Below are 57,671 nucleotides of genomic sequence, written 5' to 3'. Positions count from 1 at the left end.
TAATACCCTTCTTTCTTTTGACTCAATTATTTTATAACATGCTTGTTATTACATTAAATATATCATCAATTAACCTTGTCAGACAAGCAGTTAAACCCAATGTGAGATTTTTTTTATTTTGAGATCTTCATTTATTTCCGTCTAACCCTTTCCTTTATGCAAGACAAAAAAAGCTGAATCCGGAGATTCAGCTTTTTAATCGTATTAGTTAGCTACTGGATAAACTGATACTTTAAGATTTATTTTTTTTAATAATTTCTAACTTTCTTCAACACTTATAAAATAGGCGTTTGTATTAAATTCTATGTTCTGATAGTTTCTATATTTTCTTAAAGAGTATGGTCAAAGTATGGTCATTTCATACCTAGACGAATAAAAACAATCTTAATATAGTTAACTACTAGCAAGGAGTTGATTTCTATGAAGCCAAATTATGTAGGAACAATTCATAAAATTAAGGTATTAACTACTTATCCAGAAATGTTAGTCCGATTTTCTTTGCAAACTCAAAAAGAGACTATCAACTGCATTATTTCTAAAAAAGAATTGGCGGATGAATTACTCATGTTACCTGATGGCACAGAGCTTGCTGTTTATGATAGGTATAATCAAAAAAGGCAACTAGTTGTGGTGAAAATGTGTGTGCGGAAATTTTCAAATAATTTATAAAGAAAGCCTCGTTCCCATCTAGGGAGCGAGGTTTATTTTGAATACACTGAAAACTATTTATTTTCTTCTAAAATACTCATCAATCCAGAATTAGCTTCTTTAAAATTTGAAATTTTATTTTCCCAGCCTTCAATAAATCCCATTTTGGATTTTATTGTAGCAATTGAAACCGTCTCAAAAATACCTATCTTTTCATTAATAACCAAGGGAAGATAAATGTAAAAAAGAAGATAATTCAAATCATCTAATGACAATACTAATTTTAACATTGATAATAATCCAAACAAGCTACCTTTTTTTATCTCTTTTAACACATCACTATCATAATACTTTTTAAAATTCCTTTCTTTCAAAGGACCTACCTTTTTACAATAGAGTACCTCTTCGTGTGCACATATATTTCAATAAAAGTTAACCGCTTTAATTATTTGTTTTAAAGCCCCTACAGATATATCATCGTTCGTGCTATATTCTTTTTTATACTTAACGCTAAAATCTTTAGCAATTTTTTCTTGTAAATCATTCGTCAAGGAATTGAAAAAATAAGATGTTTCACCAAAAGTCAGATTATTAATTAGTACCAATACAGGTATATGTTCATGATTATTCAAATAATGTTTTATTGAATTAGTATGCTTTTTATTTTTTCTCTTTGTATTATTTTAGATAAATTAGCAATATTTTTTAAAACATTGTCCAATTCACTAGATTGTTTTGAATAACAATCTGCATTTAAATAAGCATTTTTATCAGGAAAACGTTCAGCAAATCTATACGATATAATCGTTTTAAGATTGTTTTCGAACATTAATAGATACTTAAATATATGATTCCTAAAATCTCTATCTAAAGAATATAAACGGTAAATTTCATTAAAATTAGTATTTTTAATGAATTTTTCAGAATCTTCAGACTCTCTATCTATGAATATATCCTTGTACCCATTAATAACATTATAATAGTTCTCTCTAAGCAAAATTGACTTTGTTACTTCATCGTCAGAAATAACTAGACCTCTATTTCTTAATATGATAATCTGCTCATCTAGGGTCTTAAATGGTTTTTTATTCATATTTCCCACCTATACAAAAATACCACAACCGCATTCCGACGATCGTGGTTTAATCTTCTAAAAACATAATATCAAAAAATCAATCTACACGCAATGCTAAATTTACTTTTTTTATTCTACTACATCATTAAGTTACAGAAGTAATTTTCAAATGGATCATACAGGACTCGAACCTGTGACCGAACGGTTATGAGCCGTTTGCTCTAACCAGCTGAGCTAATGGTCCAAGTAATAACTAGCTTATTGGGGATAAAATAGTTCTTACTAGTTATAGCTTAATATATAATAATTTTACTTTACTGATTTTCAATTTTCAACAAAAAAACGACCACCTTATTGAGAAAAGGTGGTCTGCGTGAAAAAATAAGAGTTTAAATATGTATAAATATTTTACAATATCTGTTTTTTGAGTTCAATATTTTTATGTAAAAAAGCCGCCTCATTGGGGTAAGGCGACAAGAGGTAGTAATAAAATGAAAAATAAAATTGTTTGGTAAAGATATTTTACCGCTTTCTTTTTTAAATTTCAAGTTTTCATTTTACAAAACAATTGTATTTTATTTATAATTCGAATATACAATTATAAATAAACACCTACTAAACATACACAACTTGGGGAAGTATTGTGCGTCTTCAGTAGGTGTTTTCTATATACACAAGATAATTTCGTTTTAACTACTATGATAAATTCGAACAATCAACCGAATGATTACGAACCATTTGCTCTAACTAGCTAACAATTTTTAAATAAAAATAACAGATCCTTTAACAAGTAAAGAATCTGTTTAGAAAAAAGAGTATGCCATAAATCCTTGTCTTAAGTTTAACACAAAGACCCTAATCTAAACTAGAGTCTTTTTATTGATACATCAATAATAGTTTCTCATAACTAATTACTGTTTTTTTCTTTTTTGTTTTTTGGCTTAAAGCTGTCTATTACATCTGTTAATAGTCCTACATAATGTAATTCTATATCTGCAGAACTATAATAATAATAATTCTTCACACGAAAATTATTTGCAATGATCCCAGCTAATCTGTAAATCACTTTATCTATAACCTTTTCTTGCCTTTGATATTGCTGATAATGAAATACTTCTTCCTAAATGATGTTGGCTAGCATCATTTACTAGTGTTAGCAACCATTGAATTTTGTATTTTTTTCATCCATTTGTATTCTCCTAAGCCATCTTATAATTTTAAATTGAACCATCAGCTATTTTTCTTGGAAAACCACACACCATTCCTTCCAACGCACGTTCCATTTTCATTTATTTTTCAGTTCTTTCTTTTTTACTTTTATGGTATAACTTTTTCCAATCGATCTTTTTAGTCATATTTTACGTCCTCTCTTCTATTAGTGTTTTTCCTATTTATACGAACAGTACTAAAAGCAAATATTCCTATAATCTTTTAAATCTTCCTGTGCTTTGTTAAATTCATCCTTTTTGAATCTTCCGTATAATTTTTTTATTGTTTTTGATCAATGTATCAATCATGTTTTGCGTGATTGTATCCGAAATATATCCTTACTTAATAAACAGCAGTTTTTTAAGGTTTTCTCTATACTTGTTGATTAATTTAACCTTATTTTTATCCACTTAATCCCCAGACTGAGAGTGAAACACTTTTTCCTTTATGCAACACTCTTTTCTAACTACACTAAGAGCAATCGTTAATTCAGACGTACTGAACGATTCAAGTTCTTTTATCTTTGTATATCGGTAAAAGAAAGGATCTTCTATTATACTTAATTCACATATTTCCATGCTTATTTTCACTTTTCTTATATTTTCAATTCATAAAGTTTCTGCTAAGTTAAAAATCCCAACTGATACCATAAATATGTATAGGGATGCCTATTAATAGATAAAAATGTACCATTCTAAATTATGAAAATGCAGGCTCGATTGTATTTACTACGAACACATAATTATTTATAAGATTCTAAATATCGGTGACAATAGAGCCTATCATTTGTTTCTCGCGCAACATAGAACAAAGACAAGAATCTTTGACCAGCCGTTGTTTTATTTTCAGTAACATAGTACACTAGGATTTTGGCCGTCTTTATGATTGCCTTTATTTCTTCAGTGACCAAAACATTTCATCTTGAAAGTAATTACTAGCGTAATAAAATTTCCCTGTTTCCATAAACTCATCAATGACAGAATTTTATAAGTCGATAAGCATCATTCTATATTACGCTTCTTTTTAAAGCTTTCTTGGCTATTTCCGTATTACTTAATCTTCTCTTTTTATTCCTCCAAAAGCAATATTTTTAATTCGTTACTATTAAATAACATTCTATGAATTGAAATGAATCCTTGCCACAACCTCCATCGTTATGATAGGATACCGTTGAATATTTTTCTAATGTACGATATACTTATCCATGACTATAAATAGTTACCGCTCTGAAAATCTTTTGTTAGCCGGAAAAGGTTTCTTTTTTATATTGAAAAAAATTTGCTCTATACTTTCTGATGTTGGTATTTTTACCAACATCTTTTTGATTCACAAAAAAGACATCTTGAAATCCTATATAATTAAAATCGCTTATCTATTCTAAGGAGGACTCAAGATATCCTAATACTGAGTTTATCAAAGAAACCTTAAATATACTATATCTAAATGTTACCTTTGAAGGAAATGAGAAACGTTCGCTTGTTGCTTAATGAAGTCACAGAATTCAAAACATATCTGGAATTGAGAAAAAACGGTTTAAATGTCATACCTGTCAACGAACTTTTGTTGCGGATATAAGTATTGTAGAAAAGCATTATTTCATTAATCAATCTGTCAAATGAGCCATTGCTACACGGTTGAAAGAAAATACTTTCATGACAGGAATTGCTCGTAAAAAAATGTTTCTGTGTATCGTATACTGAAACGCTTTTATCAACCGTTGAATCCTTTAAAGCAATCTTACCAACGGTTCTTCACTTTGATTAATTTAAATCCGTTCGTCAGGTTTTGGTGCCATGAATTTTATCATTTTAAATGGGCAAACAAGAAAATTATTTGATAGTGTTGAAAACAGACAACTCCTTTATTTAGAACGTTATTTTAATCGTTTTCCACTGTCTGTGCGGGAAAACGTCTAATTTATTGTCATTGACATGTATGTACCTTACGTTTCTCTAGTAAAAAACGCTTTCCTAAGGCGAAGCTCATCATTGATCACTTACATATCGTTCAACAGATAGGTCAGACTTTTCGAAACCATCGAATCACTTGGACAAACCACCTATTAAAAAGTTCAAGTTTAGCTTAAAAGCAAATCAAAAAATATTAGAAGCTATTACAAAAAAATTAAAAAAATTGGATAGTTTAAACCGCCGTTGGCGTCCTTCGTTTAAAACTTATCTAACCAAAACAGAGTTTGTGGATAGTCGGTTTTCCTATGGCGTTGAGTTAGCACAAGGTTACACGTTGTACCAATACTTTTTGTATGCCATTCATAAACGAAAACAAACGTATTTTGATGCTTTGCTTGCGTAAAGTTTTTCTCACTTGCCAACTACTTATCAAACCACTTTACGAACCTTTAAAAATACCAAAAACAGATTCGTTATGCTTTAAATTATTCTTATTCGAATAGACAATTAGAGTGTCCAAATAATCATATCAAAGTGTTAAAGCGGAATGCCTATGGTTTTTGCAACCTTTATAATTTCAAATTGTAGATTTTCGTTCAACAATGACAAGCTATACAGACCAAGTAAAAAAATCCAGAGGATTTTCTCCTCTGGACTCGACATGATTACATAATTTCTCTTTACTAACATTATTTGACAAAGAGCCGAAAAAAGAAGATCCTACGTAAAATTCAAACGGGTTATCTAGCAAAAAATATATAGAACCTATAATTGCCTTTTTCAGGAACGCAATAGTCAACTAAATCCTTACTACAATTTGCAAATCTCAACAGAAAATCAATATGCACTAGCGTATGACCTAGTTCTAAATACAACTGACAAAAAAATAAATCCGTTTTTAAACAGTCTTTTGGAATCACATAATGAATCACCTAAATATATTATAGCGGGGATGCAAGCTATGAACGTGGAGAAAATTATATGTATATAAATGATATCTCGCAAAAAATACCGTTAATTCTTTATGCTAGTTATCATAAAGAAAATAAAAATATCTATAAAAACAGTCCTTTTATAGTTGATAACTGAGGCTATTTTGAAGAATACCTATATATTTGGCCTGCCCAACGGGCAGTTCCCTTCAACCGATATAGTTGAAGCAAAATGTAAAAATAAGCTTTTAGAGGAAAAAATAGGTTCGATTTATCGGAGACGGGAAATCGACGTCGAACCCGTTTTTTACCATCTAAAAGCTTATTTTACCGTTCCAACGTTTCTCCACTTCCGAGGGAAACAAGATGCCAAGATTGATATTAGCTTGATACTCATTTCCTTAATTTTAAGAAAATTAAGGAAATGTATGGAGAAAAAGCAATGTCAAAAAGAGAAAGGACTATTATCCTACTCTCTTTGATACTATTCTATAATTTCTCTTTACCAATATTGTTTAATCTTACACAAATTATCAACCTTATTGATACAAAATATGATTTTGACCAATTGTTAGCATTTATTTTTTTACATATATATTAGAAATAATATCCTCAGAAATAACTGGGTAATCTTTTAAAGATTTATTCATATCTTGCTTAACTTCATTGTATAGATTGGTATCAAAAGATTCGGACAATAACAACAACTTATCATTCCACGCATGATAATTTAGTGGTTCTACCTTTAATGATTCATTTAAAAGTTTCAATTTATCAGAATTATTTGTCTTTATTGCTGATTCATATCTAAAATATTCAGATTTTCTATATTCATCAATATGAGAAGAAAAATAGTTATTGATCTGTATATAAGGAAGTGTAGAATTATAGTTGCCACAACCCTTCCATCCATAAACATCGTATCCGAGTTGATAATTATGATCGCTGTTTAAAAATATATATGCACAATGTCCTGGTTGCCCAACAGGAAAAGCTGGCACACCATATGCTTGTGCTAAAACGCAACTAAGCTTGGACATAGCTCCACAAACTCCACCATATTTAATAACTTCTTTTATAGTTGGATTAGGTCCGTAAAAATTTCCACTCTGAACGCTTACTCCAGTTTCAGGATTTTTCATAACATATTTAATTAGAGTATAGCCTCTTGTAATTCCTGATCTAGTTAACATATCTGGTTTATTTTGCTTCACATAATTTCTTAACCAGTTCATATCATCATCAGTTATTTTAGCATTTACTACATTTCTTGTTTCCTGTACAGTTAAACTTGCAAAATCTTCAAAAAGAAATCCTTGTTTAAGAGCATCTTCATAATTTAAGTATCTTTTGATTGGATCAATTTTCAGAGAAGAATTATACCAAGCACTTACTTCTTTGTTAAACTCCATAGCAACACTAATAGCAATTTTTAAATTAGTTCCCTGATGTGACTTATCAGATTTACTCCATATTTTAAACCATAATTCAAAAAATTCTTTTTCATTTTCTAAATTATATGGATTTTTAAATTGGTATGAAGACATTCCTCCTTGATTAGATGTTGTTGCATAACCTGCATCTAAGTATAATTGCATAGCTTCAAAATTTCCATATAGCCAATTTAAAAATGCTTTGTGCCTATCATCTATTTTTATAAAGCTATTCAAATATTCTTTTGTCAGTCTCGTTTCAATATTTTTTTGAAGTGTTGTATTCATTTTTTCATTGAATAAAAAAACTTTAGATAATCCTTGTTTCCCAATTCGGATCTCTACCATTTTCTCAGATAACTCAATTGGTTTTACTATATTATTATCATCATAACTTTTCACTCTAGAGCTATGCTCAGATCCAGTTAAACGTATTTTATAGCCTATTTCAAAAGGAACTTTTTCTGTTTCAGCCTCTAATTGTTTATTCCCTATAAAATCCTTAGTGTAAATAACTTTATCTTGCAAATCCAAAACTTCGATTTTCTCATAAGAACTAGTAAAATACTGATGTGGCTTCACATTATTAGTAACCAGTGTCAAATTCATAGCATTATAATCTATCTTTAACGTCGCATACTCCGAGTTACCTAATCCTAAAAAATGTAAAATTCGATTTTTATCATTTATTCTTTCTAACTTCCCATTTCTCACCATATACATATATGGATTAGTTTCATTTTGTTTCAATTGATCGTTATGATTTGTTACAAATCGACTAGGTTCTGTTTTATTAATTACTAAATAATAGCCTTCTTTTAGATCTAATGCCTCAGACTGTGCCTGCTGCAATTGATTTCCTATATATTTTTTACTATAGACTGTATTTTTCCTATTATCCATAACTGTAATTGTCGCATATTCTTTATCAATATAGGAATGCGGTTTCACTGGTTTAGTAATTAATCTACAGCTGTAGCTTTTATCAGCATAAAAATATAGTTGTGCAAACGTTGAATCACCTAATCCTTTAAAAGTAAATTCCTGTAATAAATCCGTAGCTCGAGATAGTAATGTAAGTATTTCTTCTTTTTGAGGATCAGTTGAATTCCCTACTTTTTCTTTTAATTTATCAATCTTTTCTTGTGTCACATCTTCTGATAGTTTTGTACATTCAGAATCAGAAAATAAGGTCATTATCTCTGACTCTAAATCAGAACCATATTTTGATTTCATAACCTCAAGATTATCTAATTGGATTTTAAGTGTTGCTTGATCTTTGGGCAAATCCATAGCAACTTCATCATTATATTCATCATAACTTTTCACTCTAGAGCTATGCTCAGATCCAGTTAAACGTATTTTATAGCCTATTTCAAAAGGAACTTTTTCTGTTTCAGCCTCTAATTGTTTATTCCCTATAAAATCCTTAGTGTAAATAACTTTATCTTGCAAATCCAAAACTTCGATTTTCTCATAAGAACTAGTAAAATACTGATGTGGCTTCACATTATTAGTAACCAGTGTCAAATTCATAGCATTATAATCTATCTTTAACGTCGCATACTCCGAGTTACCTAATCCTAAAAAATGTAAAATTCGATTTTTATCATTTATTCTTTCTAACTCCCCATTTCTCACCATATACATATATGGATTAGTTTCATTTTGTTTCAATTGATCGTTATGATTTGTTACAAATCGACTAGGTTCTGTTTTATTAATTACTAAATAATAGCCTTCTTTTAGATCTAATGCCTCAGACTGTGCCTGCTGCAATTGATTTCCTATATATTTTTTACTATAGACTGTATTTTTCCTATTATCCATAACTGTAATTGTCGCATATTCTTTATCAATATAGGAATGCGGTTTCACTGGTTTAGTAATTAATCTACAGCTGTAGCTTTTATCAGCATAAAAATATAGTTGTGCAAACGTTGAATCACCTAATCCTTTAAAAGTAAATTCCTGTAATAAATCCGTAGCTCGAGATAGTAATGTAAGTATTTCTTCTTTTTGAGGATCAGTTGAATTCCCTACTTTTTCTTTTAATTTATCAATCTTTTCTTGTGTCACATCTTCTGATAGTTTTGTACATTGAACATCCGAAAATAGTGACATTATCTTAATCTTTAATTGCTCTTTTTGAGAAGTAACTGAAGAATCATCAGAAGCATCATCTTGCTTATTTTCTCCTAAATTTTTAGTATCTTCTTTATTATTTCTTGGTTCACTTGTTTCTGTAGTATCTGTTTCTGTCGATGATGAACTAGTAATAGCTTCTTGAACAGTATTACTACTAAATACAGATTCACTGCTAGAAACTGATTTTCTTGAAGAAGAATCGACATATGTTATACTATTATTCTTTTCTGTTACTTCTTTATTACTCTCAGCATCTGCATAAGAAATAGTAGATATTGAACTGAATCCAAGGGATACTCCCAAACATATATATAGTATTTTTTTTGATTTCATAAATAATTCCTCCTTTAATTTATTGTAAAACAATATAAAAAACAATGTGTAATAGTATATCCATTTGTTTTTTATACTAATTTTCTTACTACTTCCCTTAAATTAAATGATCCCTATCCCCCTTCTATTCTTTATTAAAAAGTAAGTAGGAAAACATAATAACGCTTTATATTTATATATCGAAAATAATTATAATATTAAAAAAGGTAAAGAGCAATATTTTTTTAATGCAAAAAAAATACTTTCACACCATATTTATGTTTATATATCCTCGTACTATCTCGTTAAATTAACTTTATTGTATCAATACTTTTACTTAATTTTTTATAATCAATGTACTCATCTATTTTTTTATAATTTAATTTTAAATAAAAAAAACGAATTAAGTTGTTTACAAATAGAAAATAAAAATGTATATTTTATTAGTAGTAAAATGTTATACAAATGCAACACTTTTATCTTTATTTTTAATCTGAAAGGATAGAAGAAAATGAAAAAAGCTATAAAAAAAGTAGGATTTTTTTCTTGTGTGCTACGTATTTATCTGCTGGGGCTACATTCCCTATCACACACAACAATAACGTATTTGCACAAGAAACACGACCACAAAAAGAACTTTACCAAGTAACCGTAACAAATCTTACCAAAAACAAAAATGAAATGATTACAAAGTTTGATATCTTAAACGCTGTTCAAACTACTGCTTTAGGAAAAGTGCCCATTACAAAATCGATTTTGAAAGAATATGAACAAAAACTCCCTTTCACTATTCAAAAAGATGGTTATTATAGTTTCCCTGTCCAAGTTAAATATCAGGATGGAAGTATTACAGAAGTCATTGTTTCAGTGGTAACTCCATATGATCCCCCCACAGCTAAAGAAGAAAATGAATCAGAAAATAATCATGCAAAAGCTTGGGAAACAGCTGCAAACAATCATCCAACAAAAGAACAAGAAATAGCAAATGAAAAAAAATTTTTGAATGTTGCTTTAGAAGACTTACTCACTCTGATTCAAGAAAACCCTAATATTTTTCCCTATACAGAGGAGTCAAAAAACGCTTATACAAATGCTATATCCAATGCTTATGAACCGTATAAAAAAGGAAAGAATATTGTAAGTGCCCCTAGTGCTACATTAGAAGATATAAAAAAAGCAATTGTTGATGTTGAAGTACACAAAACAGCTATAACTTCTGCAAAGCAGGCATTTTTAGAGCGCCAAGCTACCGTACAAGAAATTGAAACTTATCAGACGCTTATATCACAATTAGAAAGCATTCTTTCGACACCAATAAAAACGAGTGATAAAACACCTGAGAATATCTCTGCATATTCAGAAGTAAAAACACGTGCACAATCTTTACTAGATAAAGTAAAACAAATACCAACAAAAAATATATTGTTTAATGAGCTATTAAAACCATTTAAAGAAATTAAAGAAATAAAAGCAGAGTTGGTTCAGCGCAAGACCCTTTGCTCCAATCTACTTCTCAAGCACAACAATATAATCCAAAAGGAAAAGAGTTAAGCATATCACTTAATGATCCAGTTCAACCATTAGATTTTATTCAAAATGCAGAAGCAATCACTAAATTACCTCAAGGGACAACCGTAAACTGGACGTATAGCGAACCAAAAACAGACACAATCTATCAAAAAGCACCTGTTAGTATTACCTTTACGTATCCTGATGGTTCATCTGATACTGTCTCTGCCGCTTTAACTATTCTATCATCAAAACAAACAGAACATACTGGAAATTCCACATTTATTAAGAAAAAAACAAATAATATTTCAAACAAAACTATGAATTCTTCAAAAAAAATAATTAAAGAAGAAAAAACAAAACCACAGGCACTCCCCTCTACACTAGAAAAAACTGCTCAACAAAGAGATCATGTTGACAATAAGAAACATACAGCCATAAAATATCAGCAATTACCTCAAACAGGGGAAAAACAGTACTCTACGCTGCCTTTGGCTGGCGGCATTCTTTTAGTTTTTCTTTTTGGTCTTATCTTAAAAAAGAAACAAAGCTAAATATTTATTTGCGTCTATTTTCTTCTTATTAAATCTGGTATACATCTATTGAAGTCAAACTTAAATAATATTAGCAAAGATAATTCATAGAGCAGCGTCAAATCCAGAGGAGAAAATCCTCTGGATTTTTTATTAATGACTTTAGTCATAGCTTGGAACATAAGTCCTAACGAAAAATCCAGATACAAATCAAATCGATTGGCATCTAGACTATTTTTTAGTATTAAAATAAGAACAGCTTCGCTAAAATAAAAGTAACTAGACCAATAAATTATGAAGTGTTCTCATGTTTAAAAATTATACTACAAATCAAGTCATTCTTTCTCTATATTTTAGTTTTCAGTTAGAAAAAATGATATCGCATTCAATATCGATGAATTAATTGAAAGTATTCCCGAAAAGCATTTCACCCCTTTTCATCATCAAATGGGGCCTTCTTCTTATCATTCGAAACTGATGATGAAGATGATTTTATGCGCCTAGCTACCGAACGATCAAGCGTTTTTGCGTTAATCCTTTAGCAAACGCACTCCTTTAGTAGCACTTTGTCTAGTTCCGTAGTTAATTAGTCAAGGAACAATTAATCGATGAAAAAACCGTTTTTATTGATGGCACAAAAATTGAATCTAATGCTAATAAATATACCTTTGTTTGGAGAAAAAACATTGATGACTTTGACGAAAAGTTCACTGAAAAATCCACCTTTCTTTATGATGAACTGTTGAAAAATACGATTATTCCTGAAATTAAGCACGAGTCCACAAAAAAATATCCTTAACTGAATTAGGTAAGATTAAAGACCACTTCACACATGTTGTCGAAAAATTGACATAGAAAATTGAACAAGAAGAGGATGTGACTACTCGTAAATCAATTAGTTTCATCTGAAAAGTTCCTAAAAAACTATTTCATGACTTTAAAGAAATAAACAGTGCTTATCAAACTCATAGACAGATTTTAGGCTAATGAAATAGTTACTCTGGAACAGATCTAGACGCCACGTTTATGCGCATGAAAGACGACCACATGAAAAATGATCAGTCGAAAGCAGAATACAACCTTCAAATCGTGATCAATAGTCAATATACTTTAGGTTACGACCTTTTCTCAAATCTAACAAATACACAGACACTGCGCCCTTTTTTAACAACTTTAAAGGATTGTTTCTTTTAAATGTCATCCTATACAGATTGTTTTAGAAGAGCATGAGCGAACACTGCTCATCACTGATGCCATGTATCATAAAGAACAAAAGAAAAATTTAAACAAAACCCGTTCCTTCACGCAAACTGGACCTATCAAGAATTAGATGATATGTTTCTTTGTCCTGATGGTCGGAAAATGAGTTTCCGAAATATTTATTCGTACAGATAAATACAGATTTAAACGCTATTTAAAACAGTATAAATGTGAAGACTGTTCAGATTTCCCTGTTTGAAGCCAATGTACGAAAGCGAAAAGTGATAAGAATCGTGAGATTCAAAAAAACATGAACTGGGAATTCTTTAAAGTAACAATTCAACAATTCCTGTCAGAAAAAGAAACAAGGAAAATCTACCGTCAACGAAAAATTGATGTTGAACCAAGTTTCGGCCATTTAAAGGCTCGTTTTGATTTCACTTGCTTCTCTGTTCGAGGAAAACAGCAGACACACAATGAAATTGGGCTTGCGCTAATGGCTGTAAATTTGAGGAAGTATAGGCTAAATAAGTTATCAAACAAGACTAATTCTCCCAATGAACTAAAAAACACACGCACTGCATACTGAGGACTAGCGTTAACGATAAAAGTTTATACTCGTTGGAATTGTAAGTACCACCTTGGATTTACAACAAAATATATAAAAGAAAAGTAATTTATGATCAGTTGAGACAAGATATTAGAAGCATACTAAAAAATTATGTGAGATAAAAGAAGTCGAAATCACTGAAGCTCATACAATACTTGCCCATATCCATATGTTAGTAATTATCCCTTCGAAATTGAGTGTATCTACATTTATTTTTTTTAAGTAAGAAATGCGATAATCATTCATGAACATCAGACAAATTCAAAATGCTATTGAAGTGAAAAATGATTAAAATAAGGTTCCAAATAAGGAAGTTGTTGTTTTTCAACAATATCAAATAATTTTCTTGTTTGCTAATTTAAAATGATAAAACTCACGACCCCAGAGACTTAGCGGACGATTCTAAATTCACTAAATTGAAGAACCATTGGTATAGTTGTTTTAAACGGATTAACTGACTGATGAACATGCTTCATCACACGATAACAGAAAAATGGATGAGCAATTCCTTTCATGAAAGTATTTTCCTTCAATCATGTGCAAGGAGGCTTTTTTGATTCATAAAAAAAATATTGGTATTTTTCCCAACATCAAAAATTATAGAGAAATTTTATAAATCCAATAGATGCTTCTTACTTTGTCAATAATTCAAAAAACTTTCTACAACTTAAATTTAGTTCCTAGACTTAACAGTATTTTTTATTGAAGTACTCCCCATGTCTTATGATTCATCAAATATCAATTTTAAAATCCTGATTTGCAGTTAAACCGCAACACCTTACCAGTACCACGAAAAAAATTTACATTTTTAATAGTATGACTCAAAATAACTTCCATAATCATATTATACTTTTCTGACATTCAGCTGATCACAAAAGACTAATTCTTTGATTTCTATCCCTTCCGTTTCAAAGATCACGATCTCATTTGTACCTTTTTTCAAAAACTCTTTCGGACAATACAAGGAATGGATTGGTCCTCTTTGCTAGTAACGACCTAAGTTGATACCATTGACAATGACCACTCCTTTGCCATAGCTGCGGCAATCGATAAATGTATCCGCAAGTTCAGTCAACGTGAATTCAACTTGATAAAAAGAAGGCTGGACCGGATTTTTACCGTCAGTGTAATCAATTCTTTGGAGTTGTTCTGCGGACAATGTCAATGCATATTGACGATAGCCTTGATGAAAATGGATGTCTTGCATGATCCCCCTACGAATGCCTTTCACTTGTGTAGGTTCATTCAATTTAAAGCCATAATTCACGCGGCCTAAGTTCTCCACTAAAACATCTAGTTCAATTAATTCTTTTTCTGGCATACCATTGATCATCACTTCTTCCCCAAGGGTCTCCTGATATTGAATCGTCTGCAAGCTGCCATCTACAAAAAGATGCAAGCGGTCACTGGCTTCCACTACTTTGAGCTTATTTTCGTGATGATAATTTTTTAGGTTTACTGAATAAAGCATATACCCATAGCTAGGTCCTGCTTCTTCCATCGTTAATGGATACATCGTTTCTTGTGCTGTTGTCATCTGGTCTTTTACCGCCAATAATGAGACGCTGTTTTGTACCGGGAATGTTCCTAAAGAACCAAACGATTTCCAGCGGGGTTCAGCTTGCCACACTTCAGGACACGCTTCTTTAATGGCTCTTTGTACATAGAAATATTTTTCAGTCGGATCTCCAGCTTCCGTCAATAACGCATCGTAATCATAACTAGTTACTTGCGGCAAATCCAACATGCCACGAGCAGAACATCCATTATAAAAGCCAAAATTGGTGCCACCATGAAACATATAGAGATTCAATGAACCCAAGGCTAGCATATCCTTAACTTCATTGGCTAGCTCTTGGCCATCACGCTTAACAATCGGTTCTCCCCACCTGTTGAACCAACCGTCCCAATATTCCATACACATAACCGGCCACTTTTTGTCGTGTTTTACCATAAATTCCTTCATCACTACAGCGTTCTCTTTGGAATGACTCCGAAATTTCCTGTCACGAAAACATCCTCTTCAATCAGTGTACCAGCATCTAGCACTTCTTCCAAGCACCATCTGACGTAAATAACGGAACATCAACGCCGAATTCTTCCATCACCTGTTTCGTTTGCCGCAAATACTCTTTTTCCATACCATAAGAACCATATTCATTTTCGATTTGTATCATGATGACTGGTCCGCCATGTGTCACTTGCAAAGGAACTAATTTTGGTAAAAGCACACTGAAGTAAGTACGAACTTTTGCCATAAATCGAGGATCAGTCGAACGCAATCGCAGATTCTCTTTCAGTAACCAAGCGGGCAGCCCGCCGAATTCCCATTCCACACAAATATAGACGGAGGGCCGCAAAATCACCATCAAGCCAAGTTCTTGCGCCAATGATACAAAAGTAACAATGTCTTTCATTCCCTCAAAGTCATAGACACCTTCCACTGGTTCATGCAGATTCCAAGGAATATAAGTCTCTACAGTATTCGCACCCAGTGCAAATTGTATAAGCTATCTTCCCATTGTGCCGATGTTATGCGAAAATAATGGATTGCTCCACTGATCAATTTAGTTGGTTTTCCATCTATAAAAAATTCTTCTTTTATCTCAAACGTTTGCATCTCTCTTACTCCCTTAATATATCAAAAATGAGGCTTATCATACTTCTACTACACACTAACTACGACTTACTTAAGAATTATCCAATTTTCTTATTTGCCGTTCTAACAAACGGCAAATAAATTAACGTGGCTAAAACTAGATTAATAATTGATAAAATAATTGATTTCCAATCAAATCCTGTCGAAAAGAATCCATATAAGACCGGTGGCATTACCCAAGTTACATTTTGTGTTACTGGAGAAACCCAATCTAAATCTGTTACTAAATAAGCCACACTAGACATTACAGCAGGACATAATAAAAATGGAATAAATAAAATAGGATTTAATACAGTAGGTAATCCATACATTACTGGTTCACCAATATTAAACAAAACAGGCATAATTCCAAGTTTTGCAACTTCTTTATAATGACTATTTTTTGATACCAAAAAAATCGCAATTAATAAACCTAAAGTTGCGTACCAGACAAACGCCCCGTATGATACGCTTGTCCAAACATAAGGAATAGTTTCATTGTTTTGATAAGCTTCTAAATTAGCTAATAGAGCCACTCCAAATACACCTTCCATAATGGGAGCCATAACATTTCCACCATGAATACCGAAAAACCAGAAAAATTGTGTTAAGACTGGCACTAATACCACTGCAAGAAAACTTTGAGATAAGCCTAACATCGGTGTTTGTAATACTTTGTATATCCAATCTATAATTAATAAATCCGTAATTTTAGTTAATGAAAAAGTAAAAATAGCTACTATATACAATGAAACTAGAGCTGGAATTATTGATAAAAATGGTTTAGCAATAGCCGGAGGAACTGTATCAGGTAATTTAATTGTCCAATTTTTATTCATGAGTTTACAAAAAATAATTGAAGATAAAAAACCTATGATTATTGCAGTAAAATAACCATTTGAATTAATTTGAGTACCAGGTAACAATCCTTGTATAGTCACATTTAAACTGCTACCTGTAACTTTTATTCCCTCAACTCCAGCAAATAGTGTTGTTAAGTCAATATTATCATTATTCGATAAATTGTAAGTTGAAGTCATAGAATTACCTATGGAAATAATAAATGAAGACAGTGCGACTAGTCCTGAAGATAAAGTATCAGTTTTATATATTTTGGCAATATTTACTCCTAAACAATAAATAAAGAGCAAAGCTACTATCGAAATGCTACCTTTAAAAACCAAATTATTAATATCCACCCACCATTGGAAGAACGACGTAATCTTTTGTAAATTAAACTGATCAGGAATATCAACCAAAAAAGCATTGATTAACAACGCAATTGAACCTGTCATTACTACAGGCATTGTCCCTATAAATGAATCTCTTAAAGCTACTAAAAATCGTTGATTTCCAATTTTTGTAGCTATAGGTAAAATTTTATTCTGAATTGTATTCATTATTTTCTCACTCATCATATACACTCCTTCAAAAAATTATAGACTATAATTTTTTGACAATTTGAACATGATAATTTATACTTAAAACATGGTATTTTATTCATAATTAGTTCTATAATCGTCTAATAAAATAGAGCGATATAAAGAATTTTCTTCTATTTTGAATATTGGTTTTGTACTATCAAAAGAATTGGATTCTACATCATGAAAATTCAAAATTACACGATTATCCGCTTCTATACTGATACTATGGTTTATTACATTAATTCTATAAGTGTGAATTGCTTCGTCCAATTTAAAATTTGTTTCTGATAAAATCATATTATTTTGATTAATTGTTTTTTTAATATTGCTTTCTTTCCTGTCAATTCCAAAAAATAATTTACTGTATCATTATTTCTAAAGTTAATCTTTATTGTATTATACTCTTTAATTTCACCTGTTTGTCCAAGAGAAAAACCAACGCTATAACCAATAGAAGAACTCTCTTCTATAGCGTCACTCAAAAGATTGTAATCAAAGTAGCTGAATTTATTTTTTGGAGATAGTAAAATAGATCCATCGTCTAATCTTACATCATCAGAATAAGTAAATCTCGATAAATCACTGACTTGATTAAAATTATCTTTGAAATAAACATTAGGATCCTCTATTTCTTTTATAAAATCTGCATAAATAGTTACATTTCCAATTTTATCACTTAACTCAAACATATTATTATTAATATCTAACAAACCATCTGTACTAGCACCATCATCTGTTCGAAACGATTTATACCCATTAAATATATATCCTGGTCTAGGCTTAGGAATTAATATAATTGTATCCCCATCTTTTCCTTCTAAAATATTGTTTTTTGTCGATAATTCTCCACCTATATTATTTTCTTCGCCATTTGTAGTCACTTGCAAGTTTACTTTATAAAGCGATTGATCTGTTTCAATCGCAAATACTTTCTTTAGTCCCATACAATAAATTAAGGAATATATCATTAACATACCCAAAAAAAATTTTTTCATTTCAACTATTCCTTCCGTTTATTTATACATGATTCATTCCTATTATTTTTTATCCAAATATCTTTATTCCTATCAAAAATAAAGTCTTCTAATAATCAACACCAAGAAGATACTAGAAGACTTTTTATCCAAACAACAAATTTAAATCATGAATAAATAAATAAATATTTATTTATTTATTTACTATAAGCTAAAACCTGCGTAGTTTTTAGCAACTTCAATTACTCTATACACATCAAGATTATTTTGAATTTTTTCTTCATTTCTACGAATAAAATCCATAAAATCATGCCAAAATATTTGAGAAAGTTCATAATTTCCTTCACTTAAAAGTGCCAAAGATGTAGCTAACTTAATAACGTATTCTCTATGGTATCCAAGCTGTATCCATTGTTCTTTTATGACACCATCCTGCTTGCTTATATTTTCTTCAATCAAAGAAAGGCTAGATTGAGCTAAACGAACAGCTGTTTTATAGTTTAAACTCAATTTTGGATTTATTCGATCTCCTATAGCATTAAAATGATCACAAGATGAATAGGTTGATAATTGTTCTAGATATTGAACTATCGTATGCCAATCAGATCCATATAAATTAGAAAAGTAATCAACTAACACTTCTTCATACTTACTATTTTTATCCCAGAGCATTTCACCCATTACATAGTTTGGGAAATTGTGGGGAAACCCTGCACGTAATTCTTGACAACTAATGTATCCACCTAAATTAAGTCTATCTAAATACTTAATATCTCGACTAATTACCCGACTAATCTTCATATAACCTAAATCACCATAATGTGCACGCCCTAATGGATAGTCATATACAAAACTATCTCCGCTAAAACATTTTTGCCAACTAAAAAGATAGGAAAGATTTTCTTCTAATGAATTTGGTAAAATAATTTTATTTCGAATATATTGATTAGGTATAGGAATTCCTCGATCGTAATCTACATCAGCATAACTTTTTTCAAAAGTTCTTGTAATTGGAGCAAACATCATTGTAAAGCGATCCGGATTTTTTATTTTCTCTTTTTGTGGAGCAAATAACAATTCGTGATACAATAAAAAACAAATTTTTGTTTCTAATTTCTCCCTTGTTAAAGCAGAATCTAATTGATTCAAAATCCGAACATATTGATCTGAAGGTAATTCCTTTTGGCATTTCGGACATTCACAAATATTATTACGCGCATCAGATAACCAAACATGAAGATAATCTACATCTTTTCTTTCTTTAGCATAAGCAACTATCAATTCTACCATTTTATTTTCAACTTCAGGATTAGAAAAATCTAAACTAGTAAGTATTGGAGCAGTATCATATAATTCTCGCTCACCATTAATTTCTGCAACTAATGGTTTCTTCTCTTCTGGTAATTTTATTCCTGCTTCCCATCCAAATTTTGAAGAATAACCTAAAACTTCACCTGTCCATCCATGACCTACTCTATGTTGCCTTAAACTACGTTCATGGATTTCCTTATCAATTTTATGACTCATTTCCTCAGCAATTTCATTCGAAAACTCTTCTTTCTCTGTATAAGGATTAAATTCATGTTCATACCAACGTTTTAAAAATGAATATGGATTTTCAAATTGAATAAAAAATGAATTCATCCCTATCTTAGGTAACCAATCAATAAAATCACATACATTTTCAAAGGAATCTGCCCCTTCTATGCAAACACCTCTATGCTTAAAACTTGCTTTTTCATCAATACTTATATTCGATTCTGTAAAATAAGAAAAATTAAGATCAGGTAAAATTTCATTTTTTCTGCCAGGTCTTAAGTAACGCACTCCAAACATTTTAAAAAATTTATAAAAAGCTATAATAAGTCCTATCTCACTATTGGAAACTAATTGACCTTTTCCTTTGTTTAAATTTATTGATATCTTTTCTACTGATAATTCATCTGGAATAATATCAAAAACTAAATCTGCTTGTTTTTTTTCATCAATAAAATCCAGATTAATTTTAAATACTTTTGAAAAATAGTACTCACATTCTTTTTTTAAAAAAGAATTATTCTTTACACAATCACTAAAATAAATACTTAAATTCATCTTTTCACCTCATTTTTTACTTTCATCTAATAAATTGTTTCGATCCGCAGCCTTAAAAAATGGGAAGTAGATTACAAAGGATACAAAAACTAGAATTACTTGTAGTACTGCTCCTTTCCAACTTCCTGTTGCTAAAAATCCACCAATAATTGGAGGAGTTGTCCAGGGTAAAGTAACTCCTGTAGTATATGGCACTAATCCCATAACCATTGAAAAATATGTTATAATCGCATTCACTATTGGAGTAAGTACAAATGGGATTAGCATAATCGGATTTAATACAGTAGGAAATGTAAACAGAATAGCTGTATTTATGTTGAATAGTGCTGGAATTCCCGACACCTTACCCAGGGTCTTGTATTCTTTACTTTTACTAAAAAACATCAAACATAAAGCTAAGCCAATGGTCGCACCTCCTCCACCAATATATACAAATAAATCCATAAATGGAGCAGTTACAATATGAGGTAAGGTTTCCCCTGCTGCTTGTGCAATTCTATTATCATCAGCATATTGAATCCACAATGGATTCATCACCGATCCAACAACTTGACCTCCATTTACGCCACAAAACCAAAAAATAGAATTCAATAACACTGCAATAAATGTTCCTAGCAAAGTACTTGCAATATATCCTAATGGAGTGCCGATAACAACTGATAGAATATTATTTAAACTTCCTAAACCAGATAATTCAATCAATTTAAGTACTCCTGCAAAGAAAACTAAAATAACTATACCTGGTATCAATGCTGAAAATGATTTACTTACTGCATCAGGAACACTTTCAGGCATTTTTATAGTAATTTTTTTTTGAATAAACCATCTATATATTTCAGCAGAAATCATCCCTACAACTATAGCAGCAAAAATTCCTTTTCCTCCTAACATACTGTATGGAATTCCTAAAGCCTCAGACTTATCAACAATCGATGGAGTCATTAAAAGAAAAGCTCCTAAAGCTAATACTCCCGAAGACGGGCCATCGGTGTCATAAGATTCTGCCAATCGGTAAGAAATCCCAAAAACTGTAACTAATGCCATTAAACCAAAGGAATTATTAGCCATAGTATTTAACAAAGAAGCTAAGTCCCAATGTGATTTAAGCCAATCGTTCCATGCAGCGATTGGAAAATCCTTTATTAAAACAAAAAAAGAACCAATTAAAACCAGCGGCATCGCCATCATAATTCCTTCTCTTAGCGCCTTCAAATGCCGTTGTTTTCCAATCTTCTCTCCTAGCGGAGCTAGCTTATTCTCGAGAAAACTTAAAAATTTTTTCATCAAATCACCCTTTTGTTTATTTTTGATAAATAAATATTAACATGAAAGCGCTTTATCGTCAAGTTTTTAATTACTTATAATAAATAAAAAAACGTGGTATAATAATCTTAATTAAATGAGCGGAGTGAAATTATTATGACTAAAAAAAACGTAACAGAAATATATTTAAAAAATAGATCTACAGTAATTCTGCATCTATACAGACATCCAAAAACTTCTAGAATTGAAATTTCTAAACTAACTGGTTTGACACCAGCAACTATTACAAAAATAATAGGAGATCTTATTGATGAAAATATTGTTATAGAAACTGGAGATGAAATTAGCGGGAATACAGGATCTGGTAGAAAGCAAAAAATTATCAAATTAAATGAAAATAAAGCTATTTTCATAGGAGTTGAGGTGAATGTAAAGGGGATTTTTGCTGTAGCAACTAATTTAATTGGTGAAGTTTTAATAGAAGAAAAAATGACTTATTCTTATAATAAAAAGAATATCAATAGCGAAATCACTAATTTAATCAAAAAACTTATTAGTAAAACAAACACCCAAGAAATATGTGGAGCCGGCATAGCTATCCCTGGCCATTTTGATACAGAAAATAACTCCATTGTTTCAAATAACCAAAGCTGGGATTTTTTTTGTTTACAAGAAATAAGTAGTAAATTTAAATTCCCATTTATAGCAGAAAATAATATAAAAAGTATGGCTATTGGCAAATACTTGTTTAACGTTCAATCCACTCCAGAAAATTTTTTATTTTTCCATATAGGAGCTGGTATGTTCTGCTCTTTTTTTCAATCAAAAGATTTAGGCTTTAATTCTAATTATTATCTTGGTGAAATCGGACATACTGTGGTAGACATCAATGGCCCCCAGTGTGAATGTGGCAAACAAGGTTGTTTGCAAACTTATATATCGGATTCATGGCTACTAAAACGTGCTCACTTTTTATTTAATTATTCACAAAATACTACACTCAAAAGCTTAGTCAGCCAAGCTAAAAATATAGATTTAGCTACAATTATTCATGCGTATGAATTAGGTGATATTTATATATATCACCAAGTAAATCTAGGCTTAAAATTACTAGCTACTTCTATTGCAAATAGCTTGATTTTACAAGATGCACATACAATTTATATAAATAGTGAACTTTTAAACTATAATAGTTTTAAAACTCAATTAGTTAACTCTATAAAAAAGCAATTGTCATTTATGCCATCTCAAAAAAATAGCTTTATTGAAGTATTGAACTATAACATATATGAAGGAGCAAAAGGTGCTGCTGCTCTAGCTTCATTAGGTTTCTTTATTAAACATACTGGATATAGAAATTATCACTCTTCACATACCAGTTTCTAGAATATTTTTAGTAATCTATAAAAGTGAATATATAGCTAAACATGTTTCTTAAGTATTCATGATAATAATAGTACCTATCTAATTTCCACAACTGATACTTTGGAAGTTACATGTAATACTTTTAACTTTCAGAGAGTAATGTTTCATTGTTTAGTAGTACTATTTACAGTTTTAGACATCCCCTCTTAACTACACTATTTAACTCTTTCATGGATAAAAATTATGAATATTCTACGAGCTCCTTTAATTGATGAAAATAGAAAAAATTAATTACTTATGTTTTCATTGATTAAAAGAATTTCAACAAATCCATACGAATGAATGGAATTTCTCAACTATCTCTGAAGAGCAAGTAAATAGCTGACTTTTAAAGCTAAATCCATCCTTGTTCAAAGAATGAGTATTCAACAAAACTACCCCTTTTTATCGTTTTTGTTTATAAGTATGAAAGAAGCGATTACGACCGTTAAAAGATTTGACTCGTGCAATATTTACTCTATTTGGAATAGTTGAACTACTTTTAGATGGTTCTATTGAAATTGATTGTTTGCGAAGCTGAGTGTTTAATCAATCTTCAGCAAGAAGTCCAATACGTTTGTGGATAACCTAGATATTAGTGTTCTAGCAATACTTTTAGAAGGAACTTGTAATATTAGCTTTTCTTCAGTATCTAAACAAGAAATCGAGATTTTTAAATATAATCGACAAATGTAGTTATTTATTGGAATACGCTCTATTTAGAAAGAGTAATTGACCGAATGCGTGTAGAAAGATTTGATTGTTCAGAAGAGAAAATCAATAAATTGTCACCACTTCTCTTTGAGCATATTAATTTTATTGGTAAATATTCTTTTCGATATGATCCTTCTTTGAAAAATGGACAGTTACGCCCTTTAAATTCACAATAAAACTAAAATGTTCGTGTTTTAAACACTACCACTATTTTCTGCACGAATGTTCCAGAAGAATATTTCGGGAGAGAAAAAGAGAAAAAGAAAAAAACAAGAAATGTTGATTTAACAGCATCTCTTGTTTTTTTCATGTCTCACTACTGCTATTTTCTGTATAGATGTTCCAGTGACCCCGTACAGAGTAGAAAATGCTCTGTACTTGGAGCAATTATATAATTTCTCTTTACTAACATCATTTGACAAAAATCCCCAAATATTCAGTCCAACAATTTTTGCTACATACGATTCTTTTTTTATCTATTACATGCATTTGTTAGTAAAAAAATAATTATTATTTGCTACTACTTCTTGTTGTATTATTTTATCCATAATATTAATAATTATGTCATCATTCTACAACAAGTATTTTTTATTAAAAATAATCATCACTTACACATACTCGCTACTTAGCATTTTTCTTTCTTACTCCTAATCCCATCCCACTTAAAGCAATAAAAATCGATCCTAAAATAAACAAGAATGAGAATTTTTTTCTCCAGTTTTAGGTAACAGTTTATTATAACAAAATATATTACTATTATCTGCAAGGTTTGATTTAAGGTTAGTTTTTTCTTTTGTAATGCTAGTGATATCAATATTCATACTATAATTATTTAATCTTGCGGTTTCTTTTTTTGATTCATCTAAATTTTCCAGATAATTCAGTCTATGATTTTTCATATCAGTTTTTCCAAACGAAACATTGTCTGCACCGTCTTTTTCAGCTTCTAATAATAAATCTTTCTTAATAGATGATTTTGCTTTACTGAAATCGTACAACTTAATAAACTTTGAAGGAATTAAAATAAATATTATTCTTTCTTTTCCGTCACTAACTCCAGAATTAACTTTCTGTTTAAATGTAGCTACATGAAATGTATTAGACTCAATAGACAAATCTACATTGTTCCAAGCCCAACCATCAGGCAACGAAACACTAGATAATTTATCTCCAACAGCTCCACTTAATCCTTCTTTTGGTAATACAGTAAGAAAAACAGTTTTTCTTGCAAGTTTATAACTAGGAGTGGTCCAACCATTTAAATTTTGAGCATCAGGTAATGCAGTATAGTGAAGATTGTATACTCCTGGTTCTAAACGTTTCAAAGCATCAATATCATTTTTATCTTTAACCACTGTCATAACTTCATTTCTGCCACCAACAGCTCCTGTGTTTTCAAACATGAATTCATTATCAATAGAAAAATCAACTACATAACCATTCTTATCTGTCGAAACATTTTGCAACAAATCCACTTCACTTCCAGATAGAATAGTAATATTTTCAACTCCATGTAAATTTGGTGCATCTTCATAATACTTTTCCATTGCAACCTTTTGTTCATCTGTTTACAACCATCTAACCCAGTCCACTTTTAATTCAGTACCATCCTTGGCTAAATAATCTCCAGCATCCCCAGCCCAGTTACCCCCAGTTGCTAAATTAAATTGGATATATTGTGGCCGATTCAAACTTGCTGCTGCAGCTTTTAATCGTTTATCATTAGCTGAATTTGTAGGATCACTAAAATTGAGTGTGTTATAAACAACACCATCCACATACCATTCAATCTTATCTGGTGTCCAATTGATCCCAAAAACATGATACTTATCATAAAAATCTTCTGTTATCTTCAAATTACCACCCAGACTTGAAGCAATGTATTGACCATCCTCATCGTAATAGCCATAACTTCCGTCCCTATCACCATCCTGTGTATTTGCATAATAAAAGTGTGGTGTACCTACTGCATTTTTATTACTATTATTTGTTCCACCTTTTTCTCCTTCAGCTAACCGTTCGTCTGTTGGAGCTCCAATTAATTCCATAATATCTATTTCACCTACTGAAGGCCAATCATAACCCTGTTTAGGATTAATTCGACCGTCCATATGAAAATCAGAACCTAACGTCCAAAAAGCAGGGAAAACTCCTTTACCTTTTGGCAACTTAATTTTAGCTTCAATTCTTCCATATAAAAATTCTTGTTTTCCTTGAGTTCGAACACTTCCAGAATTATATTTTACTAACCTAGCATTATCTTTCCATCGGGTCGTATTTTTATATTGATCTTCTTTAGGACGATCTGTAACTTTTAAAACTAAGTTACCATCTTCAATAGCAACATTATCTTTACTACTACTATAATGTTGCTGTTCATTTCCTCGAATATTTCCTAACTCATATCCCCATATAGTTTGATCTAGTTCTTCAGTCTTAAATTGATCTTCCCATACTAAATTATACGTTTCTAACTCTTTAACTGAAACATTATCTAAACAAATCGAGCTATTTTGTATATCTTGATTTCTTGCTTCAGACCATTTTACAGTTCCTACATAAGTTTCATTAGATTCAGCAACAAATTCAATTCTGTATCTTTCTTTTTTACCTTTAGCAAAATCAGAAGACTGTAACTGTTTAATAACTTTCCCTTGTTTTCCATTATTAACTTCCTTAACAGTTAGATAAACTCCGTCTAAAGTGGTAGAGGAATCAGCTAAAACATCTGCTTCCAATACATATTTTTTGCCAGGAGTTGTTGGTATTTTTTGTAAAACGTATTCATCAGTCGAATTAGTAGTAATCATTCCTACAGAGTTTCCTGCCTTAGGATCCAATTGAACAATCGAATTTCCGCCTTCTTTAAATTCCCACTCTCGTTTAGATGAAACGTAATCGTTCTCAAATTTACCATTCACTACTTTATTTAGATAACCAATAGTAGATTCGTCTCCTTGATTGGTTACAGAAACAGGAACATTTACAAAAATCGCGCGTGAATCTTCGCTTGTGCTAAATTTTACTTTATAAAACTCTTGCTCTCCTATTATTAACTGATCATCCTCCCAAGCCCAACCTTCTGGAAGCTTAATTGTAGATAACTTAGCTCCTGATTGGCCTGAAAGACCTGATTCAGGAAGAATAATTAGTGAGGTAGTTTTCAAAAGTGTTATATATATATCCCCTGTAGCTAATACATCATTATTTAATTTTTTATTTTTGGGAACAACGCTATAATGAACATTGTAAATGCCTGGTTTAAGATTAGAAATATCATTTTTATCAATAGTGTTCACTAGTTTTAACTCTCCAGTGTCAGTATACATATATTCATCATCTATGCTAGCATTAACCACATAATCGTCTCTATCTACTTGTGCATTAGACAAAACATCATAATTTGTTCCTTCTTTAATTACAATGTCTGTTATACCTGTAAGCTTTGGAGCATCAGCATACCAAGCTTCTGCAGCCTTCTTTTGCTCTTCATTTTGTGACCAGCGAATCCAATCAACAGTCATAGAAGTATTGTCATCAGCTAAATAATCACCTGCATCGCCAGCCCAATCGCCACCCGTTGCTAGATTTAGTTTCAGGATTTGTGGACGATTAATGCTTCTAGCGGCAGCTTCTAATCTTTCATTACCAACAAGATTCATAGAATTATAAATAACACCGTCAAGATACCAATCAATCCTTTCTGGAGACCAATCAATCCCAAAAATATGGTATTCATTCCAAAAATCATCTTCTATCTTAGCATTACCGCCCAACTCATATGGATCATAACTACCATCTTTATCTACATCGCCATTGATATAGTAAAAATGAGGAGTTCCATAAATTATTTGATTACTTTGTCTTGCATTGTCTGTTGGATCTGTTTCACCATTCTCAGCTCTTTCTGTAGTCGGAGCCCCGATTAATTCCATAATATCTATTTCTCCACCACCAGGCCAACCATATGATGTTCCCATTAACCAAAATGCAGGAAATGCCCCTTTACCTTTAGGTAGCTTAGCCTTCATTTCAATGCGACCATATAAAAAGTCCTTTTTACCAGATGTGTTAATAAAACCTGAATCATACTTAATAGTTCTACCATTAGGTTTTCTTGGATTACTTTCTTCTTTTTCACGTTTAGTGACTGACAAAACTAAATTTCCATTTTCAACATTAACGTTACTCTTACTTGTAGTATAATTTTGTTGTTCACTTCGTCCCACAGTACCCGGCATGTAACTCCAAGTATCTTTATCTAACTCTGACTTATCAAAATCTTCTTGCCAAATAATTTCATAATTACTTTCTGATTTCTCCACGACAACTAAATTGTCAATACTGATTTCTGTTTTTTCGGTATTAATAGTCGGATCATTGGGATTCTACTTAACAATACCAACAAGTGTTTCTGCTCCTTCTGCAGTAAATTCAAATGTTTGCTTCGTCCAATCTTTTAGCGTTTGATCTAAATATAGTTGGCTGTATACTTTTCCCTGTTGTCTATTCTCTGTGAATTCCTTTACAGTAAAATATGCTCCCGTAGGTGTAGCATTTCGAGCAACTACTTTCAAATCAGCTGTAACTAAATATTTTTTCCCTGGTGTTGTTGGTATTTTCTGCAAAATATATTCATCTTTTGTTTCACCATTAATTTTTCCAAACGTATTATTTCCCTCAGTTACAATAGTAGAAACTCCCCAAGGCTTCATCGTCCATTTTGATTTATTGGAAACAATGCTTCCTTCAAAATCACCATCTGCTACACGATTTAATTCACTATTTACCTTTTCTGCTGTTACTTCTTCACTTACTGTTGATTCCCTCTCAATTTCTGCCGTTGCAACTCCACTTGGCTCTTCTGTTCCATTTTCAACTGTTGTACCATCACTTACTGTTGGCTCCTTCTCAATTTCTGCCGTTGCAACTCCATTTGACTCTTCTGCTCCATTTTCAACTGTTGTACCATCACTTACTGTTGATTCCTTCTCAATTTCTGCCGTTGCAACTCCATTTGACTCTTCTACTCCATTTTCGACTGTTGTACCATTACTTACTATTGACTCCTTCTCAACCTCTGCCGTTACAACTCCACTTGGCTCTTCTGTTAATGCAATATTATTGTCACTGTTTACCTCTATATTAGTAACCTCTGCAGCTGATACTGGATTCCCTAAATACAAAGCTGTTCCAACTAAAACAGAAGCAACCCCAACACTTAATTTCTTAATAGAATATTTTTGAACTTTGCAAGCATATTTTTGTTTTCTTAAAAGTACATTTCTTTTAGATACCACTTTTTCCACCCCTCGTATACGTAATTAAAAAACGCTTACATATGTATCAGAGTAATCAGACATTAATGCTTACTCTGATACATATTACCATACTATAAACAGCTAAATATTGTTTTCATATTTCTCGCTAGCTTTCCATCTTCGCTCAACATTAAAGATAAACGGTAAATAAATAATAATATCCAATACAATTAGAATAACTTGTAAAACAGAAGCTTGCCAGCTACCCGTTGCTAAAAAACCTGAAACAACTGGTGGCATTGTCCAACCGGGATCTGTATATGTTCCAGGAACTATACCTGAGCTGAACGCTAAATAGGCAACAATGAGATTTACTGCTGGAGCTAAAACAAACGGAATGACCGTTAAGACATTCAAAACGACTGGAAGCCCGAACATTGTAGGTTCATTAATATTAAAAAGACCTGGCAATAACGTTAAAGGTGAAAGAACCTTCGCCTGTTGACTAGCTTTGCGACGTTTTGCTAACCATGCTAACGCAATGACTAACCCAATTGTCGCACCCGAACCACCAATAAAAACAAAATTATCCATGAATACAGATGTGAAAACATGCGGAAGTTCTTGTCCAGCTTTATGGGCTGCAGCATTTTCTGTTAAATTAGTTAACCAAATAGGCTTCATAATTGGATTATTTAACACATTCCCCCCATGAACACCACAAAACCACAATAAACCATTCAACAAAACAACAATAAAATTACCAAACAACGTACTTCCTAGCATACTAAACGGAACACCTAAAACTGTTTTTACTATATCATGTACATTAGGTAATTTTAGACTATCTAACAGTCCATAAATAATAAGCCAAAAAATTAGAATTACTGCTCCAGGAATAATGGCACTAAAACTTTTTGATACTGCTGGAGGAACTCCATCAGGCATTTTTATACGAATATCTTTTTTCATGAACCATTGATACACATAACCATTAAGTAAGCCTAAAACAATTGCTACAAATAATCCACCAGATGATAAATATGATGGTGCAATTCCCCCCACAGAACCTAATGTTTTACCCGATTCATCCAAAAAAGGGATTGTAAACGGAGTAACCATTAAAAACGCTGATATATTAATAACACCTGCTGAAATTCCGTCTTCTCTATATTGTTTGACCAGACTATAAGGAATGGCAAAAGCAGCAATTAAAGCAATCAAATTAAAACTAGAATCGACTCCTTTCCAAAGATACACCGAAATACCCATTTCACTAAGCCAACTTTCCCACCCTGGAACCGGAAAGCTCGCAATTACCATCAAAAATGATCCGATAAGAATTAACGGCATTGAATAAGTAATGCCATCACGAATAGCTATTAAAAATTTATTGTTTCCAAACCGACCAGCAATAGGCACTAACTTACTCTGAACGATTTCCTCAAATTTATTCATTATTCTTCTCCTTCTTTACTCTATTTTAGAAAAACACTAATATTTTATCCTTATTTCGAATTCATTACTTTATATAAATCTACAATTTCTTTAGCTAGATCAGTAAACGTAATACTTGTCATTAAATGATCCTGACTATGCACTAATAACAAAGTAATACTGTTTTCTTCTCCCTGTGCTTCAGCTACTAACATATCTGTTTGAGAGTTATGCGCAAAAGTTAATGATTCATTTGCAGCTTTTAACTTTTCTTCTGCTTGTTCGAAATCATAGCACTTTGCAAACTCAATAGCTTCCATAGCATTGCTCTTTGCGTCTCCACCATATATAATTAATCCCATTATCGCCTGCATTATTTTTTCATTCATTAACATTCTCTCCTATTTATTAAATTTTCAGCTAGCATAAGAACTTTTCCCCCATCCATCATTCCATAATCGGTCATCGGAATAACATCTACTGGGATACTCTTAGGTTCTAAATCCAATTTAAATTGATGTAACATATATCTTACCTGTGGTCCCAATAACACTACATCTACATTTTTTTCTTCAGCATATTGAATAGAGTCTGAGACTGGTACTGCAAAAATTTCAACATCTAATTGCTTTGCTTCAGCAGCTTTTTGCATTTTTGTAACTAGTAAGCTAGTACTCATACCAGCTGCACATGCTAACATAATTTTTTTTGACATTATTTATTCTCCTATCTATTAATTGATCTTGCGATTACTGAAACAGTATGTCTAACTCCTCTAATAGCTTTGCTTAATTCATAAATATTTTCTACTGGCGCAACACCTCCATATCCTGCATCTCCGATGTGTTGAATATCTACTCCACAAATCTTATTACGAATTGCAATATCCCGAATTGTTGAAACATCAGAACTTTCTTGACTAGTACCAATAGCTGAAAGCACTAAACCACCATTTTTATGAACTTCTTTTACAATCTCAATCAATTCTTTTTCTCCAAAACATGGAACTGTTCCAACAGCTGGCACTAAAATAATGTCTGCACCTACATCTAATATTTTTTTAGTAATTTCTATATCTACAACCTCTTCATTTACCCCTGCTCCATGCATTTTCCCTGCAATAATTAATCCCGAAAATATTTTTTTTGCTTCTTCAATAGCTTCAATAATTTGTTGATTTGAGACACCCGTTCCTGGATTACCTGTCAAGCAAATAAAATCAAACCCTAATTCTTCTACACGTTTAAAGGTTTGTATATTTGCTTGCCTCCCCAATTCCAACTCTAAACGTTCTTCTTGCAACTCTGAATTTATATCGACAGGTTCCAAATTCACACCTACAGGACGTCCAACTAACGAATGCAATTTATCAACAATATTATTTTCTTCACTATCTAATCCAAAAACTGTAGGATGAAACACATCTAATCCATTTAATAAAATTAAATCTGCACCAAATGCACGCGCAATTTCCGCATTAGTAATATCACCTATAAAACTTTCTCTTGGTGCCACGTTTTCGGACAATACAACTCTGCCTTCACTAGCCTTAATACTTTGCTTTAACTCCAGTGTATTCATTTTTAAAATATCTGAAGAGCTTGCACTAATAAGTCTTTTAACCACATAACTTCTCTCCTTATACAATTGATTTTTTGTTGTCAAATAATTACTAATTATGACGACATCCAAACTTATCAATTAGAAAATTTTACAAATATACCTAAATCGCCCCAAAAAACCTTTCCCTTTTAAAAACATAACAAAATAACAACGTTAAGTTCATTACTTCTCTAATAAATCCTAAAAGATTTTAATTACTATACATAATTATGAAACCCCTTCCATATGTGCATTTAATAACAAATGGTTATCAACCTCATTTTATATCTATTAATTATTTAATGTCAATACTAATCCTTAAATTTTTTATAAGAGTATCTAAAACTATCTAAGCTTTTTAAAAATCTCTATCACCTATTACTATTATTTCTATGCTATAATTTCAGATAAGGATTGGAGGTATGTAAAATGGAACTTACAAAAAAACAAAAAGAATTGTGTTCTAAAATACTAAATGTAATTTATCCCGAGAGACCAATTTCTAGAATTGATATTGCCCACAAAACTGGTATTACGCCAGCTACTGTTAGCTTTCTTACAGGAATAATGATTGACAAAAACCTTTTATACGAATTGGGTGAATCACACAACGAAACAATAAAGGCTGGTCGAAGAAAAATCTTATTGGATATTTCTCAAAAATATAGTTTTTTTATTGGATCTGAAATATCTGAATCATTTTATTCTTACGTTTTAACCGATAATACTGGAAAAGTCTTTTCAAAAAAAATTTTTCCCATAAATAAATCAGAATTATTTTGTACCACTGATATTTTTATCGAAAATCTTTTATCGTTTTATAAATCATTGACTGTCCCTGTATCTGCAATTGGAATTGCATTGCCAGGACATTACAATAATACAAGTCAAATAATTACTAACAACTTAAAATGGGCTAATTTTAAATTAACTGAAGTCATAGATTCTTTAGAAATTCCAATTTTTTTTGATAATAACGTGAATTGTATGGCCTTAGCAGAGCGTTTTTTCTATAGTAAAAAAAATGAGAACTTCGTGTTTTTTCATCTTGGTCGAGGAATTCATTGCTCTTATTTCTATAATGATGATATTTTTAGTAAAGAAAACTTCTTAATAGGTGAAATAGGGCACACTGTTGTAAATTTAAGTGGTCAACTCTGTGAGTGTGGAAAAAAAGGATGTTTACAAACGTACGCTAGTGAAACATGGTTATTAAAGTCTTCACAATTAATCTATAAAAATTCCACTTCTACTTTTTTACATCAATTGGTTGACTCCGAAACAGATATTTCTATAGAACTGATTCTTACTGCATATAGTCTTGGAGATCCTGCTATTTTAAAATTGATTGAAACTGCTCTCAATTGTATCGCTTTAACGTTAAATAATTTAAATATGACTCTTGATTACTCTAAACTGTTTTTACATGGAAAAATATTTGATAATAAAAATATTTTTCAACGTTTATCTCAACTATTAAATACAGATCCTAAGTTATTAACCTCCCCCCCAAAAAAAGAAATTATAAAAAAAGACTATTACAAAATCAACGGGGCCATAGGAGCATCTGCGTTATGTATATATAAAAAATTAGAGAATTATAACTTTGTAGCTTAATATATTGGTTTTATTTAAAAATATCTCTATAAATCTCAAACTTTTGTAGCGCCTTTTAATTATTCAAGATAATTTAGAAAGGGAATTTCTATTAAATATATTACCTACTAAAAATTTTAATATATTAGTTTTGTCTTCAATAGATTATGTTATTGAAGACAAAACTAAATAAATACAACTAAGATGTGGGTAAATTTCAAATAGAGGTAATATAAATCTTTTAAAATAGATTTTATTTGTCTACTTTGAATATCTCTTTACCAAACTTATATGTATAACACCATTCTAATATAAACTTTTTATGTACTGTATTCTAGTATCCTCAAAATTACAAACGAGGCATTTCACAATGTAAAAACTATTAACGACGAAATTAGCAGTCGAAAAGTATTCTTTATTAGTATCATGCGTGTAAATAGAAACACAACGATACTTTATATATTCTGAATTGTATCCATTATTTTCTCACTCATCATATTTAATAGCCCTAGAAGGGCTCGCTACCTGCTACTCCCTTAAAGGGAGCTTTTTTAGAGACCTCCAACCGCTACCTTTCTATTCTTATCTAGCTGTTACTTCCTAAATGGATCTTTATACTCTCTTTTGTTTATACTATCCCTTACTCGATCTTCTGCTTCTTGTTCTCGTATATACTTTGCTATCGTTTTTTGGTTCAGTCCTACAGTGCTCACATAATAACCTTTTGACCAAAAGGATCGATTTCCATAATTGTATTTTAAATTCGCATGACGTTCATGAATGATTACTGCACTTCTTCCTTTTAAGAAACCCATAAAACCTGATACACTCAACTTCGGTGGAATTCTTACCAACATATGGATATGGTCGGGCATTGCATGCGCTTCAATGATTTCGACTTCTTTCATCTCACACAATTTTCTTAGTATTTTCCCTATATCTCGCCTCAATTGACCATAGATTACTTTTCTTCTATATTTTGGTGTAAACACAAGATGATACTTACAATTCCAACGAGTGTGTGCTAAACTTTTATCGCTAAAGCTCTGACCTCCACGCGCAGTACGCGTGTTTTTTTGTCGAAATCTCTTTAGAGATTTCAACTGACTAAAGTCATTAATAAAAGCTAGAATTCGAGCAACGATTCTTACTAGTGGTAGTAAAACCACTAGTAAGAACCGTTAACAGTCCAATGTAACGGGAAAGAAGACGTAGAATAAAACAAGGTAAAAATAACACTACAGACAACCCTCATTTCAAAATAAGTATAAAACTTTCCTTCCATTCCTTAACATTTGTTTTTATAATTTTGGTTTGACATTATTTTGGTTTTCGGTTTCTTTTTTTGTACAGCTTGAATTTCATGAAGTTGATTAATTTCATTTCGCATTCGTTCCAATTTATTCTCTAACAGATATTGACTGATTTTAATTGCTTCTATTTCCCCTTGAACATCTTCATAAGAAAATCCCGCAAGTGCTGAGTCTGGTAACAATGTTTTCAATTTTTGCTGAACCAACTCTAGTTCTCCATTCAGTTCATTTTTCTAATCAGAAGTAATTCAAATTACTAAAAATAAAGTTGCTGAAGGTATATTCTTATTTCCAACTAAATAAATTATTAAAATTTAATAGACTTTCTATACAAAGAGAGTCTATTTTTTATTATAGTCAATCTTAGGTTAACTAATAGATGTCTTTGAAATCAAAATAAATAACTATTTCAAAATTCAAATTTCATTGATTAGCATTACTTAAATTATTTAAAAATCTTTTAATTTATAAAATAAGTTATAACAATTACTTATTTGTCAACAATTACATCTTACTTCACTCCCAGAGCAATCATCCAAATAAAAAGATTGATTTTTATAGTATGACAATTTTTTTTCGTCAATAGTAATATGTTTTCGCCGGGCAATTTCATTAGCAATTACGGCAAAACGTTGTCGAAATTTATATATATAACAAAAAATGGTATTACCTTTACATACATTTGGACCAATTAAAAAAATATTTTTAGCAATTATCGATTCATCAAAATCATTCAAAAGAACCTGTCCATTTTCCTTATACTTAAACAATGATGCAGTAATAGATTTTGTGCCATTTTCAAAACCTGTACAAAGAATTGGTAAATTTTCTACAAGTAATGATTTATTATCTTCTGTAATCAATATATAGCCCGTAGATGTTTTATCAATCTTTTTAATTTTGATAGTTGTGTATACTTTAATAGTATCTATATTTTTTTGAGTTACATGTAAATCAAAAAATCTCTGTCTTGTGCGAGGTGCTAACCTTTTGCTCGGGTCAGCATCTCTTATATTTAACCCCAAAGTATCTGTATAAATTGTAACTCGTTTACCTAATTTAGCTAATTCAATAGCTGCATCAATCGCACTCTCATTTCCTCCGATAATCGTCTGCTTATCCCCTTTAATTTCAATCCAAGAATTAATCTCGCCATAATGTAAACTATTCTTATAAGCACCTTTAATACTAGATTTATTTGGAAAAGAGAACTCTCCCATCGCAAAAATTACATATTCTGCATGAATAAATCCTTTTGTTGTTTCAAGCAAATAACCAGTTTTTTCTTTTTTAATAGATTGAACTTTACAATTTGTCTTAATAGGTAACTTATATTCTTCTGAAACTAATTGTAGGTATTTAGCATAATCTTTTCCAGATAAACGTTCCTTACCTAAAGTATATGAAGGAGATGTATCAATTGCTATTGCATTTAAATCAGGCATCCCAAATCCATTACTTGTAAAAGAAGGAGTGATAAATCTTGTTTGCTCAGGCCATTTAATAAAACTATTACCTACCTGCTTTCTCTCTAAAATAGCAAAATTATTTATGCCAAAATCTTTTAAAGCAACCCCCATACCTACGCCAGCAGCGCCTGCTCCAATAATTATAACTTCTTTATTTTCCATTATTTACCTCCACTAAAATTTAAAGTCTTCAAATTTCTTCCTGAGTGTTATTATTGACTATTATTTTGATATTCATACACACTAGGAATAATTTTAATTTTTTTATTTAATACATTGAGAATAACAATCATTTACTATTTTTTTCAATAAATAATGAATCAAAAGACTTAAACTAAGGCTCCAAATACTGATTAAAAAAGTCCCAAATAATTGAAGAAAAAAGTCCCCTTTTTCTGCCATGACACCAGTTAAAATCGATCCTGCAATTCCACCCACTGCATTCATCCCAAAAGAATCTGCAGCGTCATCAAAATTTGCTATGCTTAGATGCATTATGTGAATAACAATTGGACAAAGGGTACATACAATTACCGAAATTAATAAACTAAATGCAGGAGATACATATCCAACCGAGCAAGTACTACCTACTAATCCGCCGATTATTCCATTCATTATAGAATAGATAGATACTTTTTTTATTAAAATCCATTGGGTAAAAGTCCAGCTAATGCTACCGCCTAAAATTGAAATAAGTGTATTTAACCAAACTTGAATAGCTTCTTCACCGATTTTTCCAGAAGGTGCCATATTAAATCCGAACCATCCTAAGGTAATAAACAGCATTCCTACAAAAGCTATCATTTCTTGTGATTTAAATATCAATGAATTCTTTAAACGTATTGGTGATGTTATTGCTAAAACAAGACTTCCTATTCCAGCGGTAGTATGGACTACTAGTCCGCCTGAATAATCCAGTACTCCCATTTTCCCTAGCCAATTTCCATGTCCCCATAACGAAAAGCAAATAGGTGCATAAACAAATACAATCCACAAAGGAACAAACAACACAATATATTTCCAATTACCTCTTTCTAATACTGAACCAATTATCATAATTACAGAATATAAGCAAAAAAGTAATTGTATCAGTATAGAAACAATTTCACTAGAAGCTAAGGGGCTATAAAAGATACTATATTGAATATTTACAAAAAAACTTAATGAGTATCCTACAAATAACCAACATAGAGTACCAGAAATAATAGTTACTAAACCCAAAATTAAAGTATGATGTATATATCTGTGATTAACTAGACCAACATAGTATAAAATTACTCCAAAAATCATTAACCACATAAAACAAAAGCAAACAAAAATAAATAGGTTATTCATAAAACCTCCATTTAATTAACTGTAAATCATTACTTTCACTTAAAATATAACATTTATAAATGTTATTTAATAAGGACAATCCCATCTCATATTTGTTATTACATTCTTCCAAATAAAACTAAACTATATTGATATTAATGCAATAAAATATTTACAAAAAAATCATTTTTTAGCATGTATGCCAAAAAATGATTTTAGTAAATATAATAATCCTTAGAATATTGTTGAACAATTTCTAAAATGAATCTGTGAGGAATACAGATACTAGTTTGCCCTGGTTCTGATATCCATCCTGTTTTCACCGCAATTTGATCTGGACTATTATCTTTTTTTACACGAACGTGCCCATTTTTAACTTCTATAGTATTATATTGCCCTTTTGATGGATAATATGTTTTGATAAATTCTTTTGAATCATCTAAATTTATACGCTCAATCTCTTTCCCATCTATCTTGACCACAGCATATTTAGTGTCGTCAAAACTTTTGGAGTTAAATGGATTATTGTGAAAAAAAATAAAATATGGAGAAAAAGAGATAGCTATTAAAAAGATAATAACTATTATGTCTCCTTTTTTCATCAGACCCTTTTTACACATTTTTAATTAGTGAACTGTTTTTCCATTTGTTTCTGAACATCTTGTCTTTACTCACCTTTCTTCAAGAAATTGTTGAATTTGAATCCGTACATCATAGGCACAATCTTTATCATTCAGTAATAATATTAATTCTTCTTTTAAACAAACGGGAACTTCCCAAAAACCATCTATTTTCTGGAAATAATCAGGGTCATAATTATTAAAAAACGGGTACAATTTTAAAAATTCTTCAAAAGATAAATCATATTCTTCATAAAAGTCTTTAACTAATCCTTTTTTAAGAGCCTCTTCTGTTGGAGTGCCATTTTCATTAATAATATTCTTCATAACCATTATTCTGTATAATTCAGACTTATCATATCTTTCTTGTTCATAATCTTGATAAAATTGAAAGCTCTGTTCCACAAGTGGTGGATAAATAATATTCATTTTCTTCAATACTATTACCTCCTATTTTTTATCCATCACTTTTTTTCCACCATAATAGCCTTTTAAAGATACATGATGACTTTTACGATAATCACCAAGATTCTCATCAAACGAAATTTCAGGTGATTTTAATTTTTCATGTGTTCGACGCAATCTTTTTTTTGTTTTCGATGTTCTTCTCGCTGGTACAGCCATATTTATTACCTCCTGTGTTATAAAAGTTGCTGAAATACTTGAGCATTCAAACTATACTATTTGAAACTATTTATAGCGAAATATTACAGATAAAGCGAACAAATCGTAATGATTACGTTTTGTTCGCTTTATACTATCAAGCTGTGTCTAATTTGTCAATAACCTTTCTATAATAAATTAGTCTAGCATATAGCATAATTTATTAATTTTAAGATATTATTGATTACTTTTAACAAAAAATGGATAATCATACCATATATTTTTTATAAATTTATGGTATCCTTTAAACTGATTTCGATAAAACCAAAGATATACTTTTTAATTAATCATACAGAGAAATGAGGGACTATATGAAAAAATTTAAATTTACATTATTTAGCTTGTTGGTAATTATTTTTAGTGGTCTATTAATTCAAAGATTTAGCGGTTACTTTTATACTACACCTGTTGGTATTGTAAAATCAGTAAAAATAATTGACAGCGAACAATTACTAACAGTTAAACTAGTAAATAATACAAAAAAAACTGTTGTTGTAAAAGTAAAATTTAATGGAAATGAAAGTACCAATCCAGTATTTAATAAAAATAATCAAATATTATTAGATAATTCCACTAAAAAGTGGGAATTTATTTCTCTAAAAAGAGATGGCTATACTTTTATTTTAGTAGTTAGTTTTGTTTCATTAGTCTTAGGTATCGCTGGAAAAAAAGGATTTTTTTCTTTAGTTGGTATTTTATTCAATATAATCTTTCTTTTTTTCTTGCTTTGGATAAATCAGCGAAACAGATCCATAAACTTACTATTGCTAATATCAATCTATACAATAATTGCTATTATTATATCAACTGGTACTCTCTACGGACTAAAAAAAATTGATTTAAGGAAGGTTTTAGCAACAATATTTAGTGTTTTTCTATCTTATTTTATTACCACAATTACTATGAAATTATTAAACGATCAAGGACTGCGCTATGAAGAAATGCAATTTTTAACTAGACCTTATCGAACTGTTTTTCTTGCCAGCTTAATGTTAGGAGGAATTGGAGCAGCACTAGACAATGTTGTTGTTATAATTTCAAGTTTAGATCAACTTGTAAGACATACTCCTGAGATAAATACAAAAGAATTAATAGAATCAGGAAAGAATATCGCTTCAGATACCACTACTTCGATGATTAATGTTTTGTTATTTGCCTATCTAAGTAGTGCAACGCCTTTTTTTATTTTCTATTTAGCTAATGGATGGGATCTTGTTGAGACATTCAAAATGCATCTTTCATTGGAAATAATGAGAATTTTATGTGGAGGACTTGCCATCTTGTTCACTATCCCAAGTTCATTTCTATTTTTTCTTTTATTTAAAAAAATAAAAAAAGAAGGGGAAAACAGATGAATGTAATTAGTTTATTAGTCATTATTTTTATCTTTATTTCAATTATCATATTTAAAAATAATTCTTTCTACTTTATTTCAGGATTATTTTTGAATATAGTCATTTTTATTGGCTATCTAATAGCTATATCGCTTCATATTTCTGTATATTTGGTAACCTTTGTATCTTTTTTACTAATGACGATAGTAATTCTTTATTGGATAAATGGACGTAATGCTAAAACAAAATTGGCTTTTATCTGTGTTATATTTTTTTTAGTTACTTTTACTATTGTGTCACTACCATTAATCACTGCTCTTAAGACACAAGGATTTTCTTCTGAAGAATTAATTGAATTAGCTAATTTTGATTTAAATGTTGATATCCCTTTTTCTGAACTAAACGTCTCAATTATTTTAATTAGTTTTTCTGGTGCCGTTATTGACGGAAGTATGGCTATTTGTAGTTCTACTTACGAAATATATACGAAGAACCCAGATTTAACTTTTAAAGAACTATTTAATTCTAGTTTTAACGTAGTAATTGAGGTATTAAATTCGACTATATACACTCTCTTATTTGCTTTTATAGCATCTAATTTTGCATTAGTAATTTACTTACAGGATTTAAACTATTCATTTTTAGAATTAATTAATTCTAAAATTTTTGTAGGGGAACTATTAGTAAGTATTTTAACTGGTTGTGCAGGAATTTTAATTTTACCTTTGTCCTGTTTACTAGGTAGCTGGATATTAAAAAAAAGATTCCACACTTTGTATTGAAACCCAAAAGCTAGGCCGAATACCTTTTATAGAAATATATTTGGTATTTTTATACAATTAACCGTTCACTTATATTGAACAAAATTGCAGCCAAGTTTCGTTTTGATTTATTGGTGATTGAAATAATTAAATCCATTTGTTATGTAAGTCTTGATTAGTGTGAAAAAACACCCTCTAATCCAGTCCGCTCTTTTCCAAATACTTAAATAAAAGAATCCACAACTAATTTATCTGTTATTCTATGTAATATACTCAACAAAATTCACAGTAACTTAACTATGACTTTTCAGTAAAAATCAATTGTGCATACTGATACAGTAAGTTTAAACTTTTATTGTAATAGTATAATTCTTAATTTATATTTTTTACTTCTATTCCTAATTGATTTATTCAAAATTATCACAAAATCGTAAAAGTTAAAATTGCATATTCTAACACAAGAAAATCAAAAAAAGATTTTCTTGTGTTAATATTTTTGAATATACTAAAGTTCGGATAAGTAGAAAACACCCTACTGATTTATATAATAGTAGGGTGTTTTGTTAATATAATTTACTTAAATTCTATAACTCACAGTCTATAATCACCTTTTATTCATTTAAATTTAATCCGATAACATACTTAACTCTACGTCAAAGTATAATTTTACCACACGAATCACCATATATAGTTGTATAACTATTTAAGATGACTTCATTAACTTGTTCAGGTTTAGTAAAAACAACTATGACAGATGGATCTTTTCCTGCTTGTTTAATTTGATCAAAATCAACTTCGGCTAATAATGTTTCGGTAGTAACTTTCTCTCCTGCATTAACAAAAATTGAAAAAGGTTTACCCTCCAATTCAACTGTATCTATACCAATATGAATTAAATACTCAATATCTGCATCGCTTTTTATACTAATTGCATGCTTTGTTGGAAAAACAGCTTCAATTCGTCCAGTCAAAGGAGCATATATTTTGTTACCTTCGGGAACAACTGCAAATCCTTCTCCAAGTACTTTTTTTGAAAATATTGGATCATTTACTTCTGAAATAGGAATAATCCTCCCTGAACAAGGAGCAGTAATGGAAATTCCTTCTTGTTTTTTATTTTTAAATAGATTAAACATAAGATATCTCCTAATTCTCAATTTCTAAAATTTGATTAATTTCTTGACTAAGTAAATCAGCTTTACCGCCAAAAACTGCCTGAATACCACCATTCACTTCAAAAACAGCAGTAGCACCTAGTTGTTTAATAGTTTCTTTGTCAACCATTCGGCCATCTACAACAGCTACACGTAAACGAGTAGCACAAGCTTCAACGGATTCAATATTGGTTTTACTACCAAGAGCTTTAATGATTATTTGAGCTTCATCATTTAATGATGTTTTTTTATTTAATTTATTTTCAGTAGTCGTTGGCAACTCTTCTCCCATTCCAGGAATAGCTACTTTAAATTTCTTAATGAAGAAAGTAAATACGCAGAAATAAACAATTGCCCAAGCAATTCCGAAAGGAATTAATTTCAGCCAATTTGTCTTATCGTTTCCTTGGAGTACACCAAATAATAAGAAATCAATTAATCCACCAGAAAATGAATTTCCTACTCGGATATTTAAAATATCAGCAAAATAAAAAGATAGACCATCTAAGAATGCATGAATTATATATAACCATGGGGCTACAAATAAAAACATATATTCAACTGGTTCAGTAATCCCTGTTAAAAATGAAGTCAAGCCACCACTAAAATAAAGTCCACCATTCTTTTTACGATTTTGTTTAGGTATAGCACGATACATAGCATAACAAGCTGCTGGTAAACCAAACATCATTGTCGCGAATCTACCTGCAAAGAAACGAGTACCATAAGTAAATAGTCCTGTATGGTTTGGATCAGCTAGTTGCGCAAAGAAAATATTTTGTGCACCAGAAACAGTAACTCCAGCTACACTTTCTGTACCTCCTAAAGACGTATACCAAAAAAGTGGATAAATAGTATGATGTAATCCTACTGCGCCAGTCAAACGAAGTAAAAATCCATACAAAAAAGTACCTAGACTTCCCATTTGTGCAATATGTTCTCCAACTACTGCTAATCCATTTTGAATTGGTGGCCAAATTAAATAAAAGAAAGAACCGATAATAATTGCCGCTAAACTAGAAATGATTGGAATAAAACGCGATCCGCCAAAAAAGCCCAAAAATTGCGGTAGTTCAATTTTCCGATATCGATTGTGTAGAAATGCAACAGTTCCGCCAATTACAATAGATCCAACAACACCAGTATCAAGAGTTGCATCTTTAGCAGAAAATAACGCAAGAAAGCCGCTGATCGTTGCTGTATACACTAAGTAAGATACTCCACCGGCTAGACCTGCTGTTCCTTTATCCCCATTTGCTAACCCTACAGCAATACCTATAGCAAAAATCAATGCTAAATTAGTAAAGACAGCATTTCCTGCATAACTCATAATACTTAATACTGTATGGATCCATGGCTGTTCTAAAATTGGATACGCATTCATTGCACTTTCATTTGTTAAAGCACCACCAAGGCCTAAAAGTAAACCTGCTACTGGTAAGATTGCAATAGGTAACATAAATGCGCGACCTAATTGTGAAAACTTCTTAAACATCTTTTTCCTCCTTATTCAATGCATCGACAAATCTTTTAGCAATTTCTTGTGGTCGTGTAATTGCACCACCAACGACAATTCCTGCAACACCCAGCTTTTTAATTTGTCTTGCTTGTTCAGGTGTATGAATTTTCCCTTCAGCAATAACACAAATATTTTCTTGTACTAATTGTTTAATTAATTTCATATCTGGGCCATTTTGTTTTTTGCTCTCCTTTGTATAGCCACTTAAGGTTGTACCAACAAAATCCACACCAGCTTGATAAGCATTCTTTCCTTCCTCAAAAGTAGAAATATCAGCCATTAATAATTGTTGAGGATACTTTTTCTTTACTTTTTCTATAAAAGTATTAATAGATAATCCGTCATGACGTTTACGTAAAGTACAGTCCAAAGCAATTACCTCCACACCAATTGCAACTAATTCATCTACTTCTCTCATAGTTGCTGTAATAAATGGCTCTTCAGGAGGATAATCTCTTTTTATTATGCCAATAATCGGTAAAGAAACTTTCTCTTTGATTTCCTTAATATCTCGAACAGAATTTGCACGTATACCAACAGCTCCAGCATTTTTAGCTGCTAATGCAAAATATGGCATTAAACCTCCTTCCTCTGTATAAAATGGTTCACCAGGTAGCGCCTGACACGAAACAATTAAACCGCCTGAAATTACTTCTAAGAATTTTGCTTTGTTCAAACTCCACAAACCTCCACTTTTATATTTTTTAGGATTTTTACTCCAAAAAAAGTTTAGCATCCGCTTACATTGTTGTCAAGAAAAATGGAGAATTTTGGAGTTTTTTAATTTTTATAGTGTATAATAAACAAAAATTACATTCTAGAGGAGATTTTATGAATTACATTTATTTAATTAATGAACATTATCCCTTATTAACAAAATCGGAACGAAAAGTTGCTGATTTTATTCTTAACTCTGGAGAATCTATTATTTACAGTACTATGAATGATATTAAAACAAAAGCGAATGTTGGCGATGCAACAATCATTCGCTTTTGTCAAAAACTTGGATTTTCTGGTTTTTCTGATCTAAAAATTGAAATTGCTAAAGAAGATTTTAGCAAAAAAAAAGAACAACCATCTAGTGGTAAATACCACGATGAAGTTGCTAAAAGTTTGATTGAAGTACTTCAGTCTACTTCTTGTTTAATTAATGAAGAAAAATTAACAAAAGCAATCCAACTTATTAATCAAGCAAGCAGCCTATATATTTTTGGTGTAGGATCTAGTGGAAATACTAGTCTTGATTTGGAAAGTATGTTTTTGAGGGTAGGAATACAAGCTAAAGCTGTATTAGATCCTCATTATCAAGCTCAAGTTGCTTCTTTGTTAACAGATAGAGATTTAGTTATTATCTTTTCTTTATCTGGAAAAACAAAAGATACTTATGACTCATTAAAAATTGCAAAAAATAATGGAGCAAAAATACTTGCTATAACGAATTATATTCATTCACCGATAGGAAAATCTGCAGATTTAGTTTTACAAACAGCAATCGAAGAATTTTTAAATGGTGGTTCTTTAGCTGGAAAAATTTCACAACTTTATATTTGTGATTTGTTAGTACATGAATATGAACAAAATAACAAGATTAATTCATTGGATTTAAGAGAAAAAGTCTTACGTTCAATTATTGATAAAAGAATTGAATGATTATTCAAAATTAGTTATTAAGAAAACACCAAAATACATACTACACATTGTTCACGTAGTACGTATTTTGGATTCTAGTTCACAGCCATTGGTAAACACTTGTTTTTCAATTTTCTGATAATCGTACTCTCTTCTCACAACTATTCACCTTAGACAATAAATTTCACAATTCTATTTATTATGAAGGTAATAACTAACAATTTAGGGATTAATTTATGCATTTTAATTGACACTATTATATTAATATTGAGGAGTTAGTTGTTGCCTATTACTATTTTATCAAGGTTTCACCTTTTTTTATTTTTTTCTGCGCTTATTTCTACGCAAACGCTCTTAATTAATTTATATTTTTTACAATTACTATACATAAGATGATTATATTTTCCTAACTCTCTTCTAGCCAATTGGTCACAATCAACATAAGCAACCATATTTGCCTTATTCCACGTAGTAATTTATATTTCCCAGTAATCATATTTTTTTAGAACAACCATCTTATTCTCTCCATTTCTAAAGCTATATCTTGAAACCATTTTTCTAAATTCTTTCTTTGTTTTAGGACACACTCGAAATACTTCTTCTGACAACTCTAATAATAATTTTTCCACTTTTACTGACATCATATCAAAAATAACCATTGGCTTATTTTCTTTTTCTACGTGTTTTTTGTATCTTTAATAATTTGCAGAATAACTACTCCTTTCTGTTTTTCACCAAATAAGCCCTCTTATTTCTTTTATGATTCATTAAGAATCTGCTTGATTTGACTCATAGTCTTTTTTTATTCTATAAACTGTTTGTCGATTAATTCCATATTTTTTTGCAATCTTTGAAATAGCAGTGCCTTTTTGTAACTCTTCTATAATATTTCTATAGACAGCTCTTTTTTGGAGATCTTTTGCTGTTGGACTATATAATTCAGGACGTCCTTGATAAACACCGTTCATTTTTGCAATTTTAATTCCTTGTTCTAGTCGTCGCTTAGATTCTGTTCTTTCTTGTTCCGCAATCATTGCCAAAATCTGGACTATCAAATCTTTAATAAAACGATCAAATAATGGATTACCAACCACTTCAGCCATAATAGGAAGGCTTGTAATTATGAGTCGAACATTTTTATTTTTCAATAAATTAACCGTCTGAATAATTTCATCGTAATTTCTGCCTAATCGGTCAATGGCTTCTACCATAAAAATATCGGATTCTCTCACAAAATAGATAGCTTCTGTAAAAATTAGTCGTTGTTCAATACTTGCGCCAGATTTTTTCTCTACAAATATTTTTTTCGCTCCTAATTTTTTTAACTCTTGAATTTGCCGTTCCAAGTTTTGCCAATGGATGAAACTCTTGCATATGCAACTTTCAAAATTCTGCCTCTTTCCAAGAGTTTTATCATACACCCTGATCACGCATTTAAAAAACAAGAAAATCAAATAGTTGTGATTGTCTAATTAAGGACCCCTAAATAGACACCAACAGAACATTGAAAAATATGGTTTTTGAATGTATGATTAGGGTGTATTTTAAAAATTATAGAAAGTAGGTAAAAATTTGGAAAATTGCATATATTCGAGTTTCATCAATCGATCAAAATGAACAACGTCAAATTGAGGAAATGAACAAGTTTGGTGCTGAAAAAATTTTTATCGAGAAACAATCCGGAGCGACTATTACTCATCGACCGATTTTTCAGGAAGCTCTAGATTTTGTTAGAGCCCAAGATATTTTTATTGTAGAGGCCATCGATCGACTTGGACGTAATTATGACGAGATTATCGATTCAGTAAATTATCTAAAGAAGAAAAATGTGCGGCTAATTATTACCAGTTTACCAATCATGGCTGAAGCAATCGGAAATCCACTCCTAGATAAATTTATCAAAGACCTAATCATTCAGATTTTGGCCATGATTGCCGAGCAAGAACGTACGGAATCTAAAAGACGCCAAGCACAAGGGATAAAGATTGCGAAAGCAAACGGCGTCTATAAAGGTCGTCCTAAGTTATACAGTGCAGACACAAAAGATCCCCAACGTCGCCTTGTTTATAAAAGCATCGTTCAGGATCTTAAGAATGGGGTTGCTATCTCAAAGATTGCGAAAGATTACAATATTACGAGACAAACTATATATAGAATCAAAAAAGAAATTCATGAATTAGAGATTAATTGATGTAACAAAAATTAATACTTTTATTTATTGTAAGCTTTTCAAAATCTATTCGAACAATAACTTATTCAGTTTAGGAAAGTTTTCCAAACTATTACCAAAATTTGTTTCAATATCCTTTTTATATTTACGCTGAAAATCAAATATTGTTTCGCTATGACTCTCTATTATATCCTCAAAAAATTTGAAAATAAGCTCGTAATCTGAGATAGAGAGAGTATATTCATCGCTGAGAATTTTTAAATTAGTATAAATTGCTCCCAAATAATTTATTCTTAGATCAATTCCATTTGTTTCTTTATAATAAGCAACGAACTCATCAACAAATGAATTAAGGTTGTTATTCCAATGGTATTGGGTATTTTCATTAATTCTCGCGAGCATTTCGCATATTTGTTCTTCAGTAAGTTTTTCTACAAGCCATGAATAAATAAGAAAATCCTTATCAGCTTGTTTAAAATTTATCGCATTAGTCATCTGGTCAAGCAGAAATTCTATTAATTGTTCTTTTTTTCCATAGTAATAAAAAGTATCATATAGTTTATCTAAATCATTAGCTTCAATAGAAGATAATCTAAAGCTGTGCATTTCATCTTCTAATAAATTAAGTACATCTCGTAAATGAACATTACAATCGTCTATTACAGTAGTACATTTCATATCAAACAATATTTTTTTAGCATTATCAGCTACTCCAGGAAGGTCATCAAGCATATGTGCAAAATTATTTTTTAGGTTTATCTTTGTAGACTCCTTTACCCAGTTTTTGACTAAATGAAAATACAAATAGATTATTAAGAGAGTACCTACCAAAAGAGAAAGATATAATCTTAATTCCAGATAATTATATTCAATCCTTTATGCATAGACTAGACCACAAAAGTGCTTAAAATGAAAAACATCGTATGAAGTTTTTACAGGATAAAGTGTTGTACTTAATTGATAATTCGAAATTAAAAAAAGCAACAAACGATCTGCCATTTATCTCCATATTTTTTATTTAAAAACATTTAAATAATAACTCTTTCTGGAAAAATACCGAATCTTAGTTGTTTTTGTTTACATACCTTATTTCTTAGTAATGAAGCAAAAAAATTTCCCTCTTTATCTGCATTTCCAATTTTATAATAATAATCTACTAAATACTCAGTTTCTATCTGTGAAATAACATTATTTGTATCTGCAGATTCTAAATTTATCTCCTCTAAATAAAATTGTATTTCAGAAAGAATAGCTTCTATTTCTAATAATTGTTCTATATTCTTTTTGAAATTTTTTGAATTAATAGACTGTTGTAATTTCTTCCCTTTTTCTGCATACTTGTTATACATAATCATTAAATTATATGCACATTCTGATAAATTATTTTTTTCATAATTACCATTTTTTAATAAATCTTCTGGATTGATTTCCCAATAAAATTTCATATTATCTCTATCCTTTCTATAACTATTAATGATATGAACTTTTAAGTGTAAAATAAAACATCTAAACAATTAATTTCATTTCCAAAAGTTAGATAATTATTTAAAAAATGTTTCGTACTAAAACATTTTTTAGTCTAAATTTAATGTAAATTTAGAATCAACTGACATCTGATATTTTTTAGGAGTCGTCCCTGTTATCTTTTTAAAAACTTTAGTGAAGTGAGACGTATCTGAAAAACCTAATAATAGTGAAATATCATTAATAGGATAATTAGATTTTAACATTACTTTAGCTTCTGAAATTTTTCTTCTTAAAATATAATTATGTATACTAATGTTCATTTCTTTTTTAAAAGCTGTGCGTAACCTAGCTTCACTCATTGAAAAATATTGAGCAATCTGTCTTACTGTAATCTTTGTATACATATTTAGACCAATGTACTGAACAATTGATGATATCTGAGGAGAAAGATTCCTTACTTTAGCTTTTCCTATTTCAGAGGTATAAAATACTATAGCAGTATCTCTAACTTTTAATACTTCTTTTAAATTTATACATAGTTCATTTTTCCTTATAAAACTATCTCGACTCTGATATGCATTTATTAAGTCCATTCCCATATTTATAGCTGCTTGTGCTAACTTCTCAAATACAACTATTGAATAATTCTTTTCAGAACGTACGTTATCCCCACTAACCACAGGAACAACACCATTACTTAGTTTAAATATCATATTACTTAATTCTTGTACATTACCATTTACAACATATTCTAAAATTTTATTTTCATATAAAAATAAATAAATTTCTGGATCATAATTTTGAGATAATAACATATCTATCCGTTCTATTTGGATATCTTCTGAAAATTTTTTCTCATAATCATGTAACGGCTTATGAAATAAGTCTTCAATCTTTCCCGTAAAAAAATAATTTATAAGGATAAGAATATCTCTAATATCCCCTAATGAAAATAATGGTAATTCATTTAATAATTTATATAAGGATTCTTTATCAGAATGCTTTATACTTTTATATTGAACCATAGAATAGAATTTATCTTTTTCTATGGTATTACATCTGAATGGACCAAACAAAAACAGTTTTTTATTGTATGCGTACAATAAAAACAACTCATTATAATTACCAGTTATATAATCAAATTTAAGCTTGTCTTTCCCAACTTTTTTTAAAAAAGTTGGGAAATCATAAAATAATGATATAGTCCTATCAGATCTATATTCTTCTACAAGAGTGTAATCTTCATTAAATACTAATATAGGTAACCCTAAGCATACATGTAATGACTTTAATAAAACTTCTTTATCCGTATTCAAAAAAAAACTCCTTTACTTAAATATGAACTTTTACTATAAGTAAATAAATATTATCTAGTAATTATTTACTCATTTTAATATCAACATTATTTTAATAAAAAATAATAAAATCCACAATATTATTTAAATAAACAACAATAAAACAAAAAGAGGAAGAGACTTCTTCCTCTTTTCAGAGAATATTTAATAATTTAAACTTCTATTCATCCTCTTTTTTCCATTTTTCATACCCTAATAACCCTAAAGTTCCTAACAATATTAAACCACCAGCAATAGTATAAATATTACTATCAACCTCTCCTGTTTTAGGATAAGTTTTCAAGAATTGTTTTTTATCTTGATTGTTGTTAGTCTTACTGTCTGTTCCATTACCTTTTCCACCGTTTAATTCATTTGACGAAACAACTACATCAGTAGGTTCACTAGTATTGTCAGATTCATCAGTTGAAGTTACTTTTACTTTTGTCCCTGCCTCTAATTTAGGAACGTTAACTTTAAAGTAACCACTCTTATCAGCTGTGCCATGGTATTGACTTCCATCAGGTAACGTTACTGTTACATCTGCATTTGGTTCAGTTTTACCAGTAACAATTTTGTCACCATCTGTAATAGGATCAACTTGAGGTTTATTCGGCGCTTTTTTATCTACTACAGAAATAACAACCTCTACCTCTTCTTTAGATCCATCTGGATATATTACTACAACAGTAGCTTTTTTATTTCCAGGTATACCCACATCTACTTTTTCTTTCCAAACATACATAGTTCCTTTTGGTAGATCCGATTTATTTTTAATTCCATCAGATGCTTCTGGTTCTTTATTTAATTCAGTAGTTACTTTTTGACCTTTAGGTGTATATTTATCAGCGTCAGAGCGATTGTCTGTTACTTCTACTGGAACTTTTACTGTATCTTTTGTACCATCTGGATACGTTACTTCAATGACACCTTCGTAATTACCTGGTGTATTAGTATCGATTGTACCACCAGGAGTAACATCTGTTACTGTTGTTCCTTGTGGTAACGTTGGTAAGTTAGTAACGTTATCTGTTAAATCTACTTTACCACCAATTTCTACTTTTTCACCTTCTACTGTTGGCTCATATTTATCAGCGTCAGAGCGATTGTCTGTTACTTCTACTGGAACTTTTACTGTATCTTTTGTACCATCTGGATACGTTACTTCAATGACACCTTCGTAATTACCTGGTGTATTAGTATCGATTGTACCACCAGGAGTAACATCTGTTATTGTTGTTCCTTGTGGTAACGTTGGTAAGTTAGTAACGTTATCTGTTAAATCTACTTTACCACCGATTTCTACTTTTTCACCTTCTACCATTGGTGTATATTTATCAGCATCAGAGCGATTGTCTGTTACTTCTACTGGAACTTTTACTGTATCTTTTGTACCATCTGGATACGTTACTTCAATGACACCTTCGTAATTACCTGGTGTATTAGTATCGATTGTACCACCAGGAGTAACATCTGTTATTGTTGTTCCTTGTGGTAACGTTGGTAAGTTAGTAACGTTATCTGTTAAATCTACTTTACCACCGATTTCTACTTTTTCACCTTCTACCATTGGTGTATATTTATCAGCATCAGAGCGATTGTCTGTTACTTCTACTGGAACTTTTACTGTATCTTTTGTACCATCTGGATACGTTACTTCAATGACACCTTCGTAATTACCTGGTGTATTAGTATCGATTGTACCACCAGGAGTAACATCTGTTATTGTTGTTCCTTGTGGTAACGTTGGTAAGTTAGTAACGTTATCTGTTAAATCTACTTTACCACCGATTTCTACTTTTTCACCTTCTACCATTGGTGTATATTTATCAGCATCAGAGCGATTGTCTGTTACTTCTACTGGAACTTTTACTGTATCTTTTGTACCATCTGGATACGTTACTTCAATGACACCTTCGTAATTACCTGGTGTATTAGTATCGATTGTACCACCAGGAGTAACATCTGTTACTGTTGTTCCTTGTGGTAACGTTGGTAAGTTAGTAACGTTATCTGTTAAATCTACTTTACCACCGATTTCTACTTTTTCACCTTCTACTGTTGGCTCATATTTATCAGCGTCAGAGCGATTGTCTGTTACTTCTACTGGAACTTTTACTGTATCTTTTGTACCATCTGGATACGTTACTTCAATGACACCTTCGTAATTACCTGGTGTATTAGTATCGATTGTACCACCAGGAGTAACATCTGTTACTGTTGTTCCTTGTGGTAACGTTGGTAAGTTAGTAACGTTATCTGTTAAATCTACTTTACCACCGATTTCTACTTTTTCACCTTCTACTGTTGGCTCATATTTATCAGCATCAGAACGATTGTCTGTTACTGTGACATCTACTTCAACTTCATCAGATGATCCATCTGAATATGTCACTACAATCGTACCTTTTTTATTTCCAGCTGTACTAATATCTACTTTTTCTTTCCAAGTATACTTAGCATCTTTTGGTAAATCTTTCTTATTTTTAATTCCCTCAGATGCGTCAGGTTCTTTATTCAATTCTGTAGTCACTTTTTGACCTTCAGGAGTATATTTGTCAGCATCAGATTTATCATCCAATTTTGTTGCACTTGATACAAATTCTGTATCATCTGCTTTAATTGGTTGCGTTGCTTCTTCTGGCCATTTCGCATCTGTATAACCATCTTTTGCTTTCAACACCGGAAGTTTATCTTCTGGTAAGCTTACGCCGTCTTTCACTGCAAAGACTGTTGTTCCACTTTCAATACTTGTTCCTTCTCCTGCGGTGAAGGTTACTTTGTGGTAGCCTGCAGGAATGTTTTCTCCTGGATTTTCATAAATATTTTTACTTACAGTTACTGCTAAATCGGTCGTGCCTACAGAACCATCTTGGTAAACAATTTTAATAGGAATTGTTCCAGTAATCGGCTCCGATTCTCCTACACCTTTAGCTGGAGTGAATGTAACAATACCAGTATTTGCGTCAACACTTGCATTGCCGAAGTCCTTATTATAAACATCTAAAACTGAAAAGGCATCGTTAGCTAGAGGAACATCTGGTTTATCAAATGTAGGTTTACCACTTTGAATTGTCGTTTCTGGGGTTGTTGTTATAGGTACGTATGTTGCATCATTTTCCATAGCTTGAGAAGCTTTTACAGCAAACTCTACATCCACGTCGAAAGTTCGATTTCCTATCTTAACAGTTACAATACCTTTCGTACTATCAGTAACGTTAGAAGTATCAGGCTCTGTTTTCCATGAATACTCTGCATCTTCAGGTAAGTTTTTATTATTCCAAATTGATTCTTTAGCATCTGGTTTAAATCCAACTACCACGGTTTGTTTATCAACCGCTTTTGGTGATTCCTTAATAACGGTTGAACCTTCTTCTGGTTTATCAAAACCTGGAGAAACGATTTGGATTTTTAATTCATCTTTCGCGATTAGTTTACTTGAATCTACACCCGTAAATTCAAATTCTACAGTATCTGAAATTGGAGCCCCATCTTTTTCATTTGGAGCGATAGTTTTTTCTGCTAATACAGTACCTTCTTTATCAACAAGTTGCGCTTTGTGACCTGTTCCCGCTAACTCGTGGATGAATACTTTCCCCTTAACTGTTGTGTCAACATCATATACTTCTTCTAATTCAGGTTTCCCGATATATGGATTCGTGTCTCCGCTCTCTTCTTTATCGTCAGGGTTTCCATCACCATCAATATCTTGCAAATAATAATAACCTGTTCCATAAGTGTTCTGGATTAATTTTTTATTCGTATCCGACAACCAAGAATCAAAGATGAAATCTTCACCAAATGGCGCATTTTCTTCGATTTTATCCGCTGCTTTCATTTCTTCTAAGATTTCATCTAAAGGTTTAGTCAGTTGTAAAACATATCTAACAACGATAGGTCGTGGACTAGTATTAGCAAAATCAATAAGTTTAGTTAAATCATTGTCAGTGATTGAACCCATACCATAATTCTCATGACCTTCACGTCGCTCAATTGCTAAATCAGCCACTTTTTTTCCTGATTCAAAAGCAACATTATATGCCACTTTATCAGCCTGAACCATATGCATTTGTATTCCAGATACATATGGTACTAAACGTTCATCGATTTTGTAGTTAGCATACCAAGGCGTTCCCTTTGCAGAAGTTGAATAAGAAAAATTCTTTTCTTTCGTTAACTTATGATCTAAAATTATAGCTCCATTAGCACCAGTAGACCCAGAACCGTCTTTTGTTTGGATATTAGCTTCTTCATATTTAGTATTTACCGATCCATGCTTAAATTGATCAGAATTATTTTCGGATACATCTAACTTATTATAGAAATCATCTTGATCTGTCAAAAAGTAACCAGTGCTTTCTATTCCAGGTACAATTTTATCGTCATCTTGATGACTTACCAAATAGATACGATACATTAAACGGTCGCTTTTAAGATTATCTGCACCAATTTCTTTAAAAATTTCATCTAAATTTTTTTCAAATGTAATCACACCGTTAGGAGCAGTTTGTGTATCAGTTGTTTCTGCCCCAGCAAATAGTCCATCATTTGCTCGAATGTAATTAACCTTCCAAATGTTTGTAGGTCTGCCAAGCGAATCATTAATTCTTACAAAAGTTCGTCTACTATTTCCTACGCCCTTCTTCGGATCAACTTGAATTTTTTCAACATACTGGGCCAATCGTTCATCTAATTGAAGACGAATTTCCCAGTTTGCAGTTGAAGCTGCAATATTATGTTTCCCATAAACCTCAAAATCAATTGTATTTCCTTGTAACACATCACCAGTTATTGCTTTAGGGTTGAATTGTAAATCCGAGAAATTATAATTCTTCGTATATCCCGGATTTTCTTGAAACGTATTTCCTGAAGCAGAATAATTTACTAATCTTCCTTCACCCATTTGTGCATTAACTATTCCAGTTGCCCCAAAAACAAGGCCTACACCAACTAATACTGATGCAACACCCACACTTAATTTTTTTATGCTATACTTTAATACTCTTTTTCTCCCTTTTTTTAAAATCATATGCTTATTGTTTTTTCCAAACAAACTAAATTTGCTCCCTTCCTTATTTAAATTTAAAATTACATTTTTATTATAAATAATACAAAATAGAAATTCTTGTAAATATCACAAATATTTGTAAAAAATCAAAAAAATAAAATATTATAAAAAAAAAACCGACCTTTACAGGGTCACTGGAACATCCCTAGAAATCAAGTAAAAAAAATCCAGAGGATTTTCTCCTCTGGATTCACTATTACTCTACATTTTTTAGTTATTTTATTATTCAATTATTCTCATTAAAAATTTTTCTTTCTATATTACTTAACACGAGATTCCGTTAATTCTTTTGCTTTAGAACTTCCTTTAGAAGCTAGCTCTTTTGCTTTCTCTGTTTGCTCACTGGCAAAATTACTTACTGATTCTGTTGCCTCACCAACCTTATCTTGTAAACTAACGGAATCTTCTTCATGCTGTTCTTCTGTCTTAATATCAACAACATTTACATTTACTTCAATAACTTCTAACCCAGTCATATTTTTTACTTCTTTTGTAATAATTTCTTTCATTTCATTGTAAATTTTATAAATATCTTTTCCATATTCTGCAACAATATCTAAATCTACTGCTACCTGTTTTTCTCCTACTTCAACCACTACACCTGATGTAACATCATCGGTATTCACTAACTTACCAGCTAAATTTGAGAAAAATCCACCATCAACCGTAAGCAATCCTTCTACTTTTTCTAAAGAAATGCCAATAATTTTTTGAATCACTTTATCTTCATACGTTAATTTTCCTTGTACATTTTCCTTCTTTGTTTCTTCCTTTACACTTACTTTTGTTTTCTCCATTTGTATCCACTCCTAAATATTCTTTATTTTATTTATTTTGGAAAAATTTTCCAAATAAATCCTCATTTTTAATATAACTCCCTATAAATGCACCAATCCCAACCATAACTAATAAGAGAATTGTTTTAAAAAAACCAATAGTGAAAAAGAAAAGTGCTAATACCAATCCTATTAGTCCTCCAATAATTGGATACTTATATTCTAGGAACAATTCTTTCATATTCTCCCCTCTTTCTTTAAATCACTCGTTTTTGTTTTTGCTTACTCTTTCCTGAACGAGATATATTTTTGAAAACTACTTCTGCTTTTATTGAAGTATTTAATCCTATAAAAGTTTTAAGATATAACTCAATATTTTTTACTAATTGATTCGTTTGATTTATAATATCTAGATTGTCACTTGTATTTCCTGTAATACGTACTTTTATCTTTTTCTTATACATTTTTACATTTACTTTTGAATCCCTTAATAAATTGGACTGATCTAATTGCGACTGAACAATTCCTACAATAGCACTTTTTTTGATTTCTAATATTCCTTTGTCATCGTTTAATTTCACGGATGTTACTTCTGCTGGACTTAAAACAATCCCTAAAATAAATAAAAGGATAAAGACCATACCTATAACACTACCCCAGTACAAATATAGTTGAATGTAATTCCCTATAAAAGGATACTCTTCAAACTTAATAAAATAAATAGGTAATGAATACATGAACTGATAATGAACAAATACTGCAAATAAAAAAGTTCCAAAAACTAAAGAAATAAAACTAAACAAAATTTTTTTCCCTTTCGTCATCGATTCTCCCCCCACTTTCATGTGACTTTTACCACAATATAATTTTAGCAAAAGCCTTTCTCCTATAAAAATTTTATGCTTACAAGTTATACTATACATTAAGAATTCATTTACTTTAATGTACCTTCAACTCAATCAGAGTTAATCCAATTTTTTATTTCTTTGAATAGTTTCTTGGTATTAGAAAATTGTGTAATATCTTGAGTATTTCTATCTAACATCGATAAATCTACATAATAATCTGGCGGGACAGGTTGATTGTTAAACAATCATTTTCCCTTTATGGGCTTTATTGTCTCATAATAGCCAACAGTATATACAAACCACCAA

At 30.8% G+C, this 57,671-nt stretch carries 44 protein-coding genes, 1 tRNA gene and 11 pseudogenes (2 of these 56 cut by a window edge); 15 read left to right on the top strand and 41 right to left on the bottom strand.

Annotated elements, in window-relative coordinates; genetic code table 11:
• Window position 1, bottom strand: a 1-nt sliver of a protein-coding gene (gene psiE, locus IGK70_RS04250) for a phosphate-starvation-inducible protein PsiE (RefSeq protein ID WP_002355869.1). The gene continues 452 nt to the left of window position 1, outside the view; a 1-nt sliver of its 453-nt coding sequence is all that appears in the window; only part of the start codon is in view: it crosses the left edge, with 1 base visible at window position 1; the stop codon falls past the left edge of the window.
• 419 nt (window positions 2-420) lie between these two features.
• Here psiE and IGK70_RS04245 point away from each other — a divergent pair, with 419 nt between their 5' ends.
• Window positions 421-669 carry a hypothetical protein gene (locus IGK70_RS04245; protein WP_010712178.1) on the top strand — a complete coding sequence of 83 codons (249 nt, stop codon included), beginning with the start codon at window positions 421-423 and terminating at the stop codon, window positions 667-669.
• Window positions 670-722: 53 nt separating this feature from the next.
• On the opposite strand, the gene IGK70_RS04240 is transcribed toward IGK70_RS04245, so the two are convergent.
• From IGK70_RS04240 to IGK70_RS04215, 6 genes and pseudogenes are all read right to left on the bottom strand, one after another.
• Window positions 723-1,022, bottom strand: a complete 300-nt coding sequence (locus IGK70_RS04240; RefSeq protein ID WP_010712177.1) for a hypothetical protein — start codon at window positions 1,020-1,022, stop codon at window positions 723-725.
• Window positions 1,023-1,070: 48 nt separating this feature from the next.
• Window positions 1,071-1,280 (bottom strand): Abi family protein, encoded by a 210-nt coding sequence (locus IGK70_RS04235; protein WP_285603724.1) that lies wholly within the window; start codon window positions 1,278-1,280, stop codon window positions 1,071-1,073.
• 8 nt (window positions 1,281-1,288) lie between these two features.
• The gene (locus IGK70_RS04230) at window positions 1,289-1,741 is read right to left on the bottom strand and encodes an Abi family protein (protein ID WP_010712176.1); all 453 of its coding nucleotides are present in this window, start codon (window positions 1,739-1,741) and stop codon (window positions 1,289-1,291) included.
• A gap of 152 nt (window positions 1,742-1,893) precedes the next feature.
• A tRNA-Ile gene (locus IGK70_RS04225) sits at window positions 1,894-1,967 on the bottom strand.
• 1,213 nt (window positions 1,968-3,180) lie between these two features.
• Window positions 3,181-3,510 (bottom strand): annotated as a pseudogene (locus tag IGK70_RS04220) (hypothetical protein).
• A gap of 121 nt (window positions 3,511-3,631) precedes the next feature.
• Window positions 3,632-3,974, bottom strand: a pseudogene (locus tag IGK70_RS04215) (hypothetical protein).
• 428 nt (window positions 3,975-4,402) lie between these two features.
• Here IGK70_RS04215 and IGK70_RS04210 point away from each other — a divergent pair.
• Together IGK70_RS04210 and IGK70_RS04205 are read left to right on the top strand one after the other, a co-directional pair.
• Window positions 4,403-5,430 (top strand): annotated as a pseudogene (locus IGK70_RS04210) (ISL3 family transposase); the annotation flags it as partial.
• Between the two features lie 123 nt (window positions 5,431-5,553).
• Window positions 5,554-6,256: pseudogene (locus tag IGK70_RS04205) on the top strand (IS5/IS1182 family transposase); the annotation flags it as partial.
• Between the two features lie 96 nt (window positions 6,257-6,352).
• Here the strand turns inward: IGK70_RS04205 and IGK70_RS04200 are convergent.
• The gene (locus tag IGK70_RS04200) at window positions 6,353-9,688 is read right to left on the bottom strand and encodes a putative mucin/carbohydrate-binding domain-containing protein (protein ID WP_438775184.1); all 3,336 of its coding nucleotides are present in this window, start codon (window positions 9,686-9,688) and stop codon (window positions 6,353-6,355) included.
• A gap of 525 nt (window positions 9,689-10,213) precedes the next feature.
• Here IGK70_RS04200 and IGK70_RS04195 point away from each other — a divergent pair.
• From IGK70_RS04195 to tnpA (IGK70_RS04180), 4 genes and pseudogenes are all read left to right on the top strand, one after another.
• Window positions 10,214-11,218: a hypothetical protein gene (locus IGK70_RS04195; protein WP_220421759.1), complete on the top strand. Its 1,005-nt coding sequence runs from the start codon at window positions 10,214-10,216 to the stop codon at window positions 11,216-11,218.
• Entirely contained in the window at window positions 11,164-11,730 is a 567-nt protein-coding gene (locus tag IGK70_RS04190) for a Rib/alpha-like domain-containing protein (RefSeq protein ID WP_010819878.1), read from the top strand. The genes IGK70_RS04195 and IGK70_RS04190 overlap by 55 nt, the downstream gene beginning before the upstream one ends.
• Window positions 11,731-13,183: 1,453 nt before the next feature.
• Window positions 13,184-13,498, top strand: a pseudogene (locus IGK70_RS04185) (transposase); the annotation flags it as partial.
• A 15-nt stretch (window positions 13,499-13,513) separates the two neighbouring features.
• A pseudogene (gene tnpA / locus IGK70_RS04180) lies at window positions 13,514-13,786 on the top strand (IS200/IS605 family transposase); the annotation flags it as partial.
• 122 nt (window positions 13,787-13,908) lie between these two features.
• Here tnpA (IGK70_RS04180) and IGK70_RS04175 read toward each other — a convergent pair.
• The 6 genes and pseudogenes from IGK70_RS04175 to celB form a co-directional block, all read right to left on the bottom strand.
• Window positions 13,909-14,034: a hypothetical protein gene (locus IGK70_RS04175; protein ID WP_256856975.1), complete on the bottom strand. Its 126-nt coding sequence runs from the start codon at window positions 14,032-14,034 to the stop codon at window positions 13,909-13,911.
• Between the two features lie 329 nt (window positions 14,035-14,363).
• Window positions 14,364-16,139, bottom strand: a pseudogene (locus IGK70_RS04170) (glycoside hydrolase family 35 protein).
• A gap of 77 nt (window positions 16,140-16,216) precedes the next feature.
• Window positions 16,217-17,575, bottom strand: a complete 1,359-nt coding sequence (locus IGK70_RS04165) for a PTS sugar transporter subunit IIC (protein WP_374758014.1) — start codon at window positions 17,573-17,575, stop codon at window positions 16,217-16,219.
• Between the two features lie 299 nt (window positions 17,576-17,874).
• On the bottom strand, window positions 17,875-18,576 hold the full coding sequence (locus IGK70_RS04160; protein ID WP_131501843.1) for a hypothetical protein: 702 nt from the start codon (window positions 18,574-18,576) through the stop codon (window positions 17,875-17,877).
• A gap of 183 nt (window positions 18,577-18,759) precedes the next feature.
• Window positions 18,760-20,649, bottom strand: coding sequence for a DUF4838 domain-containing protein (locus IGK70_RS04155; RefSeq protein WP_010819872.1), 1,890 nt, complete (start codon window positions 20,647-20,649; stop codon window positions 18,760-18,762).
• A 9-nt stretch (window positions 20,650-20,658) separates the two neighbouring features.
• Window positions 20,659-21,933, bottom strand: a complete 1,275-nt coding sequence (celB, locus tag IGK70_RS04150; protein WP_010819871.1) for a PTS cellobiose transporter subunit IIC — start codon at window positions 21,931-21,933, stop codon at window positions 20,659-20,661.
• Between the two features lie 135 nt (window positions 21,934-22,068).
• Here celB and IGK70_RS04145 point away from each other — a divergent pair, with 135 nt between their 5' ends.
• Together IGK70_RS04145 and IGK70_RS04140 are read left to right on the top strand one after the other, a co-directional pair.
• The gene (locus IGK70_RS04145) at window positions 22,069-23,298 is read left to right on the top strand and encodes an ROK family transcriptional regulator (RefSeq protein WP_010819870.1); all 1,230 of its coding nucleotides are present in this window, start codon (window positions 22,069-22,071) and stop codon (window positions 23,296-23,298) included.
• Window positions 23,299-24,002: 704 nt separating this feature from the next.
• A pseudogene (locus IGK70_RS04140) lies at window positions 24,003-24,206 on the top strand (Tn3 family transposase); the annotation flags it as partial.
• A 507-nt stretch (window positions 24,207-24,713) separates the two neighbouring features.
• On the opposite strand, the gene IGK70_RS04135 reads toward IGK70_RS04140, so the two are convergent.
• From IGK70_RS04135 to IGK70_RS04105, 7 genes are all read right to left on the bottom strand, one after another.
• Complete coding sequence (locus tag IGK70_RS04135) at window positions 24,714-25,577, bottom strand: hypothetical protein (protein WP_104671072.1); 864 nt, start codon at window positions 25,575-25,577, stop codon at window positions 24,714-24,716.
• Window positions 25,578-25,598: 21 nt separating this feature from the next.
• Complete coding sequence (locus tag IGK70_RS04130) at window positions 25,599-28,355, bottom strand: glycoside hydrolase family 16 protein (protein ID WP_220421758.1); 2,757 nt, start codon at window positions 28,353-28,355, stop codon at window positions 25,599-25,601.
• A gap of 63 nt (window positions 28,356-28,418) precedes the next feature.
• A complete protein-coding gene (locus IGK70_RS04125; protein ID WP_181039426.1) occupies window positions 28,419-29,339 on the bottom strand; it encodes a YSIRK-type signal peptide-containing protein in 921 nt (306 codons plus the stop codon).
• Window positions 29,340-29,432: 93 nt separating this feature from the next.
• Window positions 29,433-30,749, bottom strand: coding sequence for a PTS sugar transporter subunit IIC (locus tag IGK70_RS04120; protein ID WP_010819866.1), 1,317 nt, complete (start codon window positions 30,747-30,749; stop codon window positions 29,433-29,435).
• Between the two features lie 50 nt (window positions 30,750-30,799).
• The gene (locus IGK70_RS04115; RefSeq protein WP_010819865.1) at window positions 30,800-31,117 is read right to left on the bottom strand and encodes a PTS lactose/cellobiose transporter subunit IIA; all 318 of its coding nucleotides are present in this window, start codon (window positions 31,115-31,117) and stop codon (window positions 30,800-30,802) included.
• Window positions 31,117-31,443 (bottom strand): PTS sugar transporter subunit IIB, encoded by a 327-nt coding sequence (locus IGK70_RS04110; RefSeq protein WP_010819864.1) that lies wholly within the window; start codon window positions 31,441-31,443, stop codon window positions 31,117-31,119. The genes IGK70_RS04115 and IGK70_RS04110 overlap by 1 nt, the downstream gene beginning before the upstream one ends.
• An 11-nt stretch (window positions 31,444-31,454) precedes the next feature.
• On the bottom strand, window positions 31,455-32,354 hold the full coding sequence (locus IGK70_RS04105; RefSeq protein ID WP_010819863.1) for a DUF7916 family protein: 900 nt from the start codon (window positions 32,352-32,354) through the stop codon (window positions 31,455-31,457).
• 405 nt (window positions 32,355-32,759) lie between these two features.
• Between IGK70_RS04105 and IGK70_RS04100 the strand changes: the two genes are divergently transcribed.
• On the top strand, window positions 32,760-33,947 hold the full coding sequence (locus IGK70_RS04100; RefSeq protein WP_010819862.1) for an ROK family protein: 1,188 nt from the start codon (window positions 32,760-32,762) through the stop codon (window positions 33,945-33,947).
• Window positions 33,948-34,519: 572 nt separating this feature from the next.
• Here IGK70_RS04100 and tnpA (IGK70_RS04095) read toward each other — a convergent pair.
• From tnpA (IGK70_RS04095) to rpmF, 7 genes and pseudogenes are all read right to left on the bottom strand, one after another.
• Window positions 34,520-35,029, bottom strand: a complete 510-nt coding sequence (gene tnpA / locus IGK70_RS04095) for an IS200/IS605 family transposase (RefSeq protein ID WP_373408819.1) — start codon at window positions 35,027-35,029, stop codon at window positions 34,520-34,522.
• Between the two features lie 198 nt (window positions 35,030-35,227).
• Window positions 35,228-35,472: pseudogene (locus IGK70_RS04090) on the bottom strand (helical hairpin domain-containing protein); the annotation flags it as partial.
• A 264-nt stretch (window positions 35,473-35,736) separates the two neighbouring features.
• Window positions 35,737-36,870 (bottom strand): NAD(P)/FAD-dependent oxidoreductase, encoded by a 1,134-nt coding sequence (locus tag IGK70_RS04085; protein ID WP_010819860.1) that lies wholly within the window; start codon window positions 36,868-36,870, stop codon window positions 35,737-35,739.
• Window positions 36,871-36,972: 102 nt separating this feature from the next.
• Window positions 36,973-38,043, bottom strand: coding sequence for an ammonium transporter (locus tag IGK70_RS04080; RefSeq protein WP_220421757.1), 1,071 nt, complete (start codon window positions 38,041-38,043; stop codon window positions 36,973-36,975).
• A gap of 194 nt (window positions 38,044-38,237) precedes the next feature.
• Complete coding sequence (locus IGK70_RS04075) at window positions 38,238-38,642, bottom strand: NusG domain II-containing protein (RefSeq protein ID WP_002358541.1); 405 nt, start codon at window positions 38,640-38,642, stop codon at window positions 38,238-38,240.
• Window positions 38,643-38,693: 51 nt separating this feature from the next.
• Window positions 38,694-39,071 carry a hypothetical protein gene (locus IGK70_RS04070; protein ID WP_002382844.1) on the bottom strand — a complete coding sequence of 126 codons (378 nt, stop codon included), beginning with the start codon at window positions 39,069-39,071 and terminating at the stop codon, window positions 38,694-38,696.
• Window positions 39,072-39,092: 21 nt separating this feature from the next.
• Window positions 39,093-39,266 carry a 50S ribosomal protein L32 gene (gene rpmF / locus IGK70_RS04065; protein WP_002358539.1) on the bottom strand — a complete coding sequence of 58 codons (174 nt, stop codon included), beginning with the start codon at window positions 39,264-39,266 and terminating at the stop codon, window positions 39,093-39,095.
• Between the two features lie 338 nt (window positions 39,267-39,604).
• Here rpmF and IGK70_RS04060 point away from each other — a divergent pair, with 338 nt between their 5' ends.
• Complete coding sequence (locus IGK70_RS04060; protein WP_438775181.1) at window positions 39,605-40,660, top strand: YibE/F family protein; 1,056 nt, start codon at window positions 39,605-39,607, stop codon at window positions 40,658-40,660.
• The gene (locus IGK70_RS04055; protein WP_002358536.1) at window positions 40,657-41,421 is read left to right on the top strand and encodes a YibE/F family protein; all 765 of its coding nucleotides are present in this window, start codon (window positions 40,657-40,659) and stop codon (window positions 41,419-41,421) included. Before IGK70_RS04060 ends, IGK70_RS04055 begins: the two co-directional genes overlap by 4 nt.
• A 632-nt stretch (window positions 41,422-42,053) precedes the next feature.
• On the opposite strand, the gene IGK70_RS04050 is transcribed toward IGK70_RS04055, so the two are convergent.
• Genes IGK70_RS04050 through IGK70_RS04040 form a run of 3 tightly spaced genes read right to left on the bottom strand, consistent with a single transcriptional unit; the run spans window position 42,054 to window position 44,749 of the window.
• Window positions 42,054-42,536, bottom strand: a complete 483-nt coding sequence (locus tag IGK70_RS04050) for a PTS sugar transporter subunit IIA (RefSeq protein WP_002358535.1) — start codon at window positions 42,534-42,536, stop codon at window positions 42,054-42,056.
• A 10-nt stretch (window positions 42,537-42,546) separates the two neighbouring features.
• Window positions 42,547-44,049 (bottom strand): PTS transporter subunit EIIC, encoded by a 1,503-nt coding sequence (locus IGK70_RS04045; RefSeq protein ID WP_002363073.1) that lies wholly within the window; start codon window positions 44,047-44,049, stop codon window positions 42,547-42,549.
• Window positions 44,042-44,749, bottom strand: coding sequence for an N-acetylmannosamine-6-phosphate 2-epimerase (locus IGK70_RS04040; RefSeq protein ID WP_002358533.1), 708 nt, complete (start codon window positions 44,747-44,749; stop codon window positions 44,042-44,044). Before IGK70_RS04040 ends, IGK70_RS04045 begins: the two co-directional genes overlap by 8 nt.
• A 155-nt stretch (window positions 44,750-44,904) precedes the next feature.
• On the opposite strand from IGK70_RS04040, the gene IGK70_RS04035 reads away from it, so the two are divergent.
• Window positions 44,905-45,723, top strand: coding sequence for a MurR/RpiR family transcriptional regulator (locus tag IGK70_RS04035; protein ID WP_002358531.1), 819 nt, complete (start codon window positions 44,905-44,907; stop codon window positions 45,721-45,723).
• Window positions 45,724-46,178: 455 nt separating this feature from the next.
• Here IGK70_RS04035 and IGK70_RS04030 read toward each other — a convergent pair whose 3' ends face one another.
• Both IGK70_RS04030 and IGK70_RS04025 read right to left on the bottom strand, forming a co-directional pair.
• Window positions 46,179-46,346: a hypothetical protein gene (locus IGK70_RS04030; RefSeq protein WP_229204425.1), complete on the bottom strand. Its 168-nt coding sequence runs from the start codon at window positions 46,344-46,346 to the stop codon at window positions 46,179-46,181.
• Window positions 46,347-46,469: 123 nt separating this feature from the next.
• Window positions 46,470-47,089 (bottom strand): annotated as a pseudogene (locus IGK70_RS04025) (recombinase family protein).
• A 183-nt stretch (window positions 47,090-47,272) separates the two neighbouring features.
• Here IGK70_RS04025 and IGK70_RS04020 point away from each other — a divergent pair.
• The gene (locus IGK70_RS04020) at window positions 47,273-47,893 is read left to right on the top strand and encodes a recombinase family protein (protein WP_033591050.1); all 621 of its coding nucleotides are present in this window, start codon (window positions 47,273-47,275) and stop codon (window positions 47,891-47,893) included.
• 45 nt (window positions 47,894-47,938) lie between these two features.
• Here the strand turns inward: IGK70_RS04020 and IGK70_RS04015 are convergent, their stop codons facing one another.
• Window positions 47,939-48,676: a hypothetical protein gene (locus tag IGK70_RS04015; protein ID WP_002401428.1), complete on the bottom strand. Its 738-nt coding sequence runs from the start codon at window positions 48,674-48,676 to the stop codon at window positions 47,939-47,941.
• Between IGK70_RS04015 and IGK70_RS04010 the strand changes: the two are divergent.
• Window positions 48,664-48,765, top strand: a pseudogene (locus IGK70_RS04010) (IS30-like element ISEnfa364 family transposase); the annotation flags it as partial. The gene IGK70_RS04015 and the pseudogene IGK70_RS04010 sit on opposite strands and share 13 nt — an antisense overlap.
• A gap of 135 nt (window positions 48,766-48,900) precedes the next feature.
• Here IGK70_RS04010 and IGK70_RS04005 read toward each other — a convergent pair.
• The 7 genes from IGK70_RS04005 to IGK70_RS03975 form a co-directional block, all read right to left on the bottom strand.
• Window positions 48,901-49,317, bottom strand: coding sequence for a hypothetical protein (locus tag IGK70_RS04005; protein ID WP_002358522.1), 417 nt, complete (start codon window positions 49,315-49,317; stop codon window positions 48,901-48,903).
• Between the two features lie 129 nt (window positions 49,318-49,446).
• Window positions 49,447-50,655, bottom strand: coding sequence for a YSIRK-targeted surface antigen transcriptional regulator (locus IGK70_RS04000; RefSeq protein ID WP_010712174.1), 1,209 nt, complete (start codon window positions 50,653-50,655; stop codon window positions 49,447-49,449).
• A 199-nt stretch (window positions 50,656-50,854) separates the two neighbouring features.
• Window positions 50,855-55,726, bottom strand: coding sequence for a Rib/alpha-like domain-containing protein (locus IGK70_RS03995; RefSeq protein ID WP_438775180.1), 4,872 nt, complete (start codon window positions 55,724-55,726; stop codon window positions 50,855-50,857).
• A gap of 275 nt (window positions 55,727-56,001) precedes the next feature.
• The gene (locus IGK70_RS03990) at window positions 56,002-56,538 is read right to left on the bottom strand and encodes an Asp23/Gls24 family envelope stress response protein (protein ID WP_002358518.1); all 537 of its coding nucleotides are present in this window, start codon (window positions 56,536-56,538) and stop codon (window positions 56,002-56,004) included.
• Between the two features lie 28 nt (window positions 56,539-56,566).
• On the bottom strand, window positions 56,567-56,758 hold the full coding sequence (locus IGK70_RS03985) for a DUF2273 domain-containing protein (RefSeq protein WP_220421813.1): 192 nt from the start codon (window positions 56,756-56,758) through the stop codon (window positions 56,567-56,569).
• Between the two features lie 16 nt (window positions 56,759-56,774).
• Window positions 56,775-57,341 carry an alkaline shock response membrane anchor protein AmaP gene (amaP, locus tag IGK70_RS03980; RefSeq protein WP_259276364.1) on the bottom strand — a complete coding sequence of 189 codons (567 nt, stop codon included), beginning with the start codon at window positions 57,339-57,341 and terminating at the stop codon, window positions 56,775-56,777.
• Between the two features lie 269 nt (window positions 57,342-57,610).
• On the bottom strand, window positions 57,611-57,671 hold the 3' portion of the coding sequence (locus IGK70_RS03975; protein WP_229017897.1) for a S41 family peptidase. The gene runs 146 nt beyond the window's last position; only the last 61 of its 207 coding nucleotides appear in the window; the start codon falls outside the window, past its right edge; it ends in the stop codon at window positions 57,611-57,613.

The sequence above is a fragment of the Enterococcus sp. DIV0358 genome, assembly GCF_051713465.1.
Lineage (GTDB): Bacteria > Bacillota > Bacilli > Lactobacillales > Enterococcaceae > Enterococcus > Enterococcus faecalis.
This window is presented reverse-complemented; position numbering and strand designations above follow the sequence as displayed.

Excerpts from the sequence above, each read along its gene's own strand:
- IGK70_RS04245 (WP_010712178.1), top strand. The coding sequence starts at position 421 with ATGAAGCCAAATTATGTAGGAACAATTCATAAAATTAAGGTATTAACT.
- IGK70_RS04230 (WP_010712176.1), bottom strand. The coding sequence starts at position 1,741 with ATGAATAAAAAACCATTTAAGACCCTAGATGAGCAGATTATCATATTA.
- IGK70_RS04200 (WP_438775184.1), bottom strand. The coding sequence starts at position 9,688 with ATGAAATCAAAAAAAATACTATATATATGTTTGGGAGTATCCCTTGGA.
- IGK70_RS04175 (WP_256856975.1), bottom strand. The coding sequence starts at position 14,034 with ATGAAAGGAATTGCTCATCCATTTTTCTGTTATCGTGTGATGAAGCAT.
- IGK70_RS04165 (WP_374758014.1), bottom strand. The coding sequence starts at position 17,575 with ATGATGAGTGAGAAAATAATGAATACAATTCAGAATAAAATTTTACCT.
- IGK70_RS04160 (WP_131501843.1), bottom strand. The coding sequence starts at position 18,576 with ATGAAAAAATTTTTTTTGGGTATGTTAATGATATATTCCTTAATTTAT.
- IGK70_RS04155 (WP_010819872.1), bottom strand. The coding sequence starts at position 20,649 with ATGAATTTAAGTATTTATTTTAGTGATTGTGTAAAGAATAATTCTTTT.
- celB (WP_010819871.1), bottom strand. The coding sequence starts at position 21,933 with ATGAAAAAATTTTTAAGTTTTCTCGAGAATAAGCTAGCTCCGCTAGGA.
- IGK70_RS04145 (WP_010819870.1), top strand. The coding sequence starts at position 22,069 with ATGACTAAAAAAAACGTAACAGAAATATATTTAAAAAATAGATCTACA.
- IGK70_RS04135 (WP_104671072.1), bottom strand. The coding sequence starts at position 25,577 with ATGGAAAAGTATTATGAAGATGCACCAAATTTACATGGAGTTGAAAAT.
- IGK70_RS04120 (WP_010819866.1), bottom strand. The coding sequence starts at position 30,749 with ATGAATAAATTTGAGGAAATCGTTCAGAGTAAGTTAGTGCCTATTGCT.
- IGK70_RS04115 (WP_010819865.1), bottom strand. The coding sequence starts at position 31,117 with ATGAATGAAAAAATAATGCAGGCGATAATGGGATTAATTATATATGGT.
- IGK70_RS04110 (WP_010819864.1), bottom strand. The coding sequence starts at position 31,443 with ATGTCAAAAAAAATTATGTTAGCATGTGCAGCTGGTATGAGTACTAGC.
- IGK70_RS04100 (WP_010819862.1), top strand. The coding sequence starts at position 32,760 with ATGGAACTTACAAAAAAACAAAAAGAATTGTGTTCTAAAATACTAAAT.
- IGK70_RS04085 (WP_010819860.1), bottom strand. The coding sequence starts at position 36,870 with ATGGAAAATAAAGAAGTTATAATTATTGGAGCAGGCGCTGCTGGCGTA.
- IGK70_RS04080 (WP_220421757.1), bottom strand. The coding sequence starts at position 38,043 with ATGAATAACCTATTTATTTTTGTTTGCTTTTGTTTTATGTGGTTAATG.
- IGK70_RS04075 (WP_002358541.1), bottom strand. The coding sequence starts at position 38,642 with ATGTGTAAAAAGGGTCTGATGAAAAAAGGAGACATAATAGTTATTATC.
- IGK70_RS04070 (WP_002382844.1), bottom strand. The coding sequence starts at position 39,071 with ATGAATATTATTTATCCACCACTTGTGGAACAGAGCTTTCAATTTTAT.
- rpmF (WP_002358539.1), bottom strand. The coding sequence starts at position 39,266 with ATGGCTGTACCAGCGAGAAGAACATCGAAAACAAAAAAAAGATTGCGT.
- IGK70_RS04060 (WP_438775181.1), top strand. The coding sequence starts at position 39,605 with ATGAGGGACTATATGAAAAAATTTAAATTTACATTATTTAGCTTGTTG.
- IGK70_RS04055 (WP_002358536.1), top strand. The coding sequence starts at position 40,657 with ATGAATGTAATTAGTTTATTAGTCATTATTTTTATCTTTATTTCAATT.
- IGK70_RS04050 (WP_002358535.1), bottom strand. The coding sequence starts at position 42,536 with ATGTTTAATCTATTTAAAAATAAAAAACAAGAAGGAATTTCCATTACT.
- IGK70_RS04045 (WP_002363073.1), bottom strand. The coding sequence starts at position 44,049 with ATGTTTAAGAAGTTTTCACAATTAGGTCGCGCATTTATGTTACCTATT.
- IGK70_RS04035 (WP_002358531.1), top strand. The coding sequence starts at position 44,905 with ATGAATTACATTTATTTAATTAATGAACATTATCCCTTATTAACAAAA.
- IGK70_RS04030 (WP_229204425.1), bottom strand. The coding sequence starts at position 46,346 with ATGATGTCAGTAAAAGTGGAAAAATTATTATTAGAGTTGTCAGAAGAA.
- IGK70_RS04005 (WP_002358522.1), bottom strand. The coding sequence starts at position 49,317 with ATGAAATTTTATTGGGAAATCAATCCAGAAGATTTATTAAAAAATGGT.
- IGK70_RS03990 (WP_002358518.1), bottom strand. The coding sequence starts at position 56,538 with ATGGAGAAAACAAAAGTAAGTGTAAAGGAAGAAACAAAGAAGGAAAAT.
- IGK70_RS03985 (WP_220421813.1), bottom strand. The coding sequence starts at position 56,758 with ATGAAAGAATTGTTCCTAGAATATAAGTATCCAATTATTGGAGGACTA.
- amaP (WP_259276364.1), bottom strand. The coding sequence starts at position 57,341 with ATGACGAAAGGGAAAAAAATTTTGTTTAGTTTTATTTCTTTAGTTTTT.